Genomic DNA, 55,954 nt, shown 5'->3' with positions numbered 1-55,954 from the left:
GCCCAGCATGCGCAGCGCCCAGGCGGGCTTGCTGGCCAGGTCCAGCAGGTTGGCCACAGTGGGGCGCAGCGGCACGGTCATGCCGTTCTTCAGGTCCTTGTGGCGCTGGCCCAGGATCTGCAGGTCCAGGGTCAGCACCAGAGCCGAACACCGGGCCGCCTTGGCGCGCTGGATCAGGTCGGCGATGAACTCGCGGTCGCGCATCACGTAGAGCTGGAACCAGAAGGGCTTGGTGGTGGCGGCGGCCACGTCTTCGATCGAGCAGATGCTCATCGTGGACAGGGTGAAGGGGATGCCGAACTGCTCGGCGGCCTGCGCGCCCAGGATTTCCCCGTCGGCCCATTGCATGCCCGTGAGCCCGGTCGGCGCGATCGCCACCGGCATGCTGACTTCCTGGCCGAGCAGGGTGCTGCGGGTGGAGCGGTTGTCGACGTTGATCGCGACGCGCTGGCGCAGCTTGATGGCGGCCAGGTCGTCGGCATTGGCTCGGTAGGTGCACTCGGTGTACGAACCGCTGTCGGCATAGTCGTAGAAGGCGCGCGGGACGCGCTTTCGGGCGAGCTGGCGCAGGTCTTCGATGCAGGTGATGACGGGCATGGGGAATCCGGGTATTCGAGAAGCGCGGCGCGTGGCCGCATGGGCGCTATTTTGCTACAGATGAGCAAGGCGGCCCATCATGGCGGGCACGAATGCTGCTGCCCGGACGCGATCCAAGCAGGAGCCGACCATGAAAACCCCTCCCGATCCCAATGCCGGCGCGCCGCGCCCGAAACATGTCTCGTCCGAGGATGCCCCGCGTCCGGACATGGATCACCCGCCTGGTCCCGAAGGGGCGACGACGGAATTCGACCAGGGAGCGGCGCAAGCCAGCACGGAGGCCAGGACCGGGACGCTGCCCGGATCCGACGACTTCACCCCAGCCCAGCGCGGCCAGCAGGGGGCCGACGTGGAGGTGCGCAGCGACGGCGCGGCGGGCAGCGAGCGGCGCAGCGGGCAAGACGAGGAAGATTGACGAGCCTCAGGCCAGGTCGGGATCACGGCCCTGGCGAGCGGGCGGCTTGCCCGCGGGCGGAACTTCGCCGGGCATCTTCCGGCCGACGTCGGCGGGTTCCGAGCCGGCTTGCGGCTCGACCGGCTCGCGCGGGCGTCGTTCTCCCTCGGAACCGACGCCGAGCCAGTTGGGATCGGCCGGCCGTTCGCGTATGACAGTGGGGGGTTTGGCAGGCGTGTCGGACGGGCGGTCTTTCATGGGATGTCTCCTGAAAGCACGTCCCGCAGCAAGCGGCGTGCCGCGCACCGCCGCCGGATAGGCTAGCGGCGGAACAGCGGCAGCAGATCGGGCGAGGCAGTCTGGCCGGGCGCGGGCGCCACGTTCCGGTCCAGTTGCACCTGCTGCGGCACGTAAGGCGCTTCCAGCCGTTCCAGCTCCTCGGCGCTGAGCGCGATGTCCAGCGCCGCCACGGCATCGTCCAGGTGGCCGGCGCGCGTGGCGCCGACGATGGGCGCGGTCACCGCGGGGTTGTGCAGCAGCCAGGCCAGCGCGATCTGCGCCGGCTTGGCGCCGCGTTCGGCGGCGACCTGGATGACGCGGTCCACCACCTGCTCGTCCTCGGGCCGTGCGAAGTCGCGAACCACACGCGAACGTTCGGTGTCCTGCCGGCGGCTGCCGGCCAGCAGGCCGCGCGCCAGGGGGCTGTAGGGCAGCACCGCCACGTTCTGGTGCAGGCACAGCGGCAGGGTCTCGCGCTCTTCTTCCCGGTACAGCAGGTTGTACTTGTTCTGCATGGTCGAGAACCGCGTCAGCCCGTCGCGTCCGGCCAGTTGCTGCAAGGTCGCGAATTGCCACGCGTGCATGCTGCTGGCGCCGATGTACAGCGCCTTGCCGGCGCGCACCACGTCGTCCAGCGCCAGCATCACTTCCTCCAGCGGCGTGTGGGGATCGAGCCGGTGGATCTGGTAGAGGTCGATGTAGTCGGTGCCCAGGCGCCGCAGGCTGTCGTCGATGGCATGGCGGATGCGCTTGCGCGACAGGCCGTGGCTGACGCCTTCGCCCCTGGCCAGGCCGACCTTGGTGGCGATGACGACCCTGTCGCGGCCCGTGCCGTAGCGCTTGATGGCGCGGCCCAGGATCTCTTCGCTCAGGCCGCTGGAATAGGACTCGGCGGTGTCGAACAGGTTGAAGCCGTGCTCGAACGCCGCGCGGTAATGGGGCTGGGCGTCGTCTTCCGACAAGGCCCAGGGCATCCAGTCCCGCGAGCCGTAGCTGGAGGCGCCGAATGCCAGCCGCGAGACGCGCAGGCCGGTTGTGCCCAGGTCGATGTAGCGCATGAATGGTTCCGAAGGCGAAGCGTGCCGAAGCGGGCAATCTAGCAACCGGCGCGGCGCGCGGGAAATGCGATTTACGGCATTGCATATGCGGACAAATTCCTTCGGCGGCGGCCGGCGGCGGCATAGAGTGGTCCTCCGATGTCCCTCCGCCGTGCCGTCATGTCCAGCATTCCATCGCATCTCCATGCCGTACCCGCGCTTCCCCTCGCGGACCGCGAACCCCGGCCGCGCAAACGCGTGCCCGCCGCGCTGCTGATCGTCGCCGGACAGGTCCTGCTGCTGGCGGCCATCCTGCTATCCATCCAGTTCCTGGTGGACAGCGGCGCGGTCAAGCCCATCTACCTGGCATCGCCCACGCAGGTCCTGGAGGCCTTTCCCCGCCTGGTGACGCAGGATGGCCTGTTGCGCCACCTGCTGGTGACCTTGTCCGAGGCGCTGCTGGGCGTGGCCATCGCGTTCGTGGCCGGTGTCTCGACCGGGGTGGTGATGGGCCTGCTGCCGGCGGTCCACCGTTTCCTGAATCCGTTCCTGGTTGCGCTGATGGCCGTCCCCAAGGTCGCGATCATTCCGCTGCTTACGCTGTACCTGGGCATAGGCTATGCGCACAAGGTCTTCATCGTTTTCCTGTTCGGCTATTTCATCTTCGTGTTCAACACGATCGCGGGCATCCGCCAGGTGCAGGAGAACCATCTGAAGGTCGCCCGGGTGCTGGGCGCGACGCCCGCGCAGCGCATCTTCAAGGTGGTACTGCCGTCGGCCATTCCCTCGATCATGGCGGCGGTGCGCGTCGAGGCGGTGATGTGCGTGGTGGCCGCGCTGTTGGCCGAGATCGTGGCGTCCAAGGCCGGCATCGGCAACCTGCTGAACCGGGCCACCGGCGTCTACGACACCGCCGCCGTTTTCGCGCTGGTCGCCACCATCACCGTGTTCGCGCTGCTCATCATCTTCGCGGTCGAGCAACTGGAGAAGCGGGTGCTGCTCCGGTGGAAGCATGCGTGATCGCCGCGCCGCCATTTCCCTGTTTCGCTTTCCTGTGGATTCCATCATGAACAAGAACCGACGCGACACGCTGTCGCGCCTTGCCGCCCTGGCGGCCTTCTCCGCCTCCGTTCCCGGCCTGTCGTCCGCGCAGGGCACAGCGACGAAGAAGCTCAAGCTCGTCGCCACCAACAGCTACACCCAGCAGCCCATCGCCTTCGGCGTCGAGAAGGGCTTCTTCCGCGAAGCGGGCCTGGACGTGGAGTTCGTGGACGTGCAGGATGCCGTGACCGGCGTCGCCACCGGCGAACTGTCGTTCGCGTTCGGGCCGACCAGCGTCTACCTGCGCGCCGCCGCGCTGGGCGCGCCGATCAAGATCGTGTCGTCGGGCTTTCGCAGCAAGGGGCCGTACTTCCTGATCGCGCGTCCGGGCATCCAGGACATTGCCGGCCTGAAGGGCAAGACCGTGGGCAACGCCCACGCGGGCTCGAACCTGGATACGGTGTTGCGCACGATACTGGTCCGCAACGGGCTCGATCCGCGCCGCGACGTGACGCTGTTCGGCAACGGCTCGACCCAGCAGGCCTACGGCACGCTGATCTCCGGACAGGTCGATGCGACCATCATCCACCAGCCCTTCGCCGCGCTGGGCGAGCTGGAGAAGACCAGCCGCACGCTGGCCCGGGGCTGGGACTACCTGCCCACCTACCACACCGGCGTGCTGATCGCGGGCGACCGGCTGATCGCGAACGATCCCGACCTGCTGCGCCGCGGACTGCGAGCCTATTTCAAGTCCTACACCTACGCCAAGGCGAACTACCCGGAGTACCTGCCGTGGCTGCAGGCGCGGCTCAAGCTCAATCCGCGCGCCGTCGAACTGGCGCTGCTACAGGAGGACGACGTCTGGGACAACAACCCCGACGTCGATCCGGTCGCCATCCAGGACACGCAGCGCATCGAGATCGAGCAGCAGAATCAGAAGGCGCCGTACGACGCGAAGAAGTACATCGACCTGCGCTTCGTGCCCCGGGAATACGTCAAGCCGTTCCAGTATCCCGATAAATCGGCGGCCCTGAAAGGTTGATCGCAAGGAGTCGCCCCGTGTCCATCTTCTCGATCCGCAAGCTGAACCTGGTCTATGGCGGCACCCGGCCCGTGCATGCCCTGGCCGATATCGACCTCGAGATAGACGAGGGGGAGTTCGTCGTACTGCTGGGTCCCAGCGGCTGCGGCAAGAGCACCCTCCTGGAGATCCTGGCCGGCTTGCAGCGGCCCACCACCGGGCAGGCCCTGTTCGACGGCCGGCCTATCGCCGGGCCGTTTCCTTCGGTGGGCGTGGTATTCCAGGACGCCTCGCTGATGCCGTGGCGCACGGTGGCGCGCAACGTCCAACTGGGCCTGGAGATCCGCGGGCGCGACAAGGCGCTGCGGCGCCGCACCGCCGATGCCTATCTGCAATTGGTGGGCCTGGCCGGTTTCGGCGACAAATATCCGCACCAGTTGTCGGGCGGCATGCGCCAGCGGGCCGGCATCGCCCGCGCGCTGGCCAACGAACCCAGCGTGCTGCTGATGGACGAACCCTTCGGCGCGGTGGACCACATCACGCGCATCAGGCTGCAGGAAGACCTGGTGCGCATCTGGCAGGCGCACCGGCGTACGGTGGTGTTCGTCACGCACGACGTGGGCGAGGCCGTGTTCCTGGCCGACCGCATCGTGCTGTTGTCGCCTCGCCCCGGCCGCATCCACGACACCTTCCGCGTGGCCGTCCCGCGGCCGCGCCGGCGCGGCGATCTGTCGCTGCTGAAGCTGGAGGCGTCGATCTACGACGCCCTGCATGCGATGGACGCGGGCGCCTCGCCGGCCCGCGCCCCCCTGCGCGCGCTGGCCGCGGCGCGCTGACCCTTCACCTTCGGTTTCCCCATGTCCTCCACATCCGCATCCTTTTCGCGTGCCGGCGGCCTGCTGCTGGCCTATCTGCATCGGGGCGCCGAGCCCTCGGCCGAGACGGCATTCGCCGGCTCTCTGCTGACCAGCCTCGCGCGGGAAGTCGAGCGCGCAGGCTTCGATCTGCTGGTGCTCGACGACGAGCCCCGGGTGGAAGGCGCCGCGCCGCGCGTGCGCATCGATCCGTTCACCGCGGCTTCCTTCGTCGCGACGCGCACCCGCCACCTGGGCCTGGCCGTGACGGCCGACGCCGCCTACTACGAACCGTTCAACCTGGCCCGCCTGACCGCTTCGCTGGACCACATCACCCATGGACGCGCCGCGCTCAACCTGGTGCACGATCCGGCGCGCGCGGCGGCGATCAATTTCGGCGTGCGCGATCGCGCCGCGCCGGCGGACCCCGATCGGCATGCCCGGGAGTTCCTGCAAGTGGTGCGCGCGCTGTGGGACAGCTGGGAGGACGACGCCTTCCTGCGCGACAAGGCCAGCGGCCGTTTCGTGGACGGCGACAAGGTCCACGCCATCGCGCACCGGGGCGAGCATTTCCAGGTCCAGGGGCCGCTGAACGTCGCGCGGCCGCCGCAGGGCCAGTTGCCGCTGGTCCATGTCGAACGCTCGCCTGCGTCGCGGCCGTGGGCAGCTGCCGAGGCCGATGTCGTGGTGGTGGCGGCCGGTGACGAGGGCGGTGTGCGCGAGGCGGGCCAGGCGCTGCGCGCGCTGGCCGTGCGCGAGGGGCGCGCAGCGAACCCGCCGCGGGTGCTCGCGCCCATCGTGCCCTGGGTGGCCGATACGCCCGACGAGGCGCGGCGGCTGCGCGCCCGCGTGGCCGCCCGTCCCGACGCCGTCGCGGCGATCGGCACGCCGGACGAGATCGCCGCCACCTTGCAGGCCTGGGTGGCGCGGGGCCTGGCGGACGGCTTTGCGGTGCTGCCCGCGCCCGAAGCCGGCCAGTGGCCGCGCTTCGCGGAACAGGTGGTGCCGGCGCTGTCCCGGCGCGGCCCGATCGGGCCGGCGGCCGCAGGCTTCGCGCCGACGCTGCGCGGGCGGCTGGGCCTGGCTCGTCCCGCCAATCGCCACGCTTCCCTTGCGCAACCCGTCAACGGATGACCGCCATGAGCCAAGCAACCCGCCGCCTGCACCTGGGCCTGATGTTCTGGGCCACCGGCACCCACGCCGCCGGATGGCGCCTGCCGGACGCCAGGGAGGACGCGGCGTTCGACATCGAGTTCCTGCAGCACGTGACGCAAGTGGCCGAACGGGCCCGGTTCGACTTCCTGTTCCTGGGCGACCGGCTTGCCACGGATCCGCGGCTACAACGCACCAACCCCGCGCAGATGTCGCGGCTCGAGCCGTTCACGACGGCCGCCAGCCTGGCCGCCGCCACGTCGCGCATCGGCATCGTCGTCACCGCCAATCCCACCTACTACGATCCCTATTCCGTGGCGCGCCTGATGGGCTCGCTGGATCACGTCAGCGCGGGCCGGGCGTCCTGGAACATCGTGACCGGCGCCGACGACATCGCCGCCGCCAACTTCAGCCGCACCGAGCATTGGGAAACGGGCAAGCGCTATGACTGGGCCGACGAGTTCGTCGACGTGGTGAAGGCATTGTGGGACGGCGCACCGTCGGTCGAGGCGCCGGCGGGCGTCCCGCTGGATCACGACGGACGGCACTTCCGCATCGCCGGCCCGCTGGACGTGCCGCGGCTGCCGCAGCGCCATGCGGTCATCCTGCACGCGGGCACCTCGGACCGGTCGCGCGAACTGGGCGCGCGCGAGGCCGACGTCATCTTCGCCGGCCAGCCCGACATTCCGTCGGCCCAGGCCTACTACGCCGACATCAAGCAGCGCGCCGCCCGCTACGGACGCGGCGAAGACGAAATCGCCATCCTGCCGGGCCTCACGCCCATCGTCGCGCCCACCACCGAAGAAGCCGTGGCGATCTACGACAGGTTGAACGCCTTCTTGCCGCTGGACCCGGAAGAGGCGGCGGGCGAGGTCCGCAAGGGCGGGCTGGGGCGCGGCCGCCGGCGCAACCTGAGCGCGCTGTCCGAGACCCTGGGCGTGGACGTGCGCGGCAACGACCCCGGCGCCGTGGTGGAATCCGCGCTGTACGGGCAGGCGTCCGAGGCGGGGCGCAGGCTGATCGACGAGACCGCCCGCCGCACCCGCCGGTCGCTGACGGGTGCGGCGCGTATTTCCTATCGCGACCTGATCGATACGGCGGGGGCCATGGGCGCCATCGTGGTGGGCAACCCCGAGGAGGTCGCCGATTTCATCCAGGCCTGGTTCGACCAGCGGGCGGCGGACGGCTTCAACATCTTTCCCGCCTACGTGCCAGGGGCCGTCGAGGCATTCGCGGAACTGGTCGTGCCGGTGCTGCAGCGGCGCGGCCTGTTCCGCCTGGACTACGAAGGCCCGACCTTCAGGGATCACCTGGGGCTGGGCCTGCCCGGCTCCCGCCGGGACCGGGATCAACTGGTGCGCCTGTAGGTATAGGTGTAGTCGAACCGGGTCGTGGTGGGCGGGATCGTGATGCCGTTTGCGGTGCCCGAGACCGACACCGAGCCCTTGCTCTTGAGCACGATGGTGCTGCCGACGCCGCAGCCTCCGCAGCCCTCGTAGCTGGTCGACAGGTCGCTGTAGCTGTAGGTCAGGCTGACCCCGGGGCCGGACACGCCGCCCGAGACGCCGCCGTACTGCTGCACCACCTGTTGGGCACCGTCGGCCGAGGCCGGCACGGCGCCGAATTCGATGTTGCCGATGGTCTGCTCGAAAGGCACGCCGTTGGCCGAGCCCCGCACGGTCAGTTCCCACTTCGAGCCGGCCGGGATGGTGCTGCTCGTGCCGCCGCCGCTGAACGAGATGCCGGCCACGCTGATCGAGAAATCATAGGTGGTGACGCTTTCGCCGACCTTGATCGTTTCCGAGCAGGACGTGGTGGAGCAACTGAGCGAAATCGATACGCCGTCCAGCACCGCATCGAAGCCCTTGCCGTCGGCGGCGAAGCCGCGGCTGAAGAAATCGAAGGTCTTGGGATCCACGCCCTTGGCGGTGTAGAGCGCGGCGAAGTTGGCGTTCACACGCTTGGCAGCGGCTGTGATCGCGTCGCCTGCGAGGCGAGTGGTCTTCCAGCCCTCGAACAGCGCGGCCAGCGGTTTCCTGCCGCCGGCATCATGCAGCGCCAGCGTGGTCAGCGGCGTGATGTTGGCCGTGCCCGCGGACGCCGCGAACGAGTACAGCACCGATCCCGATCCGGTCGAGACCTTGAGCAGGTAGGGCGGCGCCGATTCGATGGTGATGCTGTAGCGGCCATCGGCGCCGCTCTTGCCGGTGGCGGTGGCGCCCGCCGCGTTCACGACGGTGACGGTGGCGTTGGCCACGGCGGCGCCGGTGGCCGCCGTGCCCGACAGCGTGTCCGTCTTCGGTGCCGGCGCACTCGCGCCGCCCGAAGAGCCGCCGTCGCCGCCGCAGGCGCCCAGGGCAAGTGCGAGACAGGCGCACGCGGCAAGGCGCGCAATGCGTGGCGGGAAGAACGGTAGCTTCATCATGGAATACCCTCGTGGCGTGGATGAGACCTGCCGCGTTCGCGGCCGGTCGGGTGGTGTCCGGCGATTTTTCCCATGTGGAGCAGGGCGGGCAATCCCGCGAACACGGGGTTGCCAGCAGGCGACGAATGGCTTGTACTGGCCGGGGTCTTTCTTCATCATCAGCGTGCCGCCCCCGTTCGCGTCCCGATTGCCGCTGGAATCCCGACATGCCCATCAATTCGTTCCTGGCCGTGCCTGCCCGCATCCTGCTGGCGGTGCTGGCGCTGTGCGCGGCCGCCGCCGCGGCGGCCACCTGGGGGGCGTTGCAGACGCCCTGGCTGGGCATCGCATTCACTGTCGACGAAGCCGGCAGCGTGCGCGCGCGCGGGCTGTCCGGCGGCCCCGCCCATGGCCTGGAGGACGGCGCGTCTCGCCTGGCGCTTTCGCGGCCCGGAGAGCGCGCCGGCCTGGACGTGGAGCCCGACGACCTGATCGAAGAGCCCGACTTCTTCGACGAATACGCGCGCATGAACAGGTTCTTCGACCGCCAGGAAAAATTCCGCGCGCTGCTGGACGGGCCCGTGCGGGCCGAGTGGACACGGGTCGATGGTTCGCGCGCGGCCGAGGTCTGGACGCCCGCGACCCGGCCGCTGGGATCGCTGCCGGCGACGTTCTGGTTCCAGCTCATCGTCAGCTTCGCCGGGTGCCTGATTGCATGCTGGGTCTGGGCCTTGCGGCCGACGGACCTGGGCGCGGGCATGTTCGCGCTGACCGGCCTGGCCTTCCCCGCCTTCGCGGTGCCCGCGGCGGTCTATAGCAGCCGCGAACTGGCGCTGGGCGGGGAACTGTTCCACGCGCTGTCCGCCGCCAACCATGCCGGCGCCTTCATGTTCGGGTGCGCGCTGCTGGCGGTGTTCCTGTGTTATCCGAGGCGGCTGGTGCCGGTGGGGGCGCTGTGGGCGCTGCCCGTGGTGTACGGGGTCTGGTGGCTGGCCGACACGATGCAGTGGCTGCCCAGCCAGAACTGGACCCGCATGGGCATCATGTCCGAGATGCTGGGCGCGATCGCGCTGGCCGGCGTGCAATGGAGAATGAGTCGGGGCCGTCCGCTGGATCGGGCCGCGCTGCGCTGGCTGGCCCTGTCCATGCTGGTGGGCAGCGGCCTGTTCGTCTTCTCGACGACGGGGTCCAAGGTGCTGGGCTTCTTTCCGCCCATCTCCCAGGGCTACGCCTTCGGCTACTTCCTGATCATCTACGTCGGGCTCGCGTTCGGCCTGCGCCGGTACCGGCTGTTCGACCTGGACCGCTGGGCCTACCGGATCCTGCTGTGGCTGGCCGGGGCGCTGGCGGTGGTGCTGATGGACGCGGCGCTGATCGTCTGGCTGCGCTGGAACCCGGCGTTCTCGATGGGCGTGTCGCTGCTGCTGTGCGGCTGGCTGTACTTCCCGTTCCGACAGTGGCTGTGGCGCCGGCTGACCGGCGCCCGGGGCGCGCGGGTCGACTCCACTTTCCCCGAGCTGATCCGCATTGCCTTCTCGCCCTCGCGCGGGGAACAGGAGCGCCGGTGGGACGCGCTGCTCGGGCAGTTGTTCGATCCGCTGGACATTCGCCGCCTTGCGCATGCCGAGGCCGAGGACCCCCGTTCGGCCACCCTGCTGGAGTCGGGGCAGGCGCTGTGGGTGCCGTCCTGCGGCGGCCTGGAGGCGCGGGTGCTGCGCCTGGCCGATCGCGGCCGCAGGCTGTTCGCGCCGCACGACGTCGAGCTGGCGGCATCGCTGTCCAGCCTGGTGCAGAAGGCGGGCGAGGGGCGCGATTCCTACGAGCGGGGCGTGCGCGAAGAACGCCATCGCATCGCGCAGGACATGCACGACGACATCGGCGCGCGGCTGCTGATGCTGATCCACCAGGCGTCGCGCGCGGGCGACGGCGTGGCGGCCGATGTCGCGCGCGCGGCGATGAGCGACCTGCGCACCACGCTGTCGGCCCTGGAGGGCCACAGCCAGCCCCTGGCCGATGCACTGGCCGATTGGCGCGCCGAGATGGCCACCCGCTGCGACGCGGCGGGCGTGGATTTCGTCTGGAACGAGTTCGTGCCGGCCATGCCGCTGCCCGACATGCAGTCGGCCCTGCCGGCCCGGATGAAGGCCACCCTGGAACGCGCCCTGCGCGAGGGCCTGTCCAACGCGCTCAAGCATGGCGGTCCCACCCGTATCGAGGTGGAGGTGCGAGCGGGCAACGGCCGGCTGGACATCGTCATGGTGGATGACGGCATGCGCGGCGCCGGCCGCAGCGCGCCCGTTGCGGGGCCGGCCAGCATCGGCCTGGGCCTGGCCGGCATGCGGCGGCGCCTGGCCGAGTACCAGGGGGTGGTCGGGCTCGAACGCGGCGAGGACGGCTGTATCCTGAGGATCTGCCTGCCGCTGGGGCCCGGGAATCCAGCCGTGGCGTCCGTGGAGCCGGCGGCGCCGGCGGAGGTGCGGGCATGAACGACATCCTGATCGTCGAAGACCTGCCGGAAGCGGCGGCCATGCTGAGCGAGGCCGTGGCGCTGGCCTTTCCGGAAGCGCGCGTGCGCTGCGGCCAGGACCTGGCGCAGGCGGGCGCGGCCATCGCCGAGCGGGTGCCGGACCTGGCCCTGGTGGACCTGGGACTGCCCGACGGCGATGGCACGGAACTCATCGCCACCCTGACGCTGCGGCATCCGCGCTGCACCGTGGTGGTATCCAGCATCACGGGCGAGGACAGCAAGCTGTTCGCCGCCTTGCAGGCCGGCGCGCAGGGCTATGTGCTGAAGGAACATCCGCCGGCCCAGCTCGCGGCCATGCTGACCGGCATCGCCCAGGGCCAGCCGCCGCTGTCGCCCGCCATCGCGCGCCGGCTGCTGGATCATTTCCGCTTGAGGCCGTCCACGGTCATCAGCCCGCTGTCGGCCCGGGAGAACGAAGTGCTGGTGCTGCTGGCGCGTGGCCTGCGGCTGGGCGAGATCGCCACCGCGCTGGGCATCTCGCGCCACACCGTGGGCGACCACGTCAAGCACATCTACGAGAAGCTCAACATTGCCTCGCGCGCCGAGGCGGCGCTGCGCGCCAAGTCCTTCGGCCTGGTCTGAAGCCGGCGGGTCAGCGCCGCAGCCGGTCCAGCGCCTCGTCCATGGCGGGCGGCCGGGGCGCATCCTTGTAGACGTCCAGCCGCCGGAAGATGTCCGCGGCCGCGAGGTGAAAGCCCGAGGGCAGCCCGGCGGCATGGAAAGTGGACGCGATTTCCTCCATCTCGCCCACCCAGCGCCAGGCCTTCTCGGCCTTCTGCGCGACCTCTTCCGACCGTGCCGGGGTCTGCGGGCTGGACCGCTGCCATTCGGCCAGCAGGGCCGGCTCGACGCCTTCGTGGCGGGCCAGCGCGCGTATGCCGGCCAGCAGCGCGGTGGCGCCCTTGCTCCAGGCGGCATAGCAGATCTTCAGCGCCGAGGCGCTGCCGGCGGGGGAGTCCAGCGCGATGGCTTCGAGCGCGCTGCCTTCGAACAGCGCAGCGATGTCCGAAGCGCCGTCGCCGGCCAGGTAGAGACGGGTGCTGCCGGCCGCGCGCGGCGGCTGGCCGATGATGCCGCCGTCCACGAAGCGCGCGCCGCCGGCGCGCACGGCTTCCTCGATCTGCCGGAGGGTGGCCGGCGAGACCGCGTTGGCGTCGACGAAGACGCCGCCGTACCGGTGCCGCGCGACCTCGCGCGCCAGGTCGAGCGCGTTGTCCGGCGGGCAGACCGAGATGGCGATGTCGGCGGCGCGCAGGGCGTCGGCCAGGGAGCCCGCGTCTTCCAGACCGGCCTGGCGCGCCCGCGCGGCCGTGGCGGCGCTGCGCCCGGCGGAACACCAGAGCACGCGGTGGCCGGTGGAGACCAGGCAGGCGCCGATGGCCGCGCCCATGGCGCCGGGATGCAGGAGGGCGAGAGTGGGGCTGGGCATGATGGCGTCTCCCGGAGGCGGATGATGGCGGGGGTCCATGTTAACGCCGCCGCGCGGGCCGCGTCCGCGCTGGCTACAATGGCGCTGCTTCATATTCGCGCAGAAGGTTCGCCATGAACGATTCCCAGCACAAGCTTTCCATGACGATCCTGATGACGCCGGACATGGCGAACTTCTCGGGCAACGTCCATGGCGGCACCATCCTCAAGTATCTCGACCAGGTCGCCTATGCCTGCGCCAGCCGCTACGCCGGGCGCTACGTGGTCACGCTGTCGGTCGATCAGGTCGTGTTCCGCCAGCCCATCCACGTGGGCGAACTGGTCACCTTCTACGCGGCGGTCAACTACACCGGGCGCACGTCCATGGAGATCGGCATCAAGGTGGTGACGGAAGATATCCGCAGCAAGACCGTGCGCCACGCCAACAGCTGCTATTTCACGATGGTCGCGGTGGGCGACGACGGCGTGCCGGTACCGGTGCCCCCGCTGGAACCGCAGGACGAGGAAGAGCGCCAGCGCTGCGAGGCGGCGCTGCTGCGGCGCGAGCTGCGGCAGGAAATGGAAAGGCGGCATCAACTGATCAAGGAACGCACCACGCAGGCGGGCGGCGCGTGAACTAGCTCATGCGTGGCGGCTATTTGGACGGGAGGCCGGAATCTCCTACTATTTTCGATTCCGTTTCCCTTCCGCACGAGGCAGCCATGACCTATCGACCGCTCGGCACCACCGGCCTGCAGGTATTCCCCATTACCTTCGGCGGCAACGTATTCGGCTGGACCCTGGACGAGGCCGCGTCGTTCGGCATCCTGGATGCGCTGGCCGACCGGGGCATGAACTTCATCGATACCGCCGACGCCTATTCGCGCTGGGTACCCGGCAACCAGGGCGGCGAATCGGAAACCATCATCGGCAACTGGTTCAAGCGCAGCGGCAAGCGCGATCGCGTGATCCTGGCCACCAAGGTGGGCAAGCCCGCGCTGGGCAATCCGGGCGGGCTGTCGGCCGCGTACATAGAAAAGGCGGTGGAAGGTTCGCTGCGCCGCCTGCGGACCGACTACATCGATCTGTACCAGGCCCATGACGACGATGCGGCGACGCCGCTGGAGGAAAGCCTGGCGGCCTTCGACCGGCTGGTGAAGGCCGGCAAGGTCCGCGCGATCGGCGCGTCCAACTACACCGCCGCCCGCTTCCAGGAGGCCCTGGACGTGAGCCGTGCCAACGGTTTTGCCGCCTATGCCACGCTGCAGCCCGAGTACAACCTGATCGAGCGCCAGGCGTTCGAGACGGAACTGGCGCCGGTGGCGCTGCGCAATCAGGTGGCCGTCATCAACTATTACGCGCTGGCCAGCGGTTTCCTGAGCGGCAAGTATCGCACCGCCGCCGACCTCGAAGGCAAGGCGCGCGGCAGCCGGGTGGGCACGTACCTGAACGAGCGCGGCCTGCGCATCCTGGAGGCCCTGGACCAGGTGGCCCAGCGGCATGGCTCGACCCCGGCGGCCGTGGCGCTGGCCTGGCTGCTGCACCAGCCCGCGGTCACGGCGCCCATCGCCAGCGCCACCTCGGCCGCCCAGCTCGATTCGCTGCAGGCTGCCGCCACGCTGGCACTGGACGCGGAATCGCTGGATCTGCTTTCGAAGGCTAGCGCCTACTAGCGGTAAAAACCTTGGCCGGCGTGGCTGCGCCGGCCAGTGTGTTGCACATTGTTTGCAGTGGGATGGATCGCTCTTCCGTAGACTCGCCCCAGGCTTGTCTCTGCGAGCACTTCCATGACCGAACTTACCGGCGAGCTGTCCGAGCGCCGCGCGGCGGGGCCGCTGTGCGACCTGGGGCGCCTGATCCAGTCAGCCGTGGAGGACTACGACCTCTCGCCGGACGGCAACGTCCGGTACGTGGAGGCCGATGTACCCGACCATCCGCTGCTGGTGGCCGGCTCCGCCGACCATGTCTGCGCGCTGATCGACTCCGCCATCGCCTGCATCGCCAGCCGTCCCGGCATCAACCGGCGCATCGTGGTCGGCGCGCGGCTGGACCTGGATCGCGTGCAGTTGCGGGTCGGCCATGGCAACGGCGCCAGCGGCCACACCTCCGTGCCGGTCTCGCTGGACGAGCTCCAGCCCTGGGGGCCGACGCGGGTCCGCGCCTCGTTCGCCAAGGAACGGGCGCGCATGCTGCGGCTGCTGGATGTGCTGGACGCGACGCTGGTGATAGGCGTGGACGTCACCCTGGATGCGGCCGTCCTGTCCATCGCCTTTCCCGCCATCGGTGGCGGGCTTCGCCGCCGGCGACCCTACCCCGTGGCCGTCAAGACAGGCCAGGCAAGTTCGTAGCCGCGGCGGGCCGCATGCGGGCCTGCGCCGCCCTGGCCGAGGCCATCCGGCCCTTGCGTTTCTTCGCCCAGATCACGACGCCCGTCACGCTCAGGATGGCCACCGACAGTCCCAGCAGCGACACGAAGATGCGTCCGGGAATGCCCAGAATGCGGCCGGAATGCAGCGGGAACTGGGCCTGCATGAACACGTCCCCGGCGCTGCCGGTGCCCGGGATGTGCTTGCCCAGCAGCGCTCCGTTCTTCTCGTCGAAGTAGAGCCAGCTGTTGCCGAGCCCGCCGTCGCCGTGGTCGTTGCCGGGTTCATAGAAACCTACGCCATAGATGCCTTGCAGCGCGCCGTAGAACACGGCGCCGGCCGGTTCGGCGATGCCCAGGCGGCCGGCCTCGGCCCTGCCCAGCTCGACGATCCGCGTCCGGGTCAGCGTCGGCATGATGGGCTGGTCCAGCGGGCGCAGGGGGCGGGTCTCGAACGGCGTGGGCGTCAGCGGCGAGATCTGGTTGACCACCGGACGCACGACCTCGTTGCCCAGGTTGAGCGAGATCGAGGTCACCGCCAGCAGGAGCAGCAGCGCCCACAGCCAGACGCCGCCGGAGCGATGCACGTCGAAATTGAGCGCGTAGCCGCCCTTGCCGACGCGGAACGCGAACGATTTGCGCCAGGCGCGCCACGAGGGGAAGGACAGGTAGAGCGCGACGAAGCAGTCCAGGAACCAGGCGATGCTGACCAGCCCCATGAACCACATACCCAGTTCCACGCCCTTCACGTCGGGCAGGTGCATGGTGTAGTGCAGCTTGTACAGGAAAGGCAGCAGGTTCTCGCGGCTGAGCGAGATCGCACCCCATTCGCGCCGGCCCTGGACGTCGCCGGTGACCGGATCCAGCGCGACCTGGTTGAAGTCCAGCGGGAAGGCCTTGCCGGTGGCCGGGTCGATGCGGCCGGTGACGGAGACCAGCAGGGCGTGGCCGGGCTCGACCTCCAGCGGGCTGAAGGTGACCATCAGGCGCGGATCCTCGGCTTCCAGCCTGGCGATCAGGGTCTCGACCGGCAGCGGCTCGCCCTGGGTGGCGGGCTCGAACAGCTGCGGGTTCAGCCAGGCGTCGAGCTCGTGGTCCCACGAGATGAAGGCGCCGGTCAGCCCGGCGATGAACAGGAAGGCGGCGACGCCCAGGCCCAACCAGCGGTGCAGCAGGACTCCGAATTTGCGCAACATGAGGCTAAGGTCGCGCCTGTGGAGAGGCCGCGATTCCCGGAATGTTGAAATTCCAGGAATGATAACGCGAATTAGTATTATTTGATGTATCGGCGGCCGGTCGGTTACACCAAGGGTTTCAGGCAGGTCTCCACGCGCCAGCCGTACAGCCACTGCATCGCGTCGTAGTACTGATCCTGGGTGCGGCCCACCCACAGCGAGTTGCGCACCAGGCGCTCGACGCCCTTGGCGTGGTAGAGCGTGCCCATGGCGCGGGTGGACAGCACCACGCGCGCGGTGCGGGTGATGCGGGAGTTCTCGTACAGGCGGAACGCCGCTTCCAGGTCGCCGCGGGCATGGCGCACCGCCGCGCCCAGCGTGGCGGCATCCTCCAGCGCCATGCAGGCGCCCTGCGCCAGGTACTGGGTCATCGGGTGGGCGGCGTCGCCCAGCACGGTGGCGCGGCCCTGGCCCCAGCGTGGCTGGGGGTCGCGGTCGGCGGTGGCCCAGCGCTTCCACGACGTGGGCCGGTGCAGCATCTGGTGCGGACGGGGATGGATGCCCTCGAAGTAGGACAGGACTTCCTCCTTGCTGCCTTCGCGTACGCCCCAGACCTCGGGTTCACGGCTGTGGAAGGTGACCACCAGGTTGTACTGGTGCCCGTTGCGCAGCGGATAGTGCACGAGATGGCAGTTGGGACCCGCCCACACCACCGGGGCGTTGATCTTGAGGTCGTCGGGCATGTCGGCCTCGTCCACCACGGCGCGGTAGACCACGTGGCCGGTCACCCTGGCCTCGTCGCCGATCAGCGTATCGCGTATCACCGACTTCACGCCGTCGGCGCCCACCACCGCGTCGGCCGTGTGGCGGCCGCCCTGGTCGTCCACCACCGTGGCCTTGCCGTCGCCCAGCTCCAGCGCCTGCACGCGGGTGGATGTCTTGAAGCGGATCAGCGGATGGGTCTGTACCGCTTCCAGGATCGACAGATGGATGTCGGCGCGGTGGATGACGGCGTAGGGATTGCCGAAGCGCGCGCGGAATGCCTCGCCCACGTCGAAGCCGCCGACCTCGGTGGCATCGACCGCGTCCATCATGATCAGGCGTTCGGTGAAGACGGCGCGGCGCCGCGCGGCCTCGCCCACGCCCAGCGCGTCCAGCGCGGCGAAGGCGTTGGGGCCGAGCTGGATCCCGGCGCCGATCTCGCCGATGGTGGGGCTCTGCTCCAGCAGCTCGACCGCCACGCCTTCCCGGGCCAGGGCCAGCGCGGCCGCCAGGCCGCCGATGCCGCCGCCCACCACGATGGCGGTTGCTTGGGTTCCGGTAGTCATGATGTCTCCTCGGGTGAAATCTGGCGCCATGTTAGTGAGCGGACGCGCTTGACTCCATGGAGCGGTATCGATAGGCTGAATCGAAATATTCGATACGGGCCGTCAAGGAAATTGGAGAATATCGATACGAAGCTGCTGCGGGTGTTCGACGAGATCCGCCGCACCGGCAGCGTCTCGGCCGCGGCCGAACGCATGGGCATGAGCCAGTCCACGATGAGCTTCTTCCTGGCCAAGCTGCGCGGGCTGTTCGACGACCCGCTGTTCGTGCGCACCACCTCGGGCATGGAGCCCACCGCCCGGGCGCTGGAACTCGAAGGCCGGGTGGCCGCCGCGCTGGCCGCGGTGCAGGCGCTGCTCGAGCCGCCTGTCTTCCTGCCCGCGGCATCCGACCGCGTCTTCCGGCTGTGCATGACCGACATCAGCCACATCGTTCTGCTGCCGCGCATCGTGAATCGCCTGCGCGACGCGGCGCCTGCGGTGCGCATCGAGATCTTCCGCATCGGGCCCGACACGCCGGCCCGCATGGAAAGCGGCGAAGCCGACCTGTCCATCGGCTTCATGCCGCAGCTCGATGCCGGCTTCTATCGCCAGCGGCTGTTCGAGCAGGACTTCGTGTGCGTGGCCGGGCCGCGCCATCCGCGCATACGCCGCACGTTCACGCGGGCCGATTTCGCCCGCGAGGGCCACGTCGACGTCTCGCCCTCGACCACCAGCCAGCTGATCGTGGAGCAGGCCATCCGGCGCGCCGGACTGGAACGGCAGGTGGTGTTGCGGCTGCCCAGCTACCTGGGCCTGGCGGCGATCATCGCGCAGACCGATTTCGTCGCCACCGTGCCGAGCCTGCTGGGCGGGATCGTGGCGCGGCAGGAAGGCCTGCGCGTGCATCCGCCGCCCATCCCGATCGAGCGCTACGCGGTCAACCAGTACTGGCACGCGCGCTTGCACCGGGATCCCGGCCACGCCTGGCTGCGCCAGACCCTGGCCGAGCTATTCATGGACACGGGCGTGGGCGTCAGCCCGCCGCGTCGGCGGTCTTCTCGGCGTGCGGATTGACCATGACGATGGGCGCGGTGGCCACGGCCACGCAGGGCAGGATGAAGCCTTCCTGTTTTTCCTGCGCGCTCAGGCCCGGCCACTCGACCAGATAGCGGACGCTGCCGCTTTCCATGCGCGAGAAACAGGTCCGGCAGGTGCCGTTGCGGCAGATGGTGGGCAGCCGTATGCCCGCGCGCCGCGCGGCCTGGAACAGGTTCTCGTCCTTGCCGGCGGCGAAGGTCCATTGCTGGGGGTCGAGGGTGACGGGGTAGGTATCGGCGGGAGCGTTCACGGCAGACGGTTCAGGCAGGGCAGGGCGAAGCCCGATGGGCGGGATGCTAGCATCCCCCGCCCGGGCTCACAGGGGTCATGCCTTGAAACACATGCCTGCCGGGAGACGCTCCGGGCCACGGGTACACTGCCTCTTCGACGGACAACCGGCGGATGGGGGCGGCGAACATGCATCCGTGGGACATCGCGTCCTATACGTTCAAGGGCAGGCGGCGACCGGACGAAGAGGCGGCCGCCGACGCCTTGCGGCGCAGCGAGGACCGCTACCGGCAGCTGTTCGAATCCATCGACCAGGGGTTCTGCGTCCTGCAGATGATCTACGAGAACGGCAAGCCGGCCGACTATCGTTTCCTTGAGATCAATCCCGCCTTCGAGGCCCACACCGGCCTGCGGCACGCGCTGGGCAAGCGCATGCGCGAACTGGCGCCCGAGCACGAGGAACACTGGTACCAGATCTACGGCGACGTCGCGCAGACCGGAGAACCGACCCGCTTCGAGCACCACGCCGAAGCGCTGGGGCGCTGGTTCGACGTCTACGCCTTTCGCCTGGGCGAGCCGGACGAGGCGACCGTTGCCGTACTGTTCAGCGACATCACCGAACGCTACCTCATGGAAGCGCAGCGCGAACAGTTGCTGGCGGCCGAGCGCGCCGCCCGGCACGACGCCGAAGCCGCCACCCGCATGAAGGATGAGTTCCTGGCCACGCTGTCGCACGAGCTGCGTACGCCGCTGTCGGTCATCATCGGCTGGAGCCAGTTGCTGCTCAAGCGTGCGCCCGAGAACGAGCAACTGCGCAAGGGACTCTCGACCATACTGCAGAGCGCCCGCACCCAGGCCACGCTGATTTCCGACATGCTGGACATGAGCGCGATCTTCCTGGGCAAGGTCAAGCTCGACCTGGAACCCCTGGATGGTTTCGAGCACGTGGCGCGCGTCGTGCAGTCCAGCGAGCCGTCCATGCAAAGCAAGGGAATACGGCTGGAGTTCCAGCACAGCTTCGAGGTCTGCCTGGTACTGGCCGACCCCGCGCGATTGCAACAAATCTTGTGGAATCTGTTGTCGAACGCGATCAAGTTCACGCCGCCCAACGGCCGGATCAGCATCGCGGCCCGCCGCACCGACACGCGCTTCGAGATCGCGGTGGCCGACAGCGGCGTGGGCATCGAACCCGGTTTCCTTCCCCATCTGTTCGACCGCTTCCGCCAGGCGGACGGCTCGACGTCACGGCGCTACGGCGGCCTGGGACTGGGCCTGTCCATCGTCAAGCAGCTGGTCGAGATGCATGGCGGCGAGGTCTGGGCGGAAAGCGAAGGCATGAACCGCGGCGCCTGCTTCACGGTCAGCCTGCCGGTGTACCGCTCGCCGCTGATCGCTTCCGAGACCGGCGACGTCCAGGGAGAGAAAGGAGACCTGCTGCATGCCGACAGCCTGGCGGGCCAGCTCATCCTGGCAGTGGAAGACCAGCCCGACATGCTCGAGTACCTGACCCACCTGCTGCGTGAATACGGCGCCGAGGTCACGGGCGTGACCTCGGCCTACGCGGCGCTGGAGGAGCTGGCCGGGCGCGGCGCGGGTTTCTATTCCGCGCTGGTGGCCGACGTCGGCATGCCGGGCATGGACGGCTACCAGTTGATCGAGACGGTGCGCAAAGGCATGGGCCTGGACGGCACGGCCCTGCGTGCGGTGGCGGTGACCGCCCTGGCGCGCGAGGACGATCGCCAGCGCGCGCTGGATAGCGGTTTCCAGGCCCACGTGACCAAGCCCTACCGGGCCGCGACGCTGATCGCGGCGATACGCGGCGTGAACGAGGACGGGAACCGGCCCTAGCGGCCCTAGACGGCGTCGCAGGCCTGGGCGAAGTCGCCCAGCAGGTCCTCGGGGTCCTCGATGCCGACCGAGACGCGTATCAGCGAGTCGGCGATGTCCATCTCGCGCCGCCGCTCGGGACCCATTTCCCAATAGATGGTCTGCGCCACCGGGATGGCCAGCGTGCGGTTGTCGCCCAGGTGGGTGGCGGAAATGACCACGCGCAGCTGGTTCTGGAAGTGTACGGGGTCGATTCCATCCTGCAGTTCGAACGCGAGCAGGGCGCCGCCCCGCTTGAACAGGGCGCGGGCGCGCTCGTGCTGCGGATGGTCGGGCAGGCTGGGGTGGTAGACGCGCTTGACCTTGGGATGGGCGGCCAGCTGCGCGGCCAGCGCGGCGGCGGTCGCGCAGGCGCGCTCCATGCGCAGGCTCAGCGTTTCGGCGCCGGCCGCGATGCGGTGCGCGGCTTCGGAACCCAGGGTCGCGCCCATGTCGCGCAGGCCCTTCTTCTTGATCTGCTGCAGGCCCTGCATGGCCGGCTTGGTGCCGCGGTACGACGGGCTGATGTTGGGATAGGCGGTCCAGTCGAACAGGCCGGTGTCGGTGATCGCGCCGCCCAGCGCGTTGCCGTGGCCGCAGATGTACTTGGTGAGCGAGTTGATGCTCAGGTCTGCCTGCACCGTCTTGGGACGGAACAGGTAGGGCGAGGTCATGGTGTTGTCGACCACGTACAGCACGCCGCGGGCCTTGCACAGCGCGCCGATCTCGGCCAGCGCGGCGACCTGCGTGCGGGGGTTGGCGATGGTCTCGACGAACACCAGGCGGGTGTCGGGGCGCAGCGCGCGCTCGACGTTGGCGGCGTCGGTGGCGTCGACGAAGTCCACCTCCACGCCCAGGCCCTTCATCGTGGCGAACAGGCTGTTGGTATTGCCGAACAGGAAGCCGCTGGAGACCACGTGGTCGCCTTCGCGCAGCAGGGTGGTCAGCACCGCGGCGATGGCCGCCATGCCGGTCGAGAACGAGACGGTGCCGATGCCGTCCTCCATCTCGGTGATCTTGGCTTCGAGCGCGGCGGTGGTGGGGTTGCCCTGGCGGCCGTAGGAGTAGCCCGGATTGCGGCCCTGGAATACGTCGACCAGGGTTTGCGCGTCGCCGTAGCCGAAGGCGGAGGCGGTGTGCATGGGTTTGTGCAGCGCTCCGTGCTCGACCGAGCCGCGGCGGTCGCTGTGCAGGATGCGGGTGGTGAAGCCTTCGGACATGATCTGGACTGGACTATCTAGGGAGGGTGGCCGGTATTTTAATCCTTGCCCGTCCTGGGGATCCGGGCGCCCAGTTTCTGCAGTTCGTCGTCGACCACCCGCCTGAGCGCCCGGGTCAGCGCGGCGGCCGCATCCGGCCTGGGCACGTTGCGCCGGTAGACGGCCGAGAAGTCCAGCGATATCGCCGGCGTGAAGGGCCGGATGGCGACCTGGGGCGAGCGGTGGCCGATGATGGCGATGGGATCGATGACCGCGATCCCCAGCCCGCGGCCGACGTAGCCGATGGCCGAAGACGAGTGCATGGTCTCGACGCGGATGTTGGGCCGCACGCCGGCCGCCAGCATCGCGTTGTTGAGCTGCATGCGCTGGCGGCTGGCCTGGCCCAGCGCGACGAAGTCCTGGCCGTCCAGGTCGTTGACCGTGATCCGCTTCCTGCGCGCGAGCGGATGGGCGGCGGGCATGACGCAGACCGCCTGGGTCGAGGGAAAGGGGTCGTGCTCCAGGCCGTCCGGATCGGGCGGCATCGTGCCGAAGACGATGTCCAGCTGCGCGTGTAGCAGCATGGAAACGAGGTTGATCGAGCTGTCGGGATGGACGGAAACGACGACGTCGGGATGGTCCCGCAGCAGCAGGCCGATGGCTTCGGGCAGGCAGTGCGAGGCGAGGTTGGGCATCGTCCCCACGTGCAGGTAGCCTGCCGTCGACAGCCGGATCGCGCGCGCCGCCTCGCGGATCCGGTCGGCGCCCGAGAAGTGCCGCTCCACTTCGCTGTACAGCCGCACCGCCGCTTCGGTCGCGATGATCTGCACGCCCTGGCGCTGGAACAGCACCAGCTTGAGCTCGTGTTCGAGATCGTGGATCAGCCGCGAGACCGCCGGCTGGGAGATGGACATCGCATGGCCGGCGCCCGTCATGCTGCCGGTCAGCATGACGGCGCGGAATGCTTCGAGCTGGCGGAAGTTCAGCGGACGTGCCAAGGTGGCGATGCGGTTGTCGGGGCCCGGACTCCGCCGATCATACTTCGAAGGCGGCGTCGTCGATAGGCGCGAGGCACGATTCGAGCAGCCTGCCGTGGCCCCCGATCGCGTCGTTCAGGCCCAGGCGGCGCAGGCATGCCCAGAAGCAGGCCTGGTTGCTGGTGATGACGGGTTTGCCCAGGTCCCGCTCCAGCGCCGCGACCACGCCCAGCGACGCCAGGTTGGTGCAGGAAATGAACACGGCATCGGCCTCGGGGCGGTCGGCCTGGCGCGCCAGCCGGTACAGGGCCTCGGGTGGGACCCGGCCGATGGCGCGGCGTTCCTCCTGGGTTTCCCCAAGCTCCAGGCCGTGCAGCGACGACACGCGAAAGCCGTATTCCTCCAGGAATTCCCGCTCGCGCCGGTTGACCAGCTGCACATAGGGCGTGGCCACGGCCACGCTGCGCACGCCCAGCGCCCGCAGCGCCGCGACCACGGCTCCCGAGGCCGCCAGCGCCGGCGCGCCCGCCCGCTTGCCGATGTCGCCCACGATCTCGGACATGGGGCACATGAACGAGCCCGAGGTGCAGCCGTAGGCGACGATGTCGACCTCGGCGGTGGCCAACTGGTCGGCGGCCGAGCGGGTCGCCTCGGCCATCGCCACATAGGACTCCTGGGTCATGCTGCCCAGCAGCATGGCGCGGGCCGTGAACACGCCCACTCCCTCGGGCGCCATGCGCCAGAACTCGGGCTCGTTGATGGTGTTGGTGGACGGGACGATCAGGCCGATCTTCGCCTTCCAGCCATAGGGCGCGTACAGGGAAACGGCCTTCATGGACATGCTCCTTTCTGGTTCCCGGGTCATTCGAGCCGTATCCCCATGCGGCGGATCAGCTCGCCGTATTTCTGCTCCTCGGCCACCAGGGTCTGGCCCAGTTCGGCGGGCGTGCTGCCGACCACCTGCGCACCGGCGTCCTCGAGGCGCTTGCGTACTTCAGGCAGCTTCAGCGCCGCGACGATCTCGCGATTGAGCTGGTCGATGCGGGCGGGCGGGGTGCCGGCGGGCGCCAGCACGGCGCCCCAGGATTCGGCGCGGAATCCGGGGTAGCCGGCCTCGGCCACCGTGGGGATGTCCGGATACCGCGAGAGCCGTTCGGCGCCCGCCGCCAGGATCTTGAGGTTGCCCGCGGCCACGTGCGGCTGCACGGCGCCCAGCGTATCGAACACGATCTGCGTGCGGCCAGCGATGAGATCCATGTGCGCCGCCGCGCTGCCCTTATAGGGAACGTGAGTCATCTTGAGCCCGGCCAGGTCGGCGAACCACTGGCCGAAGACGTGGACGTTGCTGCCGTTGCCCGCCGAGGCGAAGGCGAGCTGGTTCGGCCGGGCGCGCACGTAGGCCACCAGTTCCGGCACGTTGCCGACGGGCAGCGAGGGCGAGGCCACCAGCACCATCGCCGTGCGCGTCGCCAGCGTGACGGGCGCGAAGTCCTTGATGGGGTCGAACGGCAGGTCCGGAATGAGCGCGCGGCCGAAGACGTGCGAGCTGACGACATACACCAGCGTATTGCCGTCGGGCGCGGCCTTGGCGACCTGCGCCGTGCCGATCGCGCCGTTGGCGCCCGGCTTGTTCTCCACCACCACGGGCTGGTGCAGCCGCGCGGCCAGATGTTCGGACAACAGCCGTGCCGTGATGTCGGCCAGCCCGCCCGAGGCGTAGGGCACGACGATGCGCAGCGGACGGCCGGAGGCCGCGGGTGCCTGGGCCTGGGCGGCGCCCAGCGCGCCCAGCGTGAGGGACAGGCAGGCGGCGATGCGCCTGAACGAAACAGACATGTCGGATTCTCCCGAAGTAGGTAAATCTAGCGGTCGAGCGTGCCGTGGGACAGGCCACGGTCGGGCGGGGCGATGTTGACGCGCACCATGTCGCGCAGAAGCTGGATGATCGCCATCGAGCTTTCGCCTTCGGTGCCGTCGACGATGAAGCGCGAGGTGCAATAGCGCATCTCCCAGCCGCCCGCGTCCAGGCAGGCGCGCAGCACGTCGCGCTCGATGGCGGGCGTGTACAGCACGTCGAGCCGGCGGCACAGGAAGGCCAGCATGGCGCACAGCCCGTAGGCGCCCCAGTTGGAGATCGATGCCGGCAGGAAGATGTCGGTTGCGACCGTGGTCGGCACGCCCACCCCGCCCTCGTACTGGCAACGCCGGCCGTAGGGGTGGAAGGATTTCATGAAGTCGAAGATCCGGCCGAAGCCGATCTCGTTGCCGTTGTCGCCGATGCCGATCGACAGGATCCCGCGCTGGGCAGCCAGCGTGAAGAGCGGGGAAAGGTCGACGCACGATTGGGGCCGCACGCCCGTGGAGTAGTGGATCAGCCCATGCTCGTTGGGCCCCAGGCGTTCGATCGACACGATGGCCCGGGGCCGGTAGTCGTCCAGCAGGCCGGCGGCCCAGGCCTGCACGTCGTCCTGCCGCTCGGGCGAGGTCGCCAGCGCCGCGCCCATCCGGCGGTCGCGGCACAGCGCATAGTCGCGCACCATGATGCCAGCGGCCTGGCTGCTGGCCACGACCGGCGGGGCGTGGCAGGGCTCGGTCACGAATACCGGCACCGCCTGCAGGCCCCAGAACAGGGCATGGGCCAGGGCCGCCGCGCCGGGCGGACCGTCGCTCTCGCCGTTGGGCGCCTCGGGCGCGTAGCCGGCGCCGGTCACGATCAGGACGCGGTCGCCGGGGCGCACGCCGTCGAACAGGGCCTGGGCGGCACGCGCGCTGATCGGCCGGCCGCCGCCTTCGGCGCGCGCCCGCTCGTAGATCGGGCCGATGATGTTGTGGTTCATTGCGCGGTTGCGCATCTCGACCGTGACGAGACGGTCGACGTATTCGCCGATGATGTCCGGCATCGGAGGCTCCCGGATGGCTCTGGATTAGACTGGAGCCATTCTGGGTCGTAGCGCGTCCGACGGCATAATCGAATTCTCGGCGCTATCGATAAGCAAATGTTATGCAGCGCCGCCAGCGCCCTTCATCATGAACATTCCTTCCGTACCGGTGCTGCGCGCCTTCATCGAAGTTGCCCGCTGCAACAGCTTCACCCGCGCGGCCGATACGCTGTGCCTGACCCAGAGCGCCGTCAGCAAGCAGGTGCAGGCGCTGGAGGAACAACTGGGCTGCCGGCTGTTCGTGCGTTCGGGCAAGCTGCTGGCGCTGACGCCCGCCGGCCATGCCTACCTGGCGCACGCCAGCGATGCGCTGGCCATGCTGCAGGAGGGCAGGGCCATCGCGCAGGAAGTGGCTGGCGAGAAGGCGCCCGCCGCCGCGGTGGAGATCTCCGCGTCTCCGGCTTTCGCCTCGTACTGGCTGATTCCCCGCCTGCCGGGCTTCCGCGAACGGGCACCCGGCACGCGCCTGGCGGTCCGCCCGCGCCTGCCGGATTTCTCGCCGGTGACCGAGCGCTTCGACCTGGAGGTGCGGGTTGGTGCCGGACGATGGTCCGACGCCCGGGCGATCCGGCTGCTGGGGCGCGAAATGGCGCTGGTGGCCAGTCCCGATCTGCTGGGGGATACGCGTGCCACGCTGCGGCAGGTCCAGTCCCTGCCGGTACTGCATCGCGCGCAGCGCGGCTATGACTGGAGGGAATGGAGCGCGAGCGCCGCGCCCGCCTGGACGCCTCGCGCGGGCACCGGCCTGCTGTTCGAAGGATTCTCGGTGTTGATTCCGGCCGTGGTGGCCGGGCTGGGCGTGGCGATATGCCCGCTGTTCCTGGTGCTGGACCAACTGGAAAGCGGCCGCCTGGTGCGCCCGCTGGGCGAATGCGTGCGGACGCGGTATGCCTATCACGCCGTGCTGCCCACGGGCGCCGGCCATGGCGCGGCCCGGGACCGGTTCCTGGACTGGCTGCTGCCCGAGGCCGAAGCGACGCAGATGCGCATACAAAAGCACCTGGATTCGGGGTATTCCATGGCGGAATGAGGGTCCCGAAGTTTTCGTTTGACCCCCCATGGAGCGGAACTTAATGTGGCGCCTCTCATTCTTTCAGGCGTCCGTGACATGCGTGCCCTTTCCATTCTCCGTCTTTGCATCGCGGGCGCGGCAGGCGCCCTGGCCGCCGGTCCCGCCGTGGCCGATTCCTATCCGTCCCGGCCCATCGAGTTCGTCGTGCCGTACGCGCCGGGCGGCGCCTCGGACATCGTCGTCCGGGCGCTGGCCCCGCAACTGCAGAAGCAACTGGGCGCGTCGATCGTCGTCATCAACCGCGCGGGTGCGAACACGGCGATCGCCGCCACCCAACTGGCGCGCTCCGCGCCGGACGGCTACACGATCATGCTGGCCGACGTGGCCCTGGTGCTCAACGCCGCGGTGCGGCGTACGTCGCCGGGCTACGACGTGGCCAAGGATTTCTCCACCATCGCCCAGGTCGGATCCGCGCCGCTGGTGCTGTTCGTGCCGGCCTCGGGCGCGGCCGACCTGCCGTCGTTCCTCAAGCAGGCGCACGATCGTCCCGTGAACATCGCCAACGCCGGCCCCGGCTCGCTGGGCCACCTGGCCGCGGAACTGCTTCAACTGCGCACCAAGACCACGCTGGCCAGCGTGCCGTACCGCGGTTCGGGGCCCGCCATGAACGAGACGATTGCCGGACAGGTGGATGCCATCTTCACCAGCACCGCTTCCGGCATGCCCCTGGTCAAGAGCGGTCGTTTGCGGCCGCTGGCCGTTGCATCGCCCGAACCACTGAAGGATTTCCCCGAGATCCCCACGTTCGACCGCCTGGGGGTGCAGGGCGTGCATGTATTGAACTGGTGGGGCGTGATCGCGCCGGCGGGGCTGCCCGCCGACATATCGGCCCGCATCGCGAAGGCGGTGGCAGCGGCCATGCGCGATCCCGCCATCGTCGAACGCTTCGCGGCGCTGGGTATTTCGCCGTCGACGCGCGACGCGGCCGCTTTCGCCGGCCTGATGAGCAAGGAATTCGCCGCCTGGCGCGACGTGGCCACCCAGGCAGGCATCAAAGTGGATTGACAGGCGGCACCAACAGGTGTTCGTGCGAACAAGGAGGACATGCAAGATGAGCGGTGAACGAATACGCCTGACCGCGGCGGACGGTTTCGAATTCGACGGCTATGTGGCCCGGCCGGCGGGCACGCCCCGCGCGGGCGTGGTCATCCTGCCCGAGATCTTCGGCGTGAACAGCCACATGCGCAGCGTGGCCGACCGGTACGCCGGCTGGGGCTATCTGGCGGTTGCACCCAGCGTCTTCGATCGCGTCGAGCCGGGGTTGGACCTGGGGTATGGGGACGACGACGTCCGCAAGGGGCAGGCCCTGATGAAACTGATCGACTGGGACGACGCGGTCAAGGACATCGAGGCCGCCGGCGCGTTCGCGGCCCAGGCCGGCAAGGTGGGCATCGTCGGCTTCTGCTGGGGCGGCACCGCGGCTTGGGTGACGGCGGCGCGCGGCACGGGATTCGCGTGCGCGGTCTCGTACTACGGCAACGCCATCCCCACCGTGCTCCAGCCGACGCCGCGCATTCCCATGATGCTGCACTGGGGCGAGCGCGATCATCTGGTCTCCAGGGAAAAGATGATGGAGCCGGGCCGGGCCGCGCCCGAGGCGGCCGTGCACTTCTATGCCACCGGACATGGCTTCAATTGCGACCAGCGCGATCTTTACCACGCGGAATCGGCGGCCCTGGCGCAGCAGCGCACGCTCGCCTTCCTTGACGAGCACCTGGCATGACGCGGGACGACACCGGCGCGTGGGCCGCCGAGCGGGCGGCCTTCGGCGAGATCGCCGCGCGCCTTGGGCGGGACGAAGAACTGTGGACCGACTTCGAGGCCTTGTGCCGGCATGGCGGGCGCATGGCGGGGACCGCGAGCGAGCGCGCCGCGCAGGACTGGTGCGAACGACAGTTGTCGGCCTTCGGGCCCGTCGCGCGCGAATCCACGCCCTACGCCGGGTGGCGATGCGACCATGCCGTACTGACGCACCTGCCGGTTGGGGGGCAACTGGAGGCCGTTCCGCTGCTGGGGACCGCGTTCACGCCAGATGCGGGCATCGAGCTGCCTGTGCTGGACCTCGGGCGGGGCACGCCCGAGATGATCGCCGCTGCCGGCGACGGCGTGCGCGGCCACGCGGTGATGGTGCGGCACGAGTATCCCTTCTCGACCCAGACCGTTCATCGCCGCGTCAAGCTGGCCGCGGCGCAGCAGGCGGGCGCCGCCGCGCTGCTGGTCGTTCAGCCCGAGGCGGGAATAGGTCCGGTGTCGGGGTCTTCCGGACGCGCGGGCGGACCGGGCATCCCGGCCATGGGGATCTCGGCCGAGGCCGGGCTGGCGTTGCGGCAGCCCGGGGCGCGCGTGCACCTGCGCATCGTCGGCGCGGACCTGCCGGGGGCATGCACCGACACGCTGGTGCTCGACCTGCCGGCCGGGCAGGCCGCGCGTCCGGACGAGCGGGTCGTGCTTTCCGCGCATATCGACGGACACCCCCTGGCCGAGAGCGCGCTGGACAATGCGACCGGCGTGGCGGCGGCCATCGCGCTGGCCCGCGCGTTCGCGCCCCGCATGCACGCCATGCGGCGGGGCCTGACCGTGTGCCTGTTCAGCGCCGAGGAATGGGCGCTGAACGGCTCGCGCGAATGGCTGGCGGCGCTGCCCGAAGCGCGGCGCGCGGCGATGGCGCTCAACGTCAATCTCGATTCGCTGGCGGGCTCGCCGCGCCTGACCGCGCTGACCTCTGGGTTCGAGCGCCTGGGCGAGTTCGCCCGGTCGGGGGCCTCGCTGGCCGGCGGCGCGCTGGGTGTGCACCTGCCGCTGATGTCCAATAGCGACCATGCGAATTTCGCGGCTTGCGGCATTCCCGCGCTGCGGCTGATCGCCGGCTTCGACGAACCCGACAGCGCGCTGCGCCTGCTGCTGACACCGGCCGACACGCGCGCGTTGGTGGACGAGAACCACCTGCGCGGCGCCACCACGTCGGCCGCGGGCGTGCTGTGGCACGCGCTGCGCGCGGACAACCTGGCCGGCCTGCGCAACGGGGCAAGGCCGGAGGCGCGGGCATGAGCGGTTCGGTCGTCGTGCTGGGCGCGGGGCTGGTTGGCCTGGCCTGCGCCCACGCCTTGCAGCGGGATGGATACGCCGTGACGGTCATCGACCGTGGCGGCGTGGGCGAAGGGGCGAGCTACGGCAACGCCGCCCACATCGCCATCGCTTCCATCTTCCCGCAGGCCACGCCCGGCATACTGGGGCAGACGGTCCGGATGCTGCGCGATCCCCAGGGGCCGTTGGTCGTGCGGCCGGGCTATGTCGTCCGGCATCTTCCGTGGTTCGCGCGCTTCTTGGCGCAGGGCACCGCCGAGCGCGCGCGCACCGGCACCCATGCCATGGCGGCGATGATGGCGCAGGCCTGGGACGCCTGGCAGCCCGTGCTGGACGACATCGGCGGCAACGATCTGGTGCGCCGGTCCGGCGCCCTGCACGTGTTCGGGTCGCAGGCGGCGCTGCGGGCGGCGCAGGAAGCCTACGAACTGCGCCGCGGCCTGGGCGTGGCAAGCACGCAGCTGGACGTGGACGAGGCGCGGGCCATGGAGCCCGCGCTGACCGATCGCATCGGCGGCGCGATGTCGATACCGGGCATGGGATACGTCACCGATACGCTGATGCTGGCGCGGCGCCTGGCCGCCCGCGTCGAAGCGCTGGGCGGTCGCATCCTGCGCGCGGAGGCGACCGGCATCGATGCCGGCGGCGTGCGGACGAAGGATGGACGCCTGCGCGCCGATCGCGTGGTGCTGGCCGCCGGCGCCTGGTCCCACCGGCTGGCCCGGGGGCTGGGGGTGGACATCCCGCTGGTGGCCGAGCGCGGCTATCACGTCATGCTGCCTGCGGGCAGCAGTCCGCTGCGCATGCCGGTGCTGATCGTGGAGCGCAAGGTGGCGCTGACGCCCATGGCGGCGGGTATCCGGATGGCCAGCGTGGCGGAGTTCACGCAGGCCGATGCGCCGGCCGACCATGCGCGCGCGGCACCGGTGTTCGGCGGGCTGGAGCGGTTCGTCCAGGGCGTGGACGCCGAGCCGGTATCGAAATGGGTGGGGCCGCGTCCTTCCGTGCCCGACAGCCGTCCCATCCTGGGGCAGGCCCCGGCCGCGCCCCACGTCCTGCTGGCCTACGGCCACGGCCACCTGGGCCTGACGCTGGCCGCGCTGACGGGAAACATCGTTGCCGACGTGGCGGGCGGCCGCGTCCCGAGCGTGGACCTGCGCGCCGTCGCGCCGCTGCGCAGCCAGCGGCTCAGATGACGGGGACCACATGTCGGATCTGCTGTTGCTGGCGGCCGCTTTCGGCGCGGGCATGCTCAACGCCGCAGCCGGCGGAGGAAGCTTTCTCACGCTGCCCGCCCTGGTTGCCGTCGGCATGCCCGCGGCGGTGGCCAACGCCACCGGCACGCTGGCGCTGCTGCCCGGCTATCTGACCGGCGCGTGGGCGCTGCGGCGCGACATCGCGCAGCCGGCACCGGGTTCGCTGGCGGCCCTCTCGGGTATCGCGCTGGCGGGCGGGATCGTGGGGGCCCTGCTGTTGCTGTGGACGTCGGGGGGCGTCTTCCGGAGCGCGGCGCCCTGGCTGCTGCTGTTCGCCACCGCGCTGTTCCTGTTCGCGCCACTCATGCTGCGGACGGCGCGCGGCCGGATGCTGTCCCCCGGCGCCGCGGCGGCGGGCCTGTTCGGCGTCAGCCTGTATGGCGGCTATTTCAACGGTGGCATGGGCATCATGCTGCTGGCCTTGTTCGGCATGTCCCGGTCCGGCGGCTTCAGCGCCATCAACGGACTCAAGAACCTGCTGTCGGGCGTGCTGACCGTCGTGGCGGCCGTGGTCTACGTGGCGGGCGGGCTGGTGGAATGGCGCGAGGCGGGCGTGATGGCCGTGGGCGCGACGGTGGGCGGGTTTGCCGGCGCGCGCCTGGCGCGCCGCGTGCCGGTCGCCGCGATGCGGGCCATCGTGGTGCTGGTGGGCGTGTCGATGAGCGTCTTCATGTTCCTGAAGACATGAGACCGAGGCGGGCTTCCGCCTCGCGCAGCCCGGCCTCGCGCTCGCCCACGTAGTCCCGCGTCAGCGGCACGCTTTCCTGGCGCCGCGCCAGTTGCACCTGGAAGATGGCGATGTCCTGGTAGCGGAACGCCGTCTCCGACATCGACAGGTAGTACTCCCACATGCGGGCGAAGCGTTCGTCGTAGAGCGCCACGGCCTCGGCCCGCCGCGCCAGGAAGCGGTCGCGCCATATGCGCAGCGTGCTGGCGTAGTGCAGGCGCAGCACCTCGATGTCGGTGACGACCAGCCCCGAGCGCTCGATGGCGGGCGTGAACTCCGACAGCGACGGGATGTGGCCGCCGGGGAAGATGTATTTCTCTATCCACGGATTGTTGAAATCCGGGACGTCGGAGTTGCCGATGAAATGCAGCAACATGACGCCGTCGTCCGTCAGCAGGTCGTGGCATTTGCGGAAGAAGGCGTCGTGGTAGCCCACGCCCACGTGCTCGAACATGCCCACCGATACGATCCGGTCGAAGCGGCCGGGCGTCGCGCGGTAGTCCTCCAGGCGGTAGTCGTAGGCCTGGGGGTGGCCGGCGCGGGCGGCCAGTTCGCGCGCGCCCTTCAGCTGTTCCTCGGACAGCGTGATGCCGGTGGCGTGGCCGGCGCCGGCGACTTCGACCAGGTAGCGTGTCAGGCCGCCCCAGCCGCAGCCGATGTCCAGCACGCGGTGGCCGGGTTCGAGCAGCAGCTTGGCGGCGATGTGGCGCTGCTTGGCCCGCTGCGCCGATTCCAGGTCCTGCCCGGGGTGTTCGAAATAGGCGCAGGAATACTGACGCTGGTCGTCCAGGAAGAGCGCGTACAGGCGGTCGTCCAGATCGTAGTGGTGCGCGACGTTGGCCCGGGCGCGGCCGGGGCGGTTGTTCTGCAGGAAGCGCCGTATGGCCATGCGCATCGTGTCCAGCATCCGTACCGCGGCGCCGGGCCGCACCGCGTCGGCATCACGCAGCAGCAATTCCAGCACGTCGTAGATGCTGCCTTCGTCGACCACCAGCCTTTCGTCCATGAACAGTTCGCCCAGGCGCAGGTCGGGGTCCATCAGCAGCGCCAGCACGGCGCGGGTGTCGGTGAAGCGGATGGCGGCGCGCGGCGCGGTGCCGTCGCCGAAGTTCATCCGGCGGCCGTCGGGCAGGGTGACGTCCAGCGTGCCGCGCCGGACCAGGTCTTTCAGGGTGTTGGCAAGCAAGCGTTCCGCGTACGTTTGAAGCATCGTGGTTTCCGCGATGGGTCGACAGGACAGGGGGCTGCTACGGCCAGTGTAATGAATCCCCTGCGATGCGGCTTGGTTGATTTTTCTTCGGGCGGCTAGAAGAATGCGCCATGAGCTCGCCCGATACCGCTTTTTCGTTGCTGCTGGAACGCCTGTCCGATGCGCAGGCGCGGGCCGTGCGCGGCCGCATGACGGCGCGCGAGCTGGTGCGCGGCCAGACCTTGTTCGCGCAGGGGGACCCCAGTCCGCGCCTGTGGGTGATACGCGCGGGCCGGCTGCGCACCTATCACCTGGCGCCGTCGGGCGAGGAATTCACCACGGCCGTCTGGTCGTCCGGCCAGACCCTGGGGCTGCTGAGCACGCTGCTGGACCAGCCCCGCGCGATATCGTGCCAGGCGCTGGAACCGGCGTCGCTGCTGGCCATGGAGCGGGCGGACCTGCTGGCGCTGATGGAAACGGTGCCGGCCTTCGCCATCAACGTGGCGCGCGTGGCCGCCATGCTGGCGACCAACAGCATCGCGCGGTCCGGTCCCAGGGCACTGGATTCGGCCACGGCGAAGCTGGCGCGCATCCTGCACGATCTCGCGCTGGCCGCGCCCGGCTACGACGGGCATGGCGCCGAGATCGCGGGCGTGACCCGCGCGGACCTGGCCAAGATGGCCGGCATCAGCCGCACCTGGGCCAGCCTGAGGCTGGCCGCCCTGGAGCGCGCCGGCCTGGTCCTGCGCACGCGGGGCGGGCTGAGCGTGCCCGACGTGGCGCGGCTGGCCCGGCTTTATTCCGACGGATACTGAGGCGGCAGCAGCGCCAGGCACTCGACTTCCAGCAGCAGGTCGGGCTTGGCCAGCGCGGCCACGCCCACCAGCGTGCTGGCCGGAGGCTGGCCGGCGTCCAGGTACGGCGCGCGCACGCGCCGTATGGTCGCCACCGCTTCCTCGGTCAGGTCGCGCACGAAGTAATTGAGCTTGACCGCGTAGGTCAGCGCCGAGCCGGCTGCCTCGAGCGCCGTCGCCAGGTTCTCGAACACCTGCCGGGTCTGGGCGGCCAGGTCGCCCTTGCCGACGATGCTGCCGTCCGACGCGTAGGCCACCTGGCCCGAGACGACGATCAGCCGGTCCACCGGGGCGACGGCGACGTGGGTGAAGCCGTTGGGGGCGGGCAGGCGGGTGGGATTGATGAAAGAGACGTAGGGATGCATGGCGGCCGTCAGTTGAGCGTGATCCGGGTGCGTTCGATGATACGGGCATACAGCTCGCGCTGCCGGGTGGCGAACTCGGCGAACTGGGCCGGCGTCGAACCCGAAGGTTCGATGGCCGCCTGCTTCAGTGTGGCAGCGACGCCGGGGTCGGCCAGTGCCGCGCGCACGGCGGCGTTCAGGCGGCCGATGACCGGACCGGGCGTGCCGGCGGGCGCGACGATGCCGAACCACGAGTACAGGTCGACCTCGCCCGCGCCCTGTTCCTGCGCGGTGCCGATCTCGGGCGCCAGCGGCGAGCGCCTGGCGCTCAGGATGGCCAGGGCCTTGAGCTTGCCGGCCCGCACCTGCGGCAGCGTGGCGGCCAGAGTGTCCACCACCACGTCGACGTTGCCGCCCATCAGGTCCACCAGCGCGGGCGCGCTGCCCTTGTAGGGCACGTGCAGCAGGGTGGCCGACCGTTGCAGGCCCACCAGTTCCATGCCGATCTGGTTCGACGTGCCGGCGCCCATCGAGCCGTAGGCCAGCCCCTTGGGGCGCTCGCGCGCCTGGTCCAGCGCCTGGACCAGGGTGGTCCACGGGGCGTCGGGACGGGCGACGACCACGTTGGGCACGCTGCCCAGCAGCGAGACGTAGCCGAAGGAATCGGTGGGCGAATAACCCACGTCCTTCATCAGCAGGGGGTTGATGGCCAGCGTGGCGTTGCTGGCGACCAGCAGCGTATGGCCATCGGCCGGCGCTTTGGCCACCGACTGCGCGGCCACCACCGTGCCGGCGCCCGGGCGGTTGATGACGACCACCGCCTGGCCCAGTTGCCGGCTCATGCCGCCGGCGACCGTGCGGGCCAGCAGGTCGGTCGTGCCGCCCGCGGCGAAGGGCACGACGAGATTGATGGGGTGGCTGGGGAAATCGGCCGCAGCGGCGGGGGCCGTCGCGGTCAGGGCCAGGAGCGCGGCCAGCGCGGTACGCAGGGTTGTCATCGCAAGTCTCCACCTTGAATGGCGTCATTGTGAGGGGGCCGCCGCGGGGCTGTCGGTTAACTAGTTAACGCGCCGGCGTTTGCCTTGAAGGGGCCAGGAGTGAAAGAATGCCGGGCAGGCGATACCCGCCGCGCGCGTTCCTGGCGCGCGCAAGCATGTCCAACGGGGAGTCCTCATGAAAACAACGATAGATCGCCCAGTCTTCTTCACCGCTGCCGCGTTCATCCTGGCGCTGGTGGTCTGCGCCGTCTCGGCGCCGCGCGTCGTGGGGGACGTCTTCGACGCCATACAGCGCTGGATCCTGACGAACGCAAGCTGGTTCTACATCCTGGCGGTGGCCGTCATCCTGCTGTCGGTCGTGTTCATGGCCATGAGCCGCTACGGCAACATCAAGCTCGGCCCCGACCACAGCGAACCCGACTACCGGAATTTCACCTGGTTCGCGATGCTGTTCTCGGCCGGCATGGGGATAGGCCTGATGTTCTTCGGCGTGGCCGAGCCCGTCATGCACCTGGTGGCGCCGCCGGTGGGCGAGGCGGGCACGGTGACCGCGGCCCGCGAGGCGATGAAGATCACTTTCTTCCACTGGGGGCTGCATGCCTGGTCGCTTTACGCGATCGTGGCGCTGATCCTGGCCTATTTCAGCTACCGCCACAACCTGCCGCTCACGCTGCGCTCGGCGCTGTATCCCTTCATCGGCGACCGCATCCACGGCCCGCTGGGCAACGCGGTGGACATCTTCGCGATCATCAGTACCGTGTTCGGCGTCGCCACTTCGCTGGGGCTGGGCGTGGCGCAGATCAACAGCGGCCTGCACCACCTGTTCGGCATGCCCATCGGCACGACCACCCAGATCATCCTGATCGCCATCGCATGCGGGCTGGCGACCCTGTCGGTGGCCAGCGGGCTGGACCGTGGCATCCGCATCCTGTCCGAGCTCAACCTGTACCTGGCCGTGATCCTGCTGTTGTTCGTGCTGGCGGTCGGACCGACCATCTTCCTGCTCCAGAGCTTCCTGCAGAACACCGGCGCCTACCTGTCGGACATCGTCGCCAAGACCTTCAACCTCTACGCCTACCGCCCCACGGACTGGATAGGCGGCTGGACGCTGTTCTACTGGGGCTGGTGGATCGCCTGGTCGCCGTTCGTGGGGCTGTTCATCGCCCGCATCTCGCGCGGCAGGACCATACGCGAATTCGTGCTGGGCGTGCTGCTGGTGCCCACGGGCTTCACCTTCCTGTGGATGACGGTGTTCGGCGGTTCGGCCATCCACCTCGTGCTGTTCGAGCACCTGGACACCCTGGCCGACACGGTCAAGGCCGACAGTTCGCTGGCGCTCTTCGCCTTCCTCGAACACTACCCGTGGGGACACGCGATTTCCATGGTGGCTATCGCGATGGTGGTGGTGTTCTTCGTGACCTCGGCCGATTCGGGCGCGCTGGTGGTGGACCTGCTGGCCTCGGGCGGCGCCGAGTCCACGCCGGTATGGCAGCGCATCTTCTGGTCGGTGCTGACGGGCGTGGTGGCGGTGGCGCTGTTGTTGGCCGACGGGCTGCAGGCCTTGCAGACCGCGACCATCGCCAGCGCGCTGCCGTTCTCCATCGTGCTGCTGGCCTCGGTATGGGGCTTGTTCAAGGCGTTGAAGCTGGACGCCACCAAGCGTCGCATCCACCACCAGTCGCTGGCGCTTTCACGGCCGGCCGGAGGCGGGGAGCCGTGGGAATCGCGGCTGCGCAACATGGTCATGATGCCGCGCCGCGCCCACGTGCTGCGCTTTACCGCCGACGTGGTGCGGCCGGCCATGGAGGCCGTGGTGGAAGAGTTGCAGAAGCTGGGCTACGAGGCGCGCGTGCGCGACGGCGAAGACGGCGAGGTGGCGCTGGAGGTGGTGCACCAGGAAGCGCTGGATTTTTCCTATGCCGTGCGGCCGGAATCCTTCGTGCGCCCCGGCCTGACCGCCGCCGAGGTGCGCGACGAAGAGGGGCGCAAGTACTTCCGGGCCGAGGTCCACCTGCGCGAAGGGGGCCAGGACTACGACATCATGGGATGGAGCCGCGACGCCGTGATCGGCGACATCCTGGACCAGTACGAGCGCCACCGCCATTTCCTGCACGTGGCGCGCTAGGCCCTGCCAGGCAGCATCAGCCGGCCTTGCCCGCCTTCAGGGCCGCGCCCAGTTCGTCGTCGATCCGCTGGGCGCGGGCCGCCGCCGGGCGGCTGGTCAGGCGCTGCACGTAGCGCTGGTAGGCCGGCCGCTTCTCTATCGTGCCGAACATCATGCCCCAGGCCAGTTGCGAGCCCACGTAGACGTCGGCCGCGGTGAAGTCGTCGCCCGCCACGTAGCCATCGCCCGACACGGCCGTCTCCAGCACGTCCAGCACCTCGGCCAGCGTGCCGTAGCCCACCATGCGCCGCCGGTCCTCCGGCACGCTGATGCCCAGCGCCTGGTTGGTGACCGCCGCTTCCACGGGGCCGGCACAGAAGAACAGCCAGCGGTAGTAGGGGCCGCGCAGCGGGCTTTGCGGCGGCGGAGCGAGCCGGGCCTGGGGGAAGGCGTCGGCCAGGTAGGCGCAGATCGCCGCCGATTCGGTCACCACGGTGCCGCCATGGCGGATGGCGGGGACCTTGCCCATGGGATTGATGGCCAGGTAGTCGGGGCCCTTCATGGACGTGGCGAAGTCCAGCACCTCGGTGCGGTAGGGCTGGCCGACCTCTTCGAGCATCCAGCGCGCGATGCGGCCGCGGGACATGGGATGGGTGTAGAAGACAAGTTCATCGTTCATCGTGGAGTCCTGCATCGTCGGAGTCGTTCCAGGGAGCGTCGGATGGTACGGCAAGCTCGGCCCCGTCGACAATGGGGCCGAGCTGGGAGACGTCCAGCGGCTTGACCAGATGCAGGTCGAAGCCGGCCTGCGCGGTGCGTTGGCGGTCGTCCTCCTGGCCGTAGCCGGTCATGGCGATGAAGATGGTGCGCGCCAGCTGCGGGATGGCCTTGAAGGCCCGCAGCGCCGCGAAGCCATCCATGGTGGGCATGGCCAGGTCGATGAAGACGAGATGCGGCTGGAAGCTGGGTGCCATGCGCAGCGCCGCCTCCGCGGTATACAGCGGGCGGGCCTGGTGGCCGTTGATCTCCAGCAGCATGGCCAGGCTGTCGGCCGAATCGCGGTTGTCGTCCAGCACGAGGATGCGCCTGGCGGCCGAGGTCCGGCGCGAGGTCGGGGACATGGGGCGCACGGGCGCCGCCGGCTCGGCCAGGGGCAGGCGGATCGTGAACGTGCTGCCCAGGCCGGGGCCCGTGCTGGATGCCGAGATGGCGCCGCCGTGCATGCGCACCAGCGAGCGGCACAGGGTCAGGCCTATGCCCAGTCCGCTGTCGGTCGGGTTGGTATCGCGGTCTTCCTGCACGAACAGCTGGAAGACGGCCTCCAGCGCATGTTCGGGCATGCCGCGGCCCTGGTCGCGTACCTCGATCAGCGCCGACCGGCTCTGCCGCGTGGCGCGGATGGCGATGGCCGTGCCCGGCGGCGAGAACTTCGAGGCGTTGTGCAGCAGGTTGTGGAGCACCTGCACCAGCCGCGTCATGTCGCCCTTCACCGTCAGCGGTTCGGCCGGAAGGTCCACGTCTATGCGCTGCTCGCGGGCATCGGTGTGGAAGCGCGAGGATTCGATGCCGCGTTCGACGACGGTGCGCATGTCCACCGGGGCCAGGCGCAGCTCGATCTTGCCGGAGGTGATGCGGCCGATGTCCAGCAGGTCGTCGACCAGGCGCGACAGGTGCGTGATCTGGCGATCGATCATGTCGCGGCAGCGGGCCGCGGTGGGGCCGACGTCGGGGTCCTTCTGCAGGATGCCGATGGCGTTGCGCACCGGCGCGAGCGGATTGCGCAGTTCGTGGCCCAGGGTGGCCAGGAATTCGCTCATGCGCCGGTTGGCCAGTTCCAGCTCTTCCAGGCGCTTGCGCTCGCTCATGTCGCGCACGATCTTGGCGTAGCCGCGCAACTGGCCGGCCTCGTCGTGGACGGCGGTGGTGGTCACGTTGGCCCAGAACAGCGAAGCGTCCTTGCGCTGGCGCCAGCCTTCTTCCTCGTAGCGGCCCCCCGCCTGCGCGATGCGCAGCACCCGGTCTGGGCCTTCGGCGGCCGCGTCGTCGGCGGGATGGAACATGGAGAAGTGCCGGCCGATGACCTCGTCCCGCCGGTAGCCGGTGATCTGCGTGGCGCCGATGTTCCAGCTCGTGATCATGCCTTCGGTGTCGAGCATGTAGATGGCGTAGCCTTCCACGCCTTCGAGCAGCAGCCTGAACCGTTCCTCGCTCTGCCGCAGCGCCTCGGTCTGCCGGCGGCGCTCGTTCAGGTTGCGGGTGATCTTGACGTAGCCCTTGAGCGTGCCGGACGCATCCCGCAGCGCGGTGATGACGACGTTGGCCCAGAAGGTCGAGCCGTCCTTGCGCACGCGCCAGCCTTCGTCTTCGAAGCGGCCGTGCAGGGCGGCTTCTTCCAGTTCGTAGCGGGGCCAGCCGCGCGCCACGGCCTCGGCCGTGTAGAAGACGGAAAAATGCCTGCCCAGGATCTCGTCGGCCGCATAGCCCTTGATCTTGGCGGCACCGGCGTTCCAGGTCCTGACGCGGCCGTCGGGAGACAGCATGAAGATGGCGTAGTCCTCGATGGCGTCCACGAGCATGCGGAAGCCGATGTCCGTATCGCTTCCGGGCCCCGTCGTCGCCACGCCGGGAGGGGGTTCCTTTTCCTCGGCCTGGAGGCGGGCCGATTCCATGGCTGAGAAGCTCAAGGCGTCACCTCGTCGTGCTCGAACAGCGAGTCTATACACGCTCTTTCAAGGGGCCTGTAACAAGGTGAATCGCCCTACGATGGAAATAATTGACATGATGTCAAATAAAGAATAACTTAATTGATAGGGTGATATTTAATGTGAGGAGACTCCCTTGGCCACTACCGACAAGCCGGTCGTCACGGCCGGCATGAGAGGCGCGTCGTGGGACCCGCGGCTGATGAGCCGGCCGTACAGGGTGGTGCCCTATGCGCTGGGCACGGCCGACGGCCAGCGCACGCTGGGTTTTCTGTTCACCACGGCCGAGTCCGGAAAGACGGTCGTGTCGCTGATGCATCCGCGGGAAATGGCGGTGACGCACTACATGGTGCCTCATGTGCTGGATGCCGGCTGTGCCTGCTGGGTGCAGGGATCGAGATCCATCGGCAACGACCTGCGGCTCGAGCACGAGGTGGCCTTGTTCGACGTGGCGGCGGGCATGGCGCACCTGCGGTCGCTGGGCTACGAGAAAATCGTGCTGCTGGGCAACTCGGGCGGCGCCGGCCTGTACACGCTGTACAACCAGCAGTCGTCGCTGCCGGCCGCGCAGCGCATCGCCCGCACGCCGGGTGGTCGGCCCACCGCCCTGGCCGAGCTGGAGATGCCGCGCGTCGACGGCATCATCCTCTTGTCCCCGCATCCCGGGCAGGGCAGGCTGCTGATGTCCGGCATCGACCCGTCGGTGGTGTCCGAGGACGATCCCCTGGAAACCGATCCCGCGCTGGATCCCTTCTCGCGGGACAACGGCTACGATGCCGGGACGGGCGCCGCGTCCTACGACCCGGCATTCGTCCGGCGCTACCGCGCCGCCCAGGCCGAGCGCGTGGCGCGCATCGACGCCCGCGCGCGCGAACTGCTGCGGCGCAAGGCCGAGGCCCGGGCGAAGGTCAAGGCGGGCGGGGCGTCCATGGCCGAGCAGCGGATCGCGGCGCACGCGCCCATCTTCCAGGTGTGGCGCACCGATGCGGATCTGCGGTCGTGGGACATTTCCCTGGATCCGTCGGACCGCAGGACGGGATCGCTGTGGGGCAGGAACCCGCTGGTCTCGAACTGGGGCAGCGTGGGGTTCGGCCGGGTGGTCACGCCCGAGTCCTGGCTGTCGACGTGGTCGGGGCTGTCGTCCAACGCCGCGCTGGAGAAGACGGCGGGCGCCATCACCCAGCCCACGCTGCTGGTGGAGTACACCGGGGACCAGTGCACCTTCCCGGCCGACATCCGGGCGATCCACGAACAGATCGGCGCAGCGGACAAGCGTCACCTGCGGGTGCGCGGCAATCACCACGGCCTGGCGCTGGCGCCGGGCGAGGAGCCCGGCCAGCGCATCGCCGGGCGCGCGGCCGGCGAGTGGTTGCGCGAAAAGATGGCCTAGCGCGGGAATGGAGATGGGTGGAGACATGATCGACGTGGAACCGAGAGTCCGGCTCGAAGGCGTGCGCTATCCCGACGCCGGCCGCCTGCGCCGCTACGCGGAGCTGGGGCTGCTGGGCGGCGAGACGCTGGCGGGCGCGTTCGCCCGTTCGTTCGCGTTGCACGCCGACCGGCCGGCGCTGGTGGGCCCGCGGCTGCGGATGAGCTATCGCGAACTGGACCGCGACAGCGACCGGCTGGGCGCGGCCATGCTGGCGCTGGGGCTGGTCCGGCTCGACCGCGTGCTGCTGCAGAGCGGCAATTGCGCCGAACTGCTGGTGGCCTTCCTGGCCTGCCTGAAGGCGGGCCTGATTCCCATCTGCGCGCTGCAGGCCTTCCGCAAGCTGGAAGTGAGCTATCTGGCCAAGCTGGCCGATGCCCGCCTGCACCTCGTCCAGGGCGACGACGCCCGGTTCGACGACGTGGCCTTCGCGCGCGAGATGCAGGAGGCCGTGCCCACGCTGCGCCACATCGTGCAGGCGCGGGGCGAGCCGCGCGCCGGCGCGCACGGGCTGCGCCGGCTGATCGATGGCATGCCCTGGGAACGCGCCAGGACGATGCTGGCGGATGTCGAACACGACCCCTGGCAGGTGGCGGTGTTCCAGTTGTCCGGCGGTACGACCGGCGTGCCCAAGATCATCCCGCGCTTCCAGAGCGAATACCTGTACAACATGCGGGCGGTTGCCGCCTGCAACGGCTATACCCGCGACGACGTGCTGTTCTTCCCCACGCCGTACATGCACAACCTGAACATGGGCTGCTGCTTCGGCCCCTTCCTGTTGTGCGGCGGCGCGGTCACGGTGGCGCCCGACCTGGCCGAGGAAACGCTGCGCGCGCTGGTCCGCGAGCATCGTCCCACCTGGTTCGGCGCGCCCGGCCCCATCCTGACGCGCATCGCGCCCGAGCTGGCCCGCGCCGACGAGGGCGAGAAGGCGCGCCGGCGCTTCATCACCTCGAAGAACGCGGGCGGCATGGCGCGGCTCACGGGTTCGCCCGCGCGGCACATCTTCGGCATGACCGAGGGCGTGATCATGTTCACGCGGGAAGACGACCCGTGCCATCTGAACGATGGTTCGGTCGGCCGGCCGGTGTCCGAGCACGACGAAGTGAAGATCGTGCGCCAGGGCACCGAAGAGCCGGTGGCCGACGGCGAGATCGGCGAGGCGCTGTTCCGCGGCCCGTACACGATCCAGGGCTACTACAAGTCCGCCGCCGAGGACGCGCACCGCTTCACGGCCGATGGCCACTATCGCTCGGGCGACCTGATGTCCAGCCGGATCGAGGGCGGCAGGCGCTACTACTTCTTCCAGGGCCGCATCAAGGACGTGATCGACCGCGGCGGCGAGAAGATCAACGCCGAGGAGGTCGAGGGCGTCGTCAGCCGTCATCCCGCCATCCTGAACTGCGCGCTGGTCGGCATGCCCGATCCCGTCTATGGCGAGAAGGCCTGCCTGTTCGCCACGTTGCGGCCGGCGGCGCGCGCGCCGGACGTCGAGGAACTGGGCCGCTTTCTGCACGACGAAGGGCTGGCCAAGTACAAGTGGCCCGAACGCATCGAGGTCCTGGCGGATTTCCCGCTCTCGGCCTCCGGCAAGCTCAGCAAGCAGATCCTGCGCGAACGGATCGCCGCCATCCTGGCGCGGCCAAACGAGGAACTTCCGACATGAACACCGAAGCGCTTTCCCCTTTGCGATTGCACGGCGTGCATCACACCGCGCGCCCCACCTGGAAACTGTCCGAGACGGTGCGCTTCTATCGCGACCAGCTCGGCCTGCCGCTGGTGCACGCGATTTCCGCGCGAGGCTGGGGGCAGGACGACCACGCCGACTTCCTGCACTTCTTCTTCGACAGCGGCAACGGCAGCACCATCGCGTTCTTCTACTACATCGGCACGAAGCGCCCGGACAAGCTGCGCGTAAACGACCATTACCAGGAACGCGCGACGCACACCGCGTGGCGGGTGCCGGACGAGGCCGAGCTGTTGCGGTGGCGCGCGCGCGTGGAGGCCGCCGGCATTCCGCTGCGCTACCAGATCCGCCACGAGGTGATCGAGTCCATCTACTTCAACGATCCCAACGGCTACCCCATCGAGATCACGACCCAGTTGCGGCCCTTCGGCCAGGCCGACGCGGACGATGCCGCCCGCACGCTGCAGGCCGCGATGGCATTGGAGGCGGGGCAGGGCGAGCGCCTGGACGGCATCGAGCCCGTGTGGCGGCGCAAGGCGGCGGGGCTGGACGATGCCGGGCGGCCGGCCGGCGTGGCCTCGGTATACGTGCTGGACGTGCCCGAGTTCGCCCCGCTGCTGGAGGATGCGCGCGCCCGCGGCTACGCGGTGTGCCGCGCCGCGGCCGGCTACGCCCGCATCGACGGCACGCCGGGCCTGCGCTTTCGCCGCAAGGAGCTGGGCTTCAAGCCCGCCCTCTGGTACGGCGCGCTGACGGGCGGCCTGGCGGGCCGCATCGCCGCGTTCGACATGGACACCCTTGCCATCGATCCGACGGAGTCGCCATGAAAGTCACCATCGTCGGCGGAGGGCCGTCGGGACTGTTCCTGTCCATCCTGCTCAAGCAGCGCTTGCCGCACGTCCAGGTCGACGTGCACGAGCAGAATCCGGCGGGCGCGACCTTCGGCTTCGGCGTGGTGCTGGCCGATACCGGCCTGGCCTCGCTGCGCGAGGCGGCGCCCGAGGTGGTCGAGGACCTGATGGGCGCCATGCGCTTCAACGACCGCCAGACCATCGTCATGCGCGAGCGGCCCATCGTCGTGCGCCGGCCGGGGGCGGGTGGCGGCGCCATCCCGCGCATCGACCTGCTGCGCATCCTGCAGGACCATGCCCGCCGGCTGGACGTGGACATGCGCCACGAGCACCGGCTGGCCGACGTCCGCGCGCTGGACGCCGACCTGGTGGTGGGCGCGGACGGCGTGAACTCGACGCTGCGCGCGGCCGACGAAGCCGCTTTCGGCACGACGCACGGCCGGCTGACCAACCACTTCGCCTGGTACGGCGTGGACAAGGCCTTCGAGACGCCGGCGCTGGTGTTCCGCGAATGGCGGGGAGGCTGCTTCGTCGCGCACTACTACCCGTATTCGGCGGCGATGAGCACCTTCGTGGCCGAGTGCGACGACCGGACCTGGGTCGAATTCGGCATGGAAGCGATGGACGCGCGGGCGCGGCAGACCCTGTTCGAGGAAGTGTTCGCGCCGGAGCTGGGCGGACATGGGCTGGTATCCAACCATTCCAGCTGGCGCCAGTTCCCGGTGGTCCGCAATCGTGCCTGGCATGCGGGCAACCGCGTGCTGCTGGGCGATGCGTTGGCCAGCGCGCATTTCTCCATCGGCTCGGGCACCCGCATCGCGATGGAGGACGCCGTCGCGCTGGCCGAGGCGCTGCGCCAGCGGCCGGAGGACGTCGGCGGCGCGCTGGAGTCGTACGTGGCGTCGCGCAAGCCTGCCAAGCAGCGGCTCATCCGCGCCTCGGAAGCGTCGTACAACTGGTACGAGCGCGTGCGCGAATGGATGCGGATCGAGTCGCCGCACGAATTCGTCTACCGCTTCATGACCCGCACGGGGCGGGTCGATCGCGATCGCCTGAAGCTCCAGTATCCGGACCTGGTCCGCGAGATGGAGGAGGCCGGCGTGGCGGCGCTGGCCGGATAGGCCGCGGGGGCCGGAATGGCGCGGAAATTGCCGCCCTGGCAATAATTCCCTACGATAGTGCCGTTTCCATCCGTCCCGCCCGCCATGCCCGCCCCCAAGAAGGCCGCCGCCCAGGCCCCCGTTCCCCGCCGCCGCGGCCGGCCGCCCAAGGTCGAATCGCCGATCACCGCCGAGCCCATGCTGAGCCGCTGGGCCATCCTTCAGCGCGCGATAGACCTGGCCAAGAGCATGCCGCTGGACCAGATCTCGATGGTGCAGCTGGCGCGGGACTTCGGCGTGGCGCCCGGCCTCATCCACTACTACATGGGCGGCCGCGACAAGCTGGTATCGGGCGTCCTGAACGACTACTACCGCCAGCGGGTCGAGAAGCTGCCCCCGCTGACCGGCGACTGGCGCTCCGACGTCGAGACCATCGCCCGGCTGAGCTTCGCCGTGGCCATCGCCAACCCGGGCGCCAGCATGTACGTGGCCTCGCACAACCGCTACCGCCTGTTCCAGGACGTCGAACCGGACGAGACCGACTACGGCATGGTGTTCTTCAACCACATGGCCTCGGCCATCATGCAGGGCGGCTTCACGCACGACCAGGTGGCGCTGGCTTATCACCTGATCGCCCAGTACCTGGTGGGCGCCAGCATGGCCGAGGCATCGCGGCAGATGCCGGCCTATCACGAGGACTTCATCCGGACCCGCCTGGAGTCGGCGGCCCCGTATCCCGCCGCGCGCGCCATCAGCCGCTCGTTCGCCCGCCTGAGTTCGGCCATTGCCTTCGACGAAGGGCTGCGCATCACGCTGGACGGCATCGCCGCCTGGCGCGCGAACGCCAGGGGCGCGAAGCGTACCCGCAAGTCCGCCTGACTGTTTCCCGTTTCGTGTTTCCCGCCTCCGTATAAACCATTATTTGATATGCAATCAATTATTCGTACATTAATTGAATGCATATCAAATAATGGCCGCGGAACGGACATCGCCCAGGTTGTCCACGCGTACCGGAGGAGACACGAAATGGATCGCAAACTGGCCTGCGCCGCCGCGCTGGCGGGCATCCTGGCCGCGGCGCCGGCGGGTGCCGCCGAGACCTATCCGACCCGCATGGTGAAAATGGTGGTGCCGTCCATCGCCGGCAGCGCCCCGGACATCATCGCGAGATTGGTGGCCGAACGGCTGACCGCGGCCTGGGGCCAGCAGGTGGTGGTGGAGAACCGCCCCGCCGGCAACGGCATCGCGGCCATGCAGGAACTGGCCCAGGCCGCGCCCGACGGCTACACGCTGGGGCTGTTCCACGCCGCGGCGGCCGTGACCACGCCGGTGATGTACAAGGAAGCCCGCTTCGACGTCGAGCGCGATGCCGAAACCGTGGCCACCGTCGCCTATACGCCCATGCTGTTCGTCGCCAATGCCCAGGCGCCCTACCGGAACGTGGCCGGGATCCTGGCCGCGGCCCGCGCCAAACCCGACGACGTCGTCATCGGCAGCCCCCGCCGCGGCTCCGTTCCCCACCTGACGTCCGAGATGATGGGCCAGTACGGCCACGTCCGCTTCCGGCAGATCGGTTTCAGCGGAACCACCCAGGCGATCCAGGCGCTGATCAAGGGCGACATCCCGCTGTACGTCGACGGCACCGCGCCGCTGCTTCCGCTGGTGCGCAGTGGCCGCATCAAGGCCATCGCCGTCACGGCCGACGAAGCGCTGCCCGGGCTGGAAGGCATTCCGCTGGCCAAGGATGCCGTGCCCGGCACCGTCGCCTCCGGCTGGTTCGCCATGTTCGCCCCCAAGGGCACGCCCCAGGCCGTGATCGACCGGGCCAGCGCCGACGTCAACGCGGCACTGCGCCAGGGCCCCTTCGCCGCACGCCTGGCGGAACTGGGCACCTATCCGATGATCAAGTCCCACGCCCAGGCCCGCGACTTCATCCGCAGCGAAAAGAAGCGCTGGGAAGAAGTCATCGCCGAAGCCGGCGTAAAACCCGAGTAACGAGGCACTCCCCCGCTCGCGCGGGCCCCCTCAAGGGGGCGAAACCGGCGGACTGGCAAAGCCAGATCCGCGGTTTCCTGGGTCTAGGGAAACCATCGTGGACTGAAGCACGGTTGCTACCGCTGGCAGCCAGCGAAGCACCGGCACCACAACCCAAGACAGCGGTACTAGACCCAGGATGCGGTGGATCCGGCTCCGCCGGTCCACCCGCATCGCCCCCTGGGGGGCGCGCGTCAGCGCGTAGGGGGGGACCTCTTAGGCAGCCATCGCCACAGGACGGCGGCGGCGGCCAGGCCCAGGGTACCCACCGACGCCACCCCTATGGTCAGCGACGCCACGGCCGTGATGGCCGACAGGATGACCGGCCCCAGGCTGTTGCCCACGTCGGCGATCAAACGCCAGATGCCCAGGAACTCCGTGCGGCCATGGGCGGGCGACGAATCGGCGCCCAGGGTCATGACGATGCCCGAGCTGATGCCGTTGCCGAAGCCCAGGATCAGCGACACGATCAGGAAGGGCACCACGCCGGTGGTGAGCGAGGTGGCCATCAGCGCGCCGCCCATCAGCAGCACGGACGGCAGTGCGACCCAGAGCCGGCCGTGCCGGTCCATGATGGTACCGGCCGGGTAGAACACCGACATGTCGATGGCGGCGACCAGGCCGTAGATGATGGAGGCGGAAGCGGGGGCCAGTCCGAGGTGGTCGGCCCATAGCGGGATCACGACCTGGCGCGACGAGCGCAGCGCGCTGACCAGCAGGATGCCCAGGCCCAGGGTCAGGAAGACCTTGGCATGGTCGCGCGCGATGTCCTGAACCCGCGGCTTGGCGCGGGCGGTGGCGGCATGGCTTTCGCCGGTCATCTCGGGCGCCAGCCAGGCGATCAGGCCGGCGCCCGCGATCGCGACGGCCGCCACCCAGTACGCCCCGTCCAGGCCCACGAAGTGGATCATGGCCGCGCCGGCGAAGGGGCCGATGAAGACCCCTATCCGGTTGGTGCCGCCCAGTGTCGAGAGCGCCCGCGCCCGCATATAGGACGGCACGGCATCGATCAGATAGGTCTGGCGGGCCAGCATGAACACCGAGGCGGCCATGCCCACCAGGAAGACGCCCACGCCCAGCATCCAGGCGTGGGTGGCGAAGATGCACAGCAGCAGAGCCACCACGCTGAACGCCGCCGCGCCGGCCATGGACCGCCGTTCCCCATGGCGGGACGTGATCATGGCGGCCGGGATGTTGCTGACCAGCGAGCCTATGCCCATCAGCGATACGATCAGGCCGGCCAACGCCACCGACGCGCCGAGTTCGCGGGCGCTGAGCGCGATGACCGGAAGGATGGCGCCGTTGCCGACGCCGTAGAGGACGGATGGACCGAATGCCGGGACGGCGATCTGCTTGAGGCTGAAGGGGGTGTCGCTGCGCGGCGCTGTCATTGCGGGGGAAGGGGCTGGGGGCGGGGCCGGCGGGCGCCGCGTGTGGACGATGCCGCAATTGTCGCGCAAATCGGCGCCGGCGGCCGGCCCCCTTTGGCGCCGCTAGACGATGTCGTCCCGGCTGCGGCCGCCCACCGTGGCCATCCAGCTCGCCACGAAAGCGCCGATCAACATGGCGGCGAAGGCCCACAGGGCGAAGGCGGCGGCCGCCTTGCGCGCGGTGTCCGCCGCCTGCCGCGCGGTCTGCTCGGCCTGCTGGGCCGCCTGCCGGGCGCGGGCGACGACGTCGTCCACCCGCTTCTCGGCGGTGGCCGGGTCGGCGCCGGTCTGCGCCGCGACGACCCGCGCCAGATAGCCGCGGTCCTCGGGGTTCAATTCCCCGCGGGCCAGGCTGGCGGCGACGATGCGGCCGACTTCCGCCCGCGCCGCGCCGGGATCGCCGGCCGGATTGGGCTGCTCGCCCCGCAGCAGCAGGTCGGCCACATACTCGGTCGGCATGCCGCCCTGGTTGGCTTGCATCGCCTGGCCGGCGGCCGCCGTGGCGGCGGCGCCGGTGCCCGCGGCGATGGTCGCTCCCGCCTTCGCGGTACCGGCCGCGGCCGACATCAGCGCCGAGCCGACCACGATGGCGCTGACGACGGCGCTCAGCGCCCACACCAGGAAGCCGTGCGCGGTGTCGCGGAAGTAGGTCTCGTCGGTGTGGATGCCGACCCACTTGGTGCGCAGCCGGCCGGCCAGGTAGCCGCCCAGGCCGTACGCGACGATGTGGGTCAGGATCATCCACACGACGGCGCCTATGCCCAGTGTCGTGGCCGAGGCGCCTTCGCCGGACCAGGGCGACATCGAGACGAAGCCCAGTCCCGCGCCGCCGGCCAGCAGCATGAAGGAAACCGCCGAGGCGATGACGGCGCCGGCGATGATGGCGGCCCACGAGACGGCCGAAGCGGGGGATTCGTTCGCGCGCGCCAGCGCGGGGTTGGAGACGTAAGAATTACCTGCGGATGTAGCGTTTTCCATGAGGTGGCCTTTTCTTGTGATCGGAAGGAGGCGTGGGCCGCGAAGCGGCGCGGGCGCTAGTGCCAGAACAGGGCGAGCAGGATGATGATGGGAATGGGGACGCCCAGGAGCCAGAGCAGGATGGCGCGCATAAGATCTCCGATAAGAGAGTGGATGGACGGCGGCGGGCACGAGTGCCCACCGCGGGCGTTCCGATTGCGCAAGCGCCGTGCCCGGTCGAGCCGGAAAGGCGCGCTCGTGGCCGGATCGTGGCGGGCGCCGGGGCCGCGTGCGGTCTTCGTTGTGCATGGGCATGCATGACGAGGCCGCCTTCCCGCCGTTTCCACCCGGGCGCCGACCGGGCCGGCAGTGATAAAATCCCACTCCGCATTGTGAAAGCCGCGGTTCCGGGGCCGGGAGGCCCGGGCCGCCACGGCATTCGCGAGGACGCGATTCTTCAGGCAATCGAAACCGGCGCGCGGGTGCCAGGGCGCACGCGCGACGTCCCCCTGCATGGCCGCCCGTGCCATGCCCGGCCCCCCGGGGGGTTGTCCGAGAATCTCCGCTACTTCCGTAATCGAGTGAGATTCAATAAAGAATGTCTACCACGTCGAAGATCATCTACACCCTCACTGACGAAGCGCCTGCACTGGCGACGTACTCGCTGCTGCCCATCGTCCAGGCTTTCACCCGTTCCGCCGGCGTCGACGTCGAAACGCGGGACATCTCCCTTTCCGGCCGCATCATCGCCGTGTTCCCCGAGTACCTGACCGACGCGCAGAAGATCTCGGACGACCTGGCCTACCTGGGCCAGTTGGCGACCACGCCCGAAGCCAACATCATCAAGCTGCCCAACATCAGCGCCTCGATCCCGCAGCTCAAGGCCGCGATCAAGGAACTGCAGCAGAAGGGCTACAAGCTCCCGGACTATCCGGACGAGGTGAAGAACGACACCGACAAGGACGTCAAGGCCCGCTACGACAAGATCAAGGGCAGCGCCGTGAACCCGGTCCTGCGCGAAGGCAACTCCGACCGCCGCGCGCCGCTGTCGGTCAAGAACTACGCCCGCAAGCACCCCCACAAGATGGGCGCCTGGAGCGCCGATTCGAAGTCGCACGTCGCCCACATGGAAAGCGGCGACTTCTACGGCAGCGAAAAGTCGGCCGTGATCCAGAATGCCGGCAACGTCCGCATCGAGCTGGTCGGCAAGGACGGCAGCACCAAGGTCCTGAAGGAAAAGACGGCGGTCAAGGCGGGCGAGATCATCGACGCCTCGACCATGAGCAAGAAGGCGCTGGCCAGCTTCATCGAAGCCCAGATCGAAGACGCCAAGAAGCAGGGCGTGCTGTTCTCGGTGCACCTGAAGGCCACCATGATGAAGGTCTCGGACCCCATCCTGTTCGGCCAGGTGGTCTCCGTGTTCTTCAAGGACGTGCTGGCCAAGCACGCCGACGCGCTCAGGCAGGTGGGCTTCGACCCCAACAACGGCCTGGGCGACCTGTACGCCAAGATCAAGGACCTGCCGGCCGACAAGCAGGCCGAGATCGAAGCCGACATCAAGGCCGAATACGCCAAGCGGCCCGAGCTGGCCATGGTGAACTCCGACAAGGGCATCACCAACCTGCACGTGCCCAGCGACGTCATCATCGACGCCTCGATGCCCGCCATGATCCGCGAGTCGGGCAAGATGTGGGGTCCGGACGGCCAACTGCACGACGCCAAGGCCGTGGTGCCGGATCGCTGCTACGCCGACGTCTATCAGGTCGTCATCGAGGATTGCAAGAAGAACGGCCCGTTCGATCCGGTCACGATGGGCACCGTACCCAACGTCGGCCTGATGGCCCAGGCCGCCGAGGAATACGGTTCGCACGACAAGACCTTCCAGCTCCCGGCCGACGGCACGGTGCGCGTGGTCGACGAAGCGGGCAAGGTGCTGCTGGAGCAGCCGGTCGAAGCCGGCGACATCTTCCGCATGTGCCAGACCAAGGACGCCCCGGTGCAGGACTGGGTCAAGCTGGCCGTCAGCCGCGCCCGCGCCACCGGCGTGCCTGCCGTGTTCTGGCTGGACAAGAATCGCGCCCACGATGCCCAGGTCATCGCCAAGGTCGAGAAGTACCTGAAGGACCACGACACCAGCGGCCTGGACATCCGGATCCTGTCGCCGGTCGAGGCCACCAGGCTGTCGGTCGAGCGCATCCGCAAGGGCCAGGACACCATCTCGGTCACCGGCAACGTGCTGCGCGACTACCTGACCGACCTGTTCCCCATCATGGAGCTGGGCACCAGCGCCAAGATGCTGTCCATCGTTCCGCTGATGGCCGGCGGCGGCCTGTTCGAAACCGGCGCCGGCGGTTCGGCGCCCAAGCACGTGCAGCAGTTCCTGGAAGAAGGTTTCCTGCGCTGGGATTCGCTGGGCGAATTCCTGGCCCTGGCCGCTTCCATCGAACACCTGGCCGACACGTACAAGAACGCCAAGGCCAAGGTGCTGGCCACCACGCTGGACCAGGCCACCGGCAAGTTCCTGGACGAGGACAAGTCGCCCGCCCGCAAGGTCGGCGGCCTGGACAACCGCGGCAGCCACTTCTACCTGGCCCTGTACTGGGCCCAGGCCCTGGCCGCCCAGACCGGGGACAAGGAACTGCAGGCCGCGTTCGCGCCCATCGCCAAGGAACTGGCCGACAACGAAGCCAAGATCGTGGCCGAACTGGGCGCGGTGCAGGGCAAGCCGAACGACATCGGCGGCTACTACCGTCCCAGCCCCGAGCTGACCAGCAAGGCCATGCGTCCCAGCGCCACGCTGAACGCGGCCCTGGCCAAGCTGGGCTAAAAAGCCCCCCTACGCGCCTACGCGCGCCCCGGCAGGGTGAGCCCCCAGCCGCCACGCGGCAGCCCCCCGATGGGGCGGGGACCCGCCTTGGGGCGGCCCGGCGCCGGGTCCCCGGGGCGGCACTGGCGGACCGGCAAAGCCGGATCCGCGGTGCCCTGGGTTGGATGGATGTTCGTTGCGGTCTGAATGAAAAACGACCTTGCGGGCGTTTTTCATTTGTGGGTCAAGTGAGGTCGTGCGGGATTAGTAGGTGGCGCGTCCGCCGGACAGGTCGAAGACCGCACCCGTGCTGAAGCTGCACGCCCGCGATGACAACCAGGCCAGCATGGCGGCCAGTTCTTCCACTTCGCCGAAGCGGCCCATGGGGATTTTTTCCAGCAGCCGCTGCGTGCGTTCCGGCGCGATCTCGATGTTGCGGCAGGTCATGGGCGTGTTCAGCACGGTGGGCGCGACGCAGTTGACCAGCACGCCGCTGGCGGCGAATTCCTTGCCCAGGCTCTTGGTCAGCGCGATGACGCCGGCCTTGGCCGCGGAGTAGGAAGGCGTGTAGGGATTGCCTTCCTTGCCGGAGGTCGAGCCGACGTTGACCACGCGCCCGTATCCCGCCTGCGCCATGATGGGCATCACGGCCCGGCAGCAGTGGAAGGTGCCGGTCAGGTTGACGGCCAGGACGTCGTCCCAGTCGGCCAGCGACGACGAGGCCAGCGGGCCGGGCGGACGGATGATCCCCGCATTGTTGATCAGCACGTCGATCCGCCCCCAGCGGGCAAGGACGGCCTGGGCCGCCTGTTCCACCTGCTCGTGGCGCCGCACGTCCACCGTGCGCTGATCGATGCCGTCGGCCCGGGCCAGGGAGGCGGCCGACGCCCGCAGGGCCTCGGCGCCGGCATCCCACATCGACACTCGCGCGCCGGCGCCCAGCAGGTCCTGCGCGATGCGCAGCCCCACGCCGCTGGCCGCGCCGGTCACGACGGCCACCTGTCCCGAAAAATCGTATTTGACCACCTGTCTCTCCCTGTCCTTGCCTGATGCTGCTAGTAACCCGCCTTGATGCCCGCGGATTCCGCGAGCCTGCGATAGAGCCGCGTTTCCTTTTCGAGGAAGGCGCGGAAGTGCGCCGGCGACGTGTCCGCCGGCACGCCGGCGTTCTCGAGTACGCGGTCGCGCACCGCCGGGTCGCGCAGACTGCGGTCGATGGCCGAGGCCAGCACGTCGATGCGCGCGGCCGGCGTCCGTGCGGGCACCAGATAGCCTTGCCAGGCGGCGATGTCCATGCCGGCGATGCCGGATTCCTTCATCGTCGGGATGTCGGGCGCCAGCGCGGGCCGGGCATCGCCGGTCACCGCCAGGATCTTCATCTCGCCGTTGCGGTGCCGGGGAAAGACCGAGTTCATGTCCGAGAACACCAGCTGCACCTGTTCGCCCAGCACGCCCACGATGGCGGGCCCCAGGCCCTTGTAGGGAACATGCAGGAGCCTGGTCCCGGTGGCGGACTGGAACAGTTCGCCGGCGAAATGGGGTTGGCTGCCCATGCCGGACGAGGCATAGGTGAGTTCGCCCGGGCGCCGCCGGGCCTGCGCCAGCACGTCCTGGATAGAGTCCAGGCCCGAGCCGCGCCGCGCGGCGATGCAATAGGGCGCGGTGAACATCAGGCTGACCGGCGCGAGCGCATCCAGCAGGCCCCGGCCCGAACGCTGCAGCGTCGCGCCGCGTTCGCGCAGCAGGACCGCGCTGGTGACATAGCTGCCCGTGGCCACGTACATCGTGTAGCCGTCGGGTTCGGCGCGGGCGGTGCCCTCCGCCGCCAGCGTGGTGCCGGCTCCGGGCCGGTTCTCCAGCACGATGGGCTGGTGAAGTTCCGCCTCCATGCTGCGAAAGAGGATGCGGGCCAGCAGGTCCGCGCCGCCGCCGGGGCTCAGGCCCAGCAGGGCCTTGACCGGCCGCGCGGGAAAGGTTTCCCCGAACGCGGGCCGGACGGTGATGGCGGCGCCGGCGGCGATGCCCAGGAAGGTCCGTCGTGTCAACATGATGTCTCCTTGTCCGCGCCCTTCGCGCGCGTGTTTTCTTTCATCGGTGCAGGAACATGGCCGAGATCTTCTCCGCGGCCATCATGACCGGAAGATTGGTGTTGGCGCGCGGGACCGCGGGCAGCAGGGACGCGTCGGCGATCGTCAGCCCCGCCACGCCATGGACCTGGCCGTCGGGCGCCGCCACCGACATCCGGGAGGCCGCCGGGCCCATCGCGCAGGTGCCGACCTGGTGGTACTGGAGCACGATCGACGCCCGCAGCGCCGCCTGCATGGCCTGTGGACCGGCGGCGCCCAGCAGTGGATCCGGCAGCGGCTTCACCGCCAGTGCATACAGGGGCGACAGGAGTCCGGGCCAGAGGCCGCCGGCCGCGCTCATGGCGCGGCTGGCCAAGCGTGTCGCGGACGTGCGAAAGCCCATCCACGCGGCGGCCTTGCCCAGCTTGACGAGTCCGGTGCCGCCGCCGATGGCGCGCACGCGCGGGCTCTCCAGGAATTCCATCGCGGCGCGCACGCCCATCGACAGGCGCTCGACGTCCGACCGGTGATCGAGCATGTTGAAATCGATGACCGGCGCGACCCGGCAGTCGCCGGCGCGCAAGGTGACCGATCCGCTCGATGCGGGGCGGTGCAGCACGACGTTCAGCACGCCCACGTGGCTGCCCGCGGCATGCCACGCGGCGCGGTCCCAGACCGACAGGTAGACGTCGCCGCCGGAGCGATGAGCGCCCGAGGACAGCCGCAGGGCCGCGTGCGCCGTCGGCAGGCCGGGCGGCAGTCCCTTTCCGCCTTTCAGGATGACGCCCAGGGGCACGGCGCAATGGTTCTGCAGGTTGCGGCCGACGCCGGGCAGATCCGCCACCGTCCGGATGCCCAGCGCTTCGAGCGCGGCGGCATCGCCGATGCCGGAACGCAGCAGCAGGGTGGGGGTCTGCAATGCGCCGGCGCACAGGAAAACGCGGGCAGCCAGGAAGAGACGCGGGGTGCCCGCCGATTCGGCCTCGACGCCGCGTACGCGCCCCTGTTCGATCCGCAGCCGCAGGCAGCGAGTGTCGGCCAGGATGTCCAGGTTGCCTCGGGCCCGCGTGGCCGTGCCCAGGTAGGCTCGGTTCGCGGAGCATCGGCCGCCCCGGTCGGTCGAGACCGGCTGGACGAAGCAGCCGTCGCGGAAATCGGTGTTGGGATCCGCGATACGCGGATAGCCCGCCTGCTCCCAGGTGTCGAGCAGGGCGTTGCTGAGCCGTCGATGCGGCGATGCCGCCTGCCGCGCGACGGCGATGGCGGCGGCATCGTCGCAGTCCTGGCGCGGATCGGCCGATTCGAGCCGGCGGAAGTAGGGCTCCACGTCGCGCCAGCTCCAGCCGTGCGCGCCGGCTTCGCACCATTCGTCGAAGTCCGCCGCGATTCCGCGCATC

51 protein-coding genes (2 of these 51 only partly in view) are annotated in these 55,954 nt (G+C 69.5%); 28 read left to right on the top strand and 23 right to left on the bottom strand.

Annotated features, from left to right (window positions below; all coding sequences use genetic code 11):
* Positions 1 to 597, bottom strand: the 5' portion of a protein-coding gene (locus EV675_RS03000) for an alpha-hydroxy acid oxidase (RefSeq protein ID WP_130355931.1). Its footprint begins 543 nt before the window's first position; 597 of the gene's 1,140 nt are visible here — the first part of the coding sequence; the start codon lies at positions 595 to 597; its stop codon lies off the left edge, out of view.
* Between the two features lie 130 nt (positions 598 to 727).
* Here EV675_RS03000 and EV675_RS02995 point away from each other — a divergent pair, with 130 nt between their 5' ends.
* Entirely contained in the window at positions 728 to 1,012 is a 285-nt protein-coding gene (locus tag EV675_RS02995; protein ID WP_130355930.1) for a hypothetical protein, read from the top strand.
* 6 nt (positions 1,013 to 1,018) lie between these two features.
* On the opposite strand, the gene EV675_RS02990 is transcribed toward EV675_RS02995, so the two are convergent.
* The gene (locus EV675_RS02990) at positions 1,019 to 1,249 is read right to left on the bottom strand and encodes a hypothetical protein (RefSeq protein ID WP_130355929.1); all 231 of its coding nucleotides are present in this window, start codon (positions 1,247 to 1,249) and stop codon (positions 1,019 to 1,021) included.
* Positions 1,250 to 1,311: 62 nt separating this feature from the next.
* Positions 1,312 to 2,328, bottom strand: a complete 1,017-nt coding sequence (locus EV675_RS02985; protein WP_130355928.1) for an aldo/keto reductase — start codon at positions 2,326 to 2,328, stop codon at positions 1,312 to 1,314.
* Positions 2,329 to 2,487: 159 nt separating this feature from the next.
* Between EV675_RS02985 and EV675_RS02980 the strand changes: the two genes are divergently transcribed.
* From EV675_RS02980 to EV675_RS02960, 5 genes are read left to right on the top strand one after another with little or no spacing between them, the layout of a single operon-like run.
* Positions 2,488 to 3,327: an ABC transporter permease gene (locus tag EV675_RS02980; RefSeq protein WP_207221907.1), complete on the top strand. Its 840-nt coding sequence runs from the start codon at positions 2,488 to 2,490 to the stop codon at positions 3,325 to 3,327.
* A gap of 46 nt (positions 3,328 to 3,373) precedes the next feature.
* On the top strand, positions 3,374 to 4,390 hold the full coding sequence (locus EV675_RS02975) for an ABC transporter substrate-binding protein (protein ID WP_165404401.1): 1,017 nt from the start codon (positions 3,374 to 3,376) through the stop codon (positions 4,388 to 4,390).
* A gap of 17 nt (positions 4,391 to 4,407) precedes the next feature.
* The gene (locus EV675_RS02970) at positions 4,408 to 5,205 is read left to right on the top strand and encodes an ABC transporter ATP-binding protein (protein WP_130355925.1); all 798 of its coding nucleotides are present in this window, start codon (positions 4,408 to 4,410) and stop codon (positions 5,203 to 5,205) included.
* A gap of 21 nt (positions 5,206 to 5,226) precedes the next feature.
* Entirely contained in the window at positions 5,227 to 6,357 is a 1,131-nt protein-coding gene (locus EV675_RS02965; RefSeq protein ID WP_130355924.1) for an LLM class flavin-dependent oxidoreductase, read from the top strand.
* A gap of 5 nt (positions 6,358 to 6,362) precedes the next feature.
* A complete protein-coding gene (locus EV675_RS02960; RefSeq protein WP_130355923.1) occupies positions 6,363 to 7,742 on the top strand; it encodes an NtaA/DmoA family FMN-dependent monooxygenase in 1,380 nt (459 codons plus the stop codon).
* On the opposite strand, the gene EV675_RS02955 is transcribed toward EV675_RS02960, so the two are convergent.
* Positions 7,724 to 8,800, bottom strand: coding sequence for a hypothetical protein (locus EV675_RS02955; protein ID WP_130355922.1), 1,077 nt, complete (start codon positions 8,798 to 8,800; stop codon positions 7,724 to 7,726). The genes EV675_RS02960 and EV675_RS02955 overlap by 19 nt on opposite strands.
* Before the next feature lie 206 nt (positions 8,801 to 9,006).
* Here EV675_RS02955 and EV675_RS02950 point away from each other — a divergent pair, with 206 nt between their 5' ends.
* Together EV675_RS02950 and EV675_RS02945 are read left to right on the top strand one after the other, a co-directional pair.
* Entirely contained in the window at positions 9,007 to 11,265 is a 2,259-nt protein-coding gene (locus tag EV675_RS02950; protein ID WP_130355921.1) for a sensor histidine kinase, read from the top strand.
* Positions 11,262 to 11,888: a response regulator gene (locus tag EV675_RS02945; protein WP_087838075.1), complete on the top strand. Its 627-nt coding sequence runs from the start codon at positions 11,262 to 11,264 to the stop codon at positions 11,886 to 11,888. The genes EV675_RS02950 and EV675_RS02945 overlap by 4 nt, the downstream gene beginning before the upstream one ends.
* Positions 11,889 to 11,898: 10 nt before the next feature.
* Here EV675_RS02945 and EV675_RS02940 read toward each other — a convergent pair whose 3' ends face one another.
* Positions 11,899 to 12,735, bottom strand: a complete 837-nt coding sequence (locus EV675_RS02940; RefSeq protein ID WP_132979519.1) for an NAD(P)-dependent oxidoreductase — start codon at positions 12,733 to 12,735, stop codon at positions 11,899 to 11,901.
* 113 nt (positions 12,736 to 12,848) lie between these two features.
* Here EV675_RS02940 and EV675_RS02935 point away from each other — a divergent pair, with 113 nt between their 5' ends.
* The 3 genes from EV675_RS02935 to EV675_RS02925 all read left to right on the top strand — a co-directional run bounded on the left by EV675_RS02935 (position 12,849) and on the right by EV675_RS02925 (position 15,061).
* Positions 12,849 to 13,349: an acyl-CoA thioesterase gene (locus tag EV675_RS02935; RefSeq protein ID WP_087838073.1), complete on the top strand. Its 501-nt coding sequence runs from the start codon at positions 12,849 to 12,851 to the stop codon at positions 13,347 to 13,349.
* A gap of 86 nt (positions 13,350 to 13,435) precedes the next feature.
* Complete coding sequence (locus EV675_RS02930) at positions 13,436 to 14,386, top strand: aldo/keto reductase (protein WP_130355919.1); 951 nt, start codon at positions 13,436 to 13,438, stop codon at positions 14,384 to 14,386.
* Between the two features lie 114 nt (positions 14,387 to 14,500).
* Positions 14,501 to 15,061: a hypothetical protein gene (locus tag EV675_RS02925; protein ID WP_130355918.1), complete on the top strand. Its 561-nt coding sequence runs from the start codon at positions 14,501 to 14,503 to the stop codon at positions 15,059 to 15,061.
* Here EV675_RS02925 and EV675_RS02920 read toward each other — a convergent pair.
* Both EV675_RS02920 and EV675_RS02915 read right to left on the bottom strand, forming a co-directional pair.
* Positions 15,036 to 16,271, bottom strand: coding sequence for a PepSY-associated TM helix domain-containing protein (locus tag EV675_RS02920; protein ID WP_130357884.1), 1,236 nt, complete (start codon positions 16,269 to 16,271; stop codon positions 15,036 to 15,038). The genes EV675_RS02925 and EV675_RS02920 overlap by 26 nt on opposite strands.
* A 107-nt stretch (positions 16,272 to 16,378) precedes the next feature.
* A complete protein-coding gene (locus EV675_RS02915) occupies positions 16,379 to 17,581 on the bottom strand; it encodes a 3-hydroxybenzoate 6-monooxygenase (protein ID WP_130355917.1) in 1,203 nt (400 codons plus the stop codon).
* A 111-nt stretch (positions 17,582 to 17,692) separates the two neighbouring features.
* Between EV675_RS02915 and EV675_RS02910 the strand changes: the two genes are divergently transcribed.
* Positions 17,693 to 18,634, top strand: a complete 942-nt coding sequence (locus EV675_RS02910) for a LysR family transcriptional regulator (protein WP_165404400.1) — start codon at positions 17,693 to 17,695, stop codon at positions 18,632 to 18,634.
* Here the strand turns inward: EV675_RS02910 and EV675_RS02905 are convergent.
* A complete protein-coding gene (locus EV675_RS02905) occupies positions 18,594 to 18,908 on the bottom strand; it encodes a 2Fe-2S iron-sulfur cluster-binding protein (protein ID WP_130355915.1) in 315 nt (104 codons plus the stop codon). The genes EV675_RS02910 and EV675_RS02905 overlap by 41 nt on opposite strands.
* A gap of 167 nt (positions 18,909 to 19,075) precedes the next feature.
* Between EV675_RS02905 and EV675_RS02900 the strand changes: the two genes are divergently transcribed.
* Positions 19,076 to 20,734 (top strand): hybrid sensor histidine kinase/response regulator, encoded by a 1,659-nt coding sequence (locus EV675_RS02900; protein WP_130355914.1) that lies wholly within the window; start codon positions 19,076 to 19,078, stop codon positions 20,732 to 20,734.
* Positions 20,735 to 20,739: 5 nt separating this feature from the next.
* Here the strand turns inward: EV675_RS02900 and EV675_RS02895 are convergent, their stop codons facing one another.
* From EV675_RS02895 to EV675_RS02875, 5 genes are read right to left on the bottom strand one after another with little or no spacing between them, the layout of a single operon-like run.
* The gene (locus tag EV675_RS02895; protein ID WP_130355913.1) at positions 20,740 to 21,972 is read right to left on the bottom strand and encodes a cystathionine gamma-synthase family protein; all 1,233 of its coding nucleotides are present in this window, start codon (positions 21,970 to 21,972) and stop codon (positions 20,740 to 20,742) included.
* A gap of 38 nt (positions 21,973 to 22,010) precedes the next feature.
* On the bottom strand, positions 22,011 to 22,949 hold the full coding sequence (locus tag EV675_RS02890) for a LysR family transcriptional regulator (protein WP_130355912.1): 939 nt from the start codon (positions 22,947 to 22,949) through the stop codon (positions 22,011 to 22,013).
* Positions 22,950 to 22,986: 37 nt separating this feature from the next.
* Positions 22,987 to 23,763, bottom strand: a complete 777-nt coding sequence (locus EV675_RS02885) for a maleate cis-trans isomerase family protein (protein WP_242621319.1) — start codon at positions 23,761 to 23,763, stop codon at positions 22,987 to 22,989.
* 26 nt (positions 23,764 to 23,789) lie between these two features.
* The gene (locus EV675_RS02880) at positions 23,790 to 24,764 is read right to left on the bottom strand and encodes a Bug family tripartite tricarboxylate transporter substrate binding protein (RefSeq protein ID WP_130355910.1); all 975 of its coding nucleotides are present in this window, start codon (positions 24,762 to 24,764) and stop codon (positions 23,790 to 23,792) included.
* A 26-nt stretch (positions 24,765 to 24,790) separates the two neighbouring features.
* Positions 24,791 to 25,828, bottom strand: coding sequence for a glutamate cyclase domain-containing protein (locus EV675_RS02875; RefSeq protein WP_130355909.1), 1,038 nt, complete (start codon positions 25,826 to 25,828; stop codon positions 24,791 to 24,793).
* 127 nt (positions 25,829 to 25,955) lie between these two features.
* Between EV675_RS02875 and EV675_RS02870 the strand changes: the two genes are divergently transcribed.
* The 6 genes from EV675_RS02870 to EV675_RS02845 all read left to right on the top strand — a co-directional run bounded on the left by EV675_RS02870 (position 25,956) and on the right by EV675_RS02845 (position 31,967).
* Positions 25,956 to 26,897, top strand: a complete 942-nt coding sequence (locus EV675_RS02870) for a LysR substrate-binding domain-containing protein (protein WP_130355908.1) — start codon at positions 25,956 to 25,958, stop codon at positions 26,895 to 26,897.
* 78 nt (positions 26,898 to 26,975) lie between these two features.
* Positions 26,976 to 27,944: a Bug family tripartite tricarboxylate transporter substrate binding protein gene (locus tag EV675_RS02865; RefSeq protein ID WP_130355907.1), complete on the top strand. Its 969-nt coding sequence runs from the start codon at positions 26,976 to 26,978 to the stop codon at positions 27,942 to 27,944.
* 46 nt (positions 27,945 to 27,990) lie between these two features.
* Complete coding sequence (locus tag EV675_RS02860) at positions 27,991 to 28,662, top strand: dienelactone hydrolase family protein (protein ID WP_130355906.1); 672 nt, start codon at positions 27,991 to 27,993, stop codon at positions 28,660 to 28,662.
* Positions 28,659 to 29,987: a M28 family peptidase gene (locus EV675_RS02855; protein ID WP_130355905.1), complete on the top strand. Its 1,329-nt coding sequence runs from the start codon at positions 28,659 to 28,661 to the stop codon at positions 29,985 to 29,987. Before EV675_RS02860 ends, EV675_RS02855 begins: the two co-directional genes overlap by 4 nt.
* Positions 29,984 to 31,219: an NAD(P)/FAD-dependent oxidoreductase gene (locus EV675_RS02850; RefSeq protein ID WP_130355904.1), complete on the top strand. Its 1,236-nt coding sequence runs from the start codon at positions 29,984 to 29,986 to the stop codon at positions 31,217 to 31,219. Before EV675_RS02855 ends, EV675_RS02850 begins: the two co-directional genes overlap by 4 nt.
* Positions 31,220 to 31,229: 10 nt before the next feature.
* A complete protein-coding gene (locus EV675_RS02845) occupies positions 31,230 to 31,967 on the top strand; it encodes a sulfite exporter TauE/SafE family protein (protein WP_130355903.1) in 738 nt (245 codons plus the stop codon).
* Here the strand turns inward: EV675_RS02845 and EV675_RS02840 are convergent.
* Positions 31,948 to 33,216, bottom strand: coding sequence for an SAM-dependent methyltransferase (locus EV675_RS02840; protein WP_130355902.1), 1,269 nt, complete (start codon positions 33,214 to 33,216; stop codon positions 31,948 to 31,950). The genes EV675_RS02845 and EV675_RS02840 overlap by 20 nt on opposite strands.
* 110 nt (positions 33,217 to 33,326) lie before the next feature.
* Here EV675_RS02840 and EV675_RS02835 point away from each other — a divergent pair, with 110 nt between their 5' ends.
* A complete protein-coding gene (locus EV675_RS02835; RefSeq protein WP_130355901.1) occupies positions 33,327 to 34,010 on the top strand; it encodes a Crp/Fnr family transcriptional regulator in 684 nt (227 codons plus the stop codon).
* Here EV675_RS02835 and EV675_RS02830 read toward each other — a convergent pair.
* Positions 33,992 to 34,414, bottom strand: a complete 423-nt coding sequence (locus tag EV675_RS02830; RefSeq protein WP_130355900.1) for a RidA family protein — start codon at positions 34,412 to 34,414, stop codon at positions 33,992 to 33,994. The two genes, EV675_RS02835 and EV675_RS02830, sit on opposite strands and share 19 nt — an antisense overlap.
* An 8-nt stretch (positions 34,415 to 34,422) precedes the next feature.
* Positions 34,423 to 35,391, bottom strand: a complete 969-nt coding sequence (locus EV675_RS02825; RefSeq protein ID WP_130355899.1) for a Bug family tripartite tricarboxylate transporter substrate binding protein — start codon at positions 35,389 to 35,391, stop codon at positions 34,423 to 34,425.
* Positions 35,392 to 35,566: 175 nt separating this feature from the next.
* On the opposite strand from EV675_RS02825, the gene EV675_RS02820 reads away from it, so the two are divergent.
* A complete protein-coding gene (locus EV675_RS02820; RefSeq protein WP_130355898.1) occupies positions 35,567 to 37,516 on the top strand; it encodes a BCCT family transporter in 1,950 nt (649 codons plus the stop codon).
* 16 nt (positions 37,517 to 37,532) lie between these two features.
* On the opposite strand, the gene EV675_RS02815 is transcribed toward EV675_RS02820, so the two are convergent.
* Positions 37,533 to 38,174 (bottom strand): glutathione S-transferase family protein, encoded by a 642-nt coding sequence (locus EV675_RS02815; RefSeq protein WP_130355897.1) that lies wholly within the window; start codon positions 38,172 to 38,174, stop codon positions 37,533 to 37,535.
* The gene (locus tag EV675_RS02810) at positions 38,164 to 40,164 is read right to left on the bottom strand and encodes a PAS domain-containing hybrid sensor histidine kinase/response regulator (protein ID WP_130357883.1); all 2,001 of its coding nucleotides are present in this window, start codon (positions 40,162 to 40,164) and stop codon (positions 38,164 to 38,166) included. The genes EV675_RS02815 and EV675_RS02810 overlap by 11 nt, the downstream gene beginning before the upstream one ends.
* 235 nt (positions 40,165 to 40,399) lie before the next feature.
* Between EV675_RS02810 and EV675_RS02805 the strand changes: the two genes are divergently transcribed.
* The 6 genes from EV675_RS02805 to EV675_RS02780 all read left to right on the top strand — a co-directional run bounded on the left by EV675_RS02805 (position 40,400) and on the right by EV675_RS02780 (position 47,259).
* Positions 40,400 to 41,587: an alpha/beta fold hydrolase gene (locus tag EV675_RS02805; protein ID WP_130357882.1), complete on the top strand. Its 1,188-nt coding sequence runs from the start codon at positions 40,400 to 40,402 to the stop codon at positions 41,585 to 41,587.
* A gap of 34 nt (positions 41,588 to 41,621) precedes the next feature.
* Entirely contained in the window at positions 41,622 to 43,292 is a 1,671-nt protein-coding gene (locus EV675_RS02800) for an AMP-binding protein (RefSeq protein WP_423213207.1), read from the top strand.
* Positions 43,289 to 44,140, top strand: a complete 852-nt coding sequence (locus EV675_RS02795; RefSeq protein ID WP_130355895.1) for a VOC family protein — start codon at positions 43,289 to 43,291, stop codon at positions 44,138 to 44,140. Before EV675_RS02800 ends, EV675_RS02795 begins: the two co-directional genes overlap by 4 nt.
* On the top strand, positions 44,137 to 45,285 hold the full coding sequence (locus tag EV675_RS02790; RefSeq protein WP_130355894.1) for an FAD-dependent monooxygenase: 1,149 nt from the start codon (positions 44,137 to 44,139) through the stop codon (positions 45,283 to 45,285). Before EV675_RS02795 ends, EV675_RS02790 begins: the two co-directional genes overlap by 4 nt.
* Positions 45,286 to 45,369: 84 nt before the next feature.
* Complete coding sequence (locus EV675_RS02785; protein WP_130355893.1) at positions 45,370 to 46,143, top strand: TetR/AcrR family transcriptional regulator; 774 nt, start codon at positions 45,370 to 45,372, stop codon at positions 46,141 to 46,143.
* A 147-nt stretch (positions 46,144 to 46,290) separates the two neighbouring features.
* Positions 46,291 to 47,259 (top strand): Bug family tripartite tricarboxylate transporter substrate binding protein, encoded by a 969-nt coding sequence (locus EV675_RS02780; RefSeq protein ID WP_130355892.1) that lies wholly within the window; start codon positions 46,291 to 46,293, stop codon positions 47,257 to 47,259.
* Between the two features lie 233 nt (positions 47,260 to 47,492).
* On the opposite strand, the gene EV675_RS02775 is transcribed toward EV675_RS02780, so the two are convergent.
* Positions 47,493 to 48,689, bottom strand: coding sequence for an MFS transporter (locus EV675_RS02775; protein ID WP_130355891.1), 1,197 nt, complete (start codon positions 48,687 to 48,689; stop codon positions 47,493 to 47,495).
* A 102-nt stretch (positions 48,690 to 48,791) separates the two neighbouring features.
* On the bottom strand, positions 48,792 to 49,706 hold the full coding sequence (locus EV675_RS02770) for a hypothetical protein (RefSeq protein ID WP_130355890.1): 915 nt from the start codon (positions 49,704 to 49,706) through the stop codon (positions 48,792 to 48,794).
* 577 nt (positions 49,707 to 50,283) lie between these two features.
* On the opposite strand from EV675_RS02770, the gene EV675_RS02760 reads away from it, so the two are divergent.
* Positions 50,284 to 52,512 carry an NADP-dependent isocitrate dehydrogenase gene (locus EV675_RS02760; RefSeq protein WP_130355888.1) on the top strand — a complete coding sequence of 743 codons (2,229 nt, stop codon included), beginning with the start codon at positions 50,284 to 50,286 and terminating at the stop codon, positions 52,510 to 52,512.
* Between the two features lie 243 nt (positions 52,513 to 52,755).
* Here EV675_RS02760 and EV675_RS02755 read toward each other — a convergent pair whose 3' ends face one another.
* The 3 genes in view from EV675_RS02755 to EV675_RS02745 are tightly spaced (at most 40 nt apart) and all read right to left on the bottom strand, a layout consistent with a single transcriptional unit that may run on beyond the window.
* On the bottom strand, positions 52,756 to 53,517 hold the full coding sequence (locus EV675_RS02755) for an SDR family NAD(P)-dependent oxidoreductase (RefSeq protein ID WP_130355887.1): 762 nt from the start codon (positions 53,515 to 53,517) through the stop codon (positions 52,756 to 52,758).
* Between the two features lie 29 nt (positions 53,518 to 53,546).
* The gene (locus tag EV675_RS02750; protein WP_130355886.1) at positions 53,547 to 54,539 is read right to left on the bottom strand and encodes a Bug family tripartite tricarboxylate transporter substrate binding protein; all 993 of its coding nucleotides are present in this window, start codon (positions 54,537 to 54,539) and stop codon (positions 53,547 to 53,549) included.
* 40 nt (positions 54,540 to 54,579) lie between these two features.
* Positions 54,580 to 55,954 carry the 3' portion of a GMC family oxidoreductase gene (locus EV675_RS02745; protein WP_130355885.1) on the bottom strand. It continues 323 nt past the right edge of the window, so the window shows 1,375 of its 1,698 coding nt (coding positions 324-1,698); its start codon lies beyond the right edge, outside the window; it ends in the stop codon at positions 54,580 to 54,582.

Source organism: Pigmentiphaga kullae (assembly GCF_004216695.1).
GTDB classification, from domain to species: Bacteria; Pseudomonadota; Gammaproteobacteria; order Burkholderiales; family Burkholderiaceae_B; genus Pigmentiphaga; species Pigmentiphaga kullae.
The sequence above is the reverse complement of the archived record's forward strand: the minus strand, read 5'-3'. Positions and strand labels throughout refer to the sequence as shown.

What these genes read in the sequence shown, in the direction of transcription:
- EV675_RS02935 (WP_087838073.1), top strand. Translation starts at nt 12,849, where the DNA reads ATGAACGATTCCCAGCACAAGCTTTCCATGACGATCCTGATGACGCCG.
- EV675_RS02855 (WP_130355905.1), top strand. Translation starts at nt 28,659, where the DNA reads ATGACGCGGGACGACACCGGCGCGTGGGCCGCCGAGCGGGCGGCCTTC.
- EV675_RS02975 (WP_165404401.1), top strand. Translation starts at nt 3,374, where the DNA reads ATGAACAAGAACCGACGCGACACGCTGTCGCGCCTTGCCGCCCTGGCG.
- EV675_RS02750 (WP_130355886.1), bottom strand. Translation starts at nt 54,539, where the DNA reads ATGTTGACACGACGGACCTTCCTGGGCATCGCCGCCGGCGCCGCCATC.
- EV675_RS02900 (WP_130355914.1), top strand. Translation starts at nt 19,076, where the DNA reads ATGCATCCGTGGGACATCGCGTCCTATACGTTCAAGGGCAGGCGGCGA.
- EV675_RS02985 (WP_130355928.1), bottom strand. Translation starts at nt 2,328, where the DNA reads ATGCGCTACATCGACCTGGGCACAACCGGCCTGCGCGTCTCGCGGCTG.
- EV675_RS02955 (WP_130355922.1), bottom strand. Translation starts at nt 8,800, where the DNA reads ATGATGAAGCTACCGTTCTTCCCGCCACGCATTGCGCGCCTTGCCGCG.
- EV675_RS02845 (WP_130355903.1), top strand. Translation starts at nt 31,230, where the DNA reads ATGTCGGATCTGCTGTTGCTGGCGGCCGCTTTCGGCGCGGGCATGCTC.
- EV675_RS02990 (WP_130355929.1), bottom strand. Translation starts at nt 1,249, where the DNA reads ATGAAAGACCGCCCGTCCGACACGCCTGCCAAACCCCCCACTGTCATA.
- EV675_RS02795 (WP_130355895.1), top strand. Translation starts at nt 43,289, where the DNA reads ATGAACACCGAAGCGCTTTCCCCTTTGCGATTGCACGGCGTGCATCAC.
- EV675_RS02835 (WP_130355901.1), top strand. Translation starts at nt 33,327, where the DNA reads ATGAGCTCGCCCGATACCGCTTTTTCGTTGCTGCTGGAACGCCTGTCC.
- EV675_RS02760 (WP_130355888.1), top strand. Translation starts at nt 50,284, where the DNA reads ATGTCTACCACGTCGAAGATCATCTACACCCTCACTGACGAAGCGCCT.
- EV675_RS02820 (WP_130355898.1), top strand. Translation starts at nt 35,567, where the DNA reads ATGAAAACAACGATAGATCGCCCAGTCTTCTTCACCGCTGCCGCGTTC.
- EV675_RS02965 (WP_130355924.1), top strand. Translation starts at nt 5,227, where the DNA reads ATGTCCTCCACATCCGCATCCTTTTCGCGTGCCGGCGGCCTGCTGCTG.
- EV675_RS02950 (WP_130355921.1), top strand. Translation starts at nt 9,007, where the DNA reads ATGCCCATCAATTCGTTCCTGGCCGTGCCTGCCCGCATCCTGCTGGCG.
- EV675_RS02850 (WP_130355904.1), top strand. Translation starts at nt 29,984, where the DNA reads ATGAGCGGTTCGGTCGTCGTGCTGGGCGCGGGGCTGGTTGGCCTGGCC.
- EV675_RS02895 (WP_130355913.1), bottom strand. Translation starts at nt 21,972, where the DNA reads ATGTCCGAAGGCTTCACCACCCGCATCCTGCACAGCGACCGCCGCGGC.
- EV675_RS02775 (WP_130355891.1), bottom strand. Translation starts at nt 48,689, where the DNA reads ATGACAGCGCCGCGCAGCGACACCCCCTTCAGCCTCAAGCAGATCGCC.
- EV675_RS02995 (WP_130355930.1), top strand. Translation starts at nt 728, where the DNA reads ATGAAAACCCCTCCCGATCCCAATGCCGGCGCGCCGCGCCCGAAACAT.
- EV675_RS02810 (WP_130357883.1), bottom strand. Translation starts at nt 40,164, where the DNA reads ATGGAATCGGCCCGCCTCCAGGCCGAGGAAAAGGAACCCCCTCCCGGC.
- EV675_RS02790 (WP_130355894.1), top strand. Translation starts at nt 44,137, where the DNA reads ATGAAAGTCACCATCGTCGGCGGAGGGCCGTCGGGACTGTTCCTGTCC.
- EV675_RS02980 (WP_207221907.1), top strand. Translation starts at nt 2,488, where the DNA reads ATGTCCAGCATTCCATCGCATCTCCATGCCGTACCCGCGCTTCCCCTC.
- EV675_RS02830 (WP_130355900.1), bottom strand. Translation starts at nt 34,414, where the DNA reads ATGCATCCCTACGTCTCTTTCATCAATCCCACCCGCCTGCCCGCCCCC.
- EV675_RS02770 (WP_130355890.1), bottom strand. Translation starts at nt 49,706, where the DNA reads ATGGAAAACGCTACATCCGCAGGTAATTCTTACGTCTCCAACCCCGCG.
- EV675_RS02945 (WP_087838075.1), top strand. Translation starts at nt 11,262, where the DNA reads ATGAACGACATCCTGATCGTCGAAGACCTGCCGGAAGCGGCGGCCATG.
- EV675_RS02825 (WP_130355899.1), bottom strand. Translation starts at nt 35,391, where the DNA reads ATGACAACCCTGCGTACCGCGCTGGCCGCGCTCCTGGCCCTGACCGCG.
- EV675_RS02940 (WP_132979519.1), bottom strand. Translation starts at nt 12,735, where the DNA reads ATGCCCAGCCCCACTCTCGCCCTCCTGCATCCCGGCGCCATGGGCGCG.
- EV675_RS02860 (WP_130355906.1), top strand. Translation starts at nt 27,991, where the DNA reads ATGAGCGGTGAACGAATACGCCTGACCGCGGCGGACGGTTTCGAATTC.
- EV675_RS02870 (WP_130355908.1), top strand. Translation starts at nt 25,956, where the DNA reads ATGAACATTCCTTCCGTACCGGTGCTGCGCGCCTTCATCGAAGTTGCC.
- EV675_RS02875 (WP_130355909.1), bottom strand. Translation starts at nt 25,828, where the DNA reads ATGCCGGACATCATCGGCGAATACGTCGACCGTCTCGTCACGGTCGAG.
- EV675_RS02865 (WP_130355907.1), top strand. Translation starts at nt 26,976, where the DNA reads ATGCGTGCCCTTTCCATTCTCCGTCTTTGCATCGCGGGCGCGGCAGGC.
- EV675_RS02915 (WP_130355917.1), bottom strand. Translation starts at nt 17,581, where the DNA reads ATGACTACCGGAACCCAAGCAACCGCCATCGTGGTGGGCGGCGGCATC.
- EV675_RS02815 (WP_130355897.1), bottom strand. Translation starts at nt 38,174, where the DNA reads ATGAACGATGAACTTGTCTTCTACACCCATCCCATGTCCCGCGGCCGC.
- EV675_RS02925 (WP_130355918.1), top strand. Translation starts at nt 14,501, where the DNA reads ATGACCGAACTTACCGGCGAGCTGTCCGAGCGCCGCGCGGCGGGGCCG.
- EV675_RS02930 (WP_130355919.1), top strand. Translation starts at nt 13,436, where the DNA reads ATGACCTATCGACCGCTCGGCACCACCGGCCTGCAGGTATTCCCCATT.
- EV675_RS02960 (WP_130355923.1), top strand. Translation starts at nt 6,363, where the DNA reads ATGAGCCAAGCAACCCGCCGCCTGCACCTGGGCCTGATGTTCTGGGCC.
- EV675_RS02805 (WP_130357882.1), top strand. Translation starts at nt 40,400, where the DNA reads ATGAGCCGGCCGTACAGGGTGGTGCCCTATGCGCTGGGCACGGCCGAC.
- EV675_RS02885 (WP_242621319.1), bottom strand. Translation starts at nt 23,763, where the DNA reads ATGAAGGCCGTTTCCCTGTACGCGCCCTATGGCTGGAAGGCGAAGATC.
- EV675_RS02880 (WP_130355910.1), bottom strand. Translation starts at nt 24,764, where the DNA reads ATGTCTGTTTCGTTCAGGCGCATCGCCGCCTGCCTGTCCCTCACGCTG.
- EV675_RS02840 (WP_130355902.1), bottom strand. Translation starts at nt 33,216, where the DNA reads ATGCTTCAAACGTACGCGGAACGCTTGCTTGCCAACACCCTGAAAGAC.
- EV675_RS02780 (WP_130355892.1), top strand. Translation starts at nt 46,291, where the DNA reads ATGGATCGCAAACTGGCCTGCGCCGCCGCGCTGGCGGGCATCCTGGCC.
- EV675_RS02785 (WP_130355893.1), top strand. Translation starts at nt 45,370, where the DNA reads ATGCCCGCCCCCAAGAAGGCCGCCGCCCAGGCCCCCGTTCCCCGCCGC.